This window comes from Pseudomonas wayambapalatensis (assembly GCF_049942315.1).
GTDB classification, from domain to species: Bacteria; Pseudomonadota; Gammaproteobacteria; order Pseudomonadales; family Pseudomonadaceae; genus Aquipseudomonas; species Aquipseudomonas wayambapalatensis.
In genome coordinates, this window is sequence record NZ_JBNFMU010000207.1 from 1 (window position 1) to 55,862 (window position 55,862).

The 55,862-nt window shown below is 62.8% G+C and carries 52 protein-coding genes, 3 tRNA genes and 2 pseudogenes (1 of these 57 running past the window's edge); 26 read left to right on the forward strand and 31 right to left on the reverse strand.

Going from position 1 to position 55,862, the window contains the following annotated elements:
• Positions 1–32 precede the first annotated feature (32 nt).
• Both ACPZMI_RS17485 and ACPZMI_RS17490 read right to left on the reverse strand, forming a co-directional pair.
• Positions 33–1,103 (reverse strand): AI-2E family transporter, encoded by a 1,071-nt coding sequence (locus ACPZMI_RS17485; protein ID WP_186667149.1) that lies wholly within the window; start codon positions 1,101–1,103, stop codon positions 33–35.
• 23 nt (positions 1,104–1,126) lie between these two features.
• Positions 1,127–1,366, reverse strand: a complete 240-nt coding sequence (locus tag ACPZMI_RS17490; protein ID WP_186667150.1) for a sulfurtransferase TusA family protein — start codon at positions 1,364–1,366, stop codon at positions 1,127–1,129.
• A gap of 119 nt (positions 1,367–1,485) precedes the next feature.
• On the opposite strand from ACPZMI_RS17490, the gene ACPZMI_RS17495 reads away from it, so the two are divergent.
• Entirely contained in the window at positions 1,486–2,919 is a 1,434-nt protein-coding gene (locus ACPZMI_RS17495) for a M48 family metallopeptidase (protein ID WP_426352731.1), read from the forward strand.
• A gap of 94 nt (positions 2,920–3,013) precedes the next feature.
• On the opposite strand, the gene nadA is transcribed toward ACPZMI_RS17495, so the two are convergent.
• A complete protein-coding gene (gene nadA, locus ACPZMI_RS17500) occupies positions 3,014–4,072 on the reverse strand; it encodes a quinolinate synthase NadA (RefSeq protein WP_186667152.1) in 1,059 nt (352 codons plus the stop codon).
• Positions 4,073–4,333: 261 nt separating this feature from the next.
• A complete protein-coding gene (locus tag ACPZMI_RS17505; RefSeq protein WP_426352732.1) occupies positions 4,334–5,842 on the reverse strand; it encodes a YdgA family protein in 1,509 nt (502 codons plus the stop codon).
• A 543-nt stretch (positions 5,843–6,385) separates the two neighbouring features.
• On the opposite strand from ACPZMI_RS17505, the gene ACPZMI_RS17510 reads away from it, so the two are divergent.
• From ACPZMI_RS17510 to ACPZMI_RS17520, 3 genes and pseudogenes are all read left to right on the forward strand, one after another.
• A complete protein-coding gene (locus ACPZMI_RS17510; RefSeq protein ID WP_186667155.1) occupies positions 6,386–7,738 on the forward strand; it encodes an APC family permease in 1,353 nt (450 codons plus the stop codon).
• A 284-nt stretch (positions 7,739–8,022) separates the two neighbouring features.
• A pseudogene (locus tag ACPZMI_RS17515) lies at positions 8,023–9,072 on the forward strand (methyl-accepting chemotaxis protein); the annotation flags it as partial.
• Positions 9,073–9,339: 267 nt separating this feature from the next.
• Positions 9,340–9,930, forward strand: a pseudogene (locus tag ACPZMI_RS17520) (methyl-accepting chemotaxis protein); the annotation flags it as partial.
• 83 nt (positions 9,931–10,013) lie between these two features.
• Here the strand turns inward: ACPZMI_RS17520 and ACPZMI_RS17525 are convergent.
• The gene (locus ACPZMI_RS17525; RefSeq protein ID WP_411383095.1) at positions 10,014–10,838 is read right to left on the reverse strand and encodes an IclR family transcriptional regulator; all 825 of its coding nucleotides are present in this window, start codon (positions 10,836–10,838) and stop codon (positions 10,014–10,016) included.
• A gap of 238 nt (positions 10,839–11,076) precedes the next feature.
• Between ACPZMI_RS17525 and ACPZMI_RS17530 the strand changes: the two genes are divergently transcribed.
• From ACPZMI_RS17530 to ACPZMI_RS17560, 7 genes are read left to right on the forward strand one after another with little or no spacing between them, the layout of a single operon-like run.
• On the forward strand, positions 11,077–12,102 hold the full coding sequence (locus ACPZMI_RS17530) for an ABC transporter ATP-binding protein (protein ID WP_186709568.1): 1,026 nt from the start codon (positions 11,077–11,079) through the stop codon (positions 12,100–12,102).
• Between the two features lie 8 nt (positions 12,103–12,110).
• Entirely contained in the window at positions 12,111–12,989 is an 879-nt protein-coding gene (locus ACPZMI_RS17535) for an ABC transporter permease (RefSeq protein ID WP_186709581.1), read from the forward strand.
• A 3-nt stretch (positions 12,990–12,992) separates the two neighbouring features.
• Positions 12,993–13,787 (forward strand): ABC transporter permease, encoded by a 795-nt coding sequence (locus ACPZMI_RS17540; protein WP_186667159.1) that lies wholly within the window; start codon positions 12,993–12,995, stop codon positions 13,785–13,787.
• 1 nt (position 13,788) lies between these two features.
• Positions 13,789–14,079 carry a (2Fe-2S)-binding protein gene (locus ACPZMI_RS17545; protein ID WP_186667160.1) on the forward strand — a complete coding sequence of 97 codons (291 nt, stop codon included), beginning with the start codon at positions 13,789–13,791 and terminating at the stop codon, positions 14,077–14,079.
• Positions 14,076–15,431 carry an FAD/NAD(P)-dependent oxidoreductase gene (locus ACPZMI_RS17550; RefSeq protein ID WP_186709571.1) on the forward strand — a complete coding sequence of 452 codons (1,356 nt, stop codon included), beginning with the start codon at positions 14,076–14,078 and terminating at the stop codon, positions 15,429–15,431. Before ACPZMI_RS17545 ends, ACPZMI_RS17550 begins: the two co-directional genes overlap by 4 nt.
• Positions 15,428–16,564, forward strand: coding sequence for an NAD(P)/FAD-dependent oxidoreductase (locus ACPZMI_RS17555; RefSeq protein WP_426352733.1), 1,137 nt, complete (start codon positions 15,428–15,430; stop codon positions 16,562–16,564). Before ACPZMI_RS17550 ends, ACPZMI_RS17555 begins: the two co-directional genes overlap by 4 nt.
• Before the next feature lie 16 nt (positions 16,565–16,580).
• Positions 16,581–17,636: an ABC transporter substrate-binding protein gene (locus ACPZMI_RS17560; RefSeq protein ID WP_426352734.1), complete on the forward strand. Its 1,056-nt coding sequence runs from the start codon at positions 16,581–16,583 to the stop codon at positions 17,634–17,636.
• 4 nt (positions 17,637–17,640) lie between these two features.
• Here ACPZMI_RS17560 and ACPZMI_RS17565 read toward each other — a convergent pair whose 3' ends face one another.
• The 3 genes from ACPZMI_RS17565 to ACPZMI_RS17575 all read right to left on the reverse strand — a co-directional run bounded on the left by ACPZMI_RS17565 (position 17,641) and on the right by ACPZMI_RS17575 (position 20,487).
• The gene (locus tag ACPZMI_RS17565) at positions 17,641–18,210 is read right to left on the reverse strand and encodes a CatB-related O-acetyltransferase (protein ID WP_186709582.1); all 570 of its coding nucleotides are present in this window, start codon (positions 18,208–18,210) and stop codon (positions 17,641–17,643) included.
• A gap of 76 nt (positions 18,211–18,286) precedes the next feature.
• Entirely contained in the window at positions 18,287–19,165 is an 879-nt protein-coding gene (locus ACPZMI_RS17570) for a glycosyltransferase family 2 protein (RefSeq protein WP_186667165.1), read from the reverse strand.
• Positions 19,166–19,275: 110 nt separating this feature from the next.
• On the reverse strand, positions 19,276–20,487 hold the full coding sequence (locus ACPZMI_RS17575) for an N-acetylmuramoyl-L-alanine amidase (protein WP_426352735.1): 1,212 nt from the start codon (positions 20,485–20,487) through the stop codon (positions 19,276–19,278).
• 250 nt (positions 20,488–20,737) lie between these two features.
• Here ACPZMI_RS17575 and katB point away from each other — a divergent pair, with 250 nt between their 5' ends.
• Positions 20,738–22,279 (forward strand): catalase KatB, encoded by a 1,542-nt coding sequence (katB, locus tag ACPZMI_RS17580; protein ID WP_426352736.1) that lies wholly within the window; start codon positions 20,738–20,740, stop codon positions 22,277–22,279.
• Positions 22,280–22,444: 165 nt separating this feature from the next.
• Here the strand turns inward: katB and ACPZMI_RS17585 are convergent.
• The 18 genes from ACPZMI_RS17585 to ACPZMI_RS17670 all read right to left on the reverse strand — a co-directional run bounded on the left by ACPZMI_RS17585 (position 22,445) and on the right by ACPZMI_RS17670 (position 35,919).
• Positions 22,445–22,520 (reverse strand) — tRNA-Lys (locus tag ACPZMI_RS17585).
• 60 nt (positions 22,521–22,580) lie between these two features.
• Positions 22,581–23,255 carry a 7-cyano-7-deazaguanine synthase QueC gene (gene queC, locus ACPZMI_RS17590; RefSeq protein WP_186667172.1) on the reverse strand — a complete coding sequence of 225 codons (675 nt, stop codon included), beginning with the start codon at positions 23,253–23,255 and terminating at the stop codon, positions 22,581–22,583.
• 17 nt (positions 23,256–23,272) lie between these two features.
• On the reverse strand, positions 23,273–23,920 hold the full coding sequence (gene queE / locus ACPZMI_RS17595) for a 7-carboxy-7-deazaguanine synthase QueE (protein ID WP_186667173.1): 648 nt from the start codon (positions 23,918–23,920) through the stop codon (positions 23,273–23,275).
• 160 nt (positions 23,921–24,080) lie between these two features.
• Complete coding sequence (gene ybgF, locus ACPZMI_RS17600) at positions 24,081–24,887, reverse strand: tol-pal system protein YbgF (RefSeq protein ID WP_186667174.1); 807 nt, start codon at positions 24,885–24,887, stop codon at positions 24,081–24,083.
• A gap of 6 nt (positions 24,888–24,893) precedes the next feature.
• Positions 24,894–25,391, reverse strand: coding sequence for a peptidoglycan-associated lipoprotein Pal (pal, locus tag ACPZMI_RS17605; RefSeq protein WP_023381906.1), 498 nt, complete (start codon positions 25,389–25,391; stop codon positions 24,894–24,896).
• A gap of 53 nt (positions 25,392–25,444) precedes the next feature.
• Positions 25,445–26,716, reverse strand: coding sequence for a Tol-Pal system beta propeller repeat protein TolB (tolB, locus tag ACPZMI_RS17610; protein ID WP_054890993.1), 1,272 nt, complete (start codon positions 26,714–26,716; stop codon positions 25,445–25,447).
• Positions 26,717–26,742: 26 nt separating this feature from the next.
• Positions 26,743–27,810: a cell envelope integrity protein TolA gene (tolA, locus tag ACPZMI_RS17615; RefSeq protein ID WP_186667175.1), complete on the reverse strand. Its 1,068-nt coding sequence runs from the start codon at positions 27,808–27,810 to the stop codon at positions 26,743–26,745.
• Positions 27,810–28,262 (reverse strand): protein TolR, encoded by a 453-nt coding sequence (gene tolR, locus ACPZMI_RS17620; RefSeq protein ID WP_012315816.1) that lies wholly within the window; start codon positions 28,260–28,262, stop codon positions 27,810–27,812. Before tolR ends, tolA begins: the two co-directional genes overlap by 1 nt.
• A gap of 14 nt (positions 28,263–28,276) precedes the next feature.
• Positions 28,277–28,972, reverse strand: coding sequence for a protein TolQ (tolQ, locus tag ACPZMI_RS17625; RefSeq protein ID WP_054890996.1), 696 nt, complete (start codon positions 28,970–28,972; stop codon positions 28,277–28,279).
• Between the two features lie 2 nt (positions 28,973–28,974).
• A complete protein-coding gene (gene ybgC, locus ACPZMI_RS17630; RefSeq protein WP_426352737.1) occupies positions 28,975–29,427 on the reverse strand; it encodes a tol-pal system-associated acyl-CoA thioesterase in 453 nt (150 codons plus the stop codon).
• Between the two features lie 125 nt (positions 29,428–29,552).
• Positions 29,553–30,599: a Holliday junction branch migration DNA helicase RuvB gene (gene ruvB, locus ACPZMI_RS17635; RefSeq protein ID WP_054890998.1), complete on the reverse strand. Its 1,047-nt coding sequence runs from the start codon at positions 30,597–30,599 to the stop codon at positions 29,553–29,555.
• Positions 30,596–31,213: a Holliday junction branch migration protein RuvA gene (gene ruvA, locus ACPZMI_RS17640; protein ID WP_186667178.1), complete on the reverse strand. Its 618-nt coding sequence runs from the start codon at positions 31,211–31,213 to the stop codon at positions 30,596–30,598. The genes ruvB and ruvA overlap by 4 nt, the downstream gene beginning before the upstream one ends.
• A 109-nt stretch (positions 31,214–31,322) precedes the next feature.
• Positions 31,323–31,847 carry a crossover junction endodeoxyribonuclease RuvC gene (gene ruvC, locus ACPZMI_RS17645; protein ID WP_054891000.1) on the reverse strand — a complete coding sequence of 175 codons (525 nt, stop codon included), beginning with the start codon at positions 31,845–31,847 and terminating at the stop codon, positions 31,323–31,325.
• A gap of 64 nt (positions 31,848–31,911) precedes the next feature.
• Positions 31,912–32,658: a YebC/PmpR family DNA-binding transcriptional regulator gene (locus ACPZMI_RS17650; RefSeq protein WP_186667179.1), complete on the reverse strand. Its 747-nt coding sequence runs from the start codon at positions 32,656–32,658 to the stop codon at positions 31,912–31,914.
• Between the two features lie 109 nt (positions 32,659–32,767).
• Positions 32,768–34,543, reverse strand: a complete 1,776-nt coding sequence (gene aspS, locus ACPZMI_RS17655) for an aspartate--tRNA ligase (RefSeq protein ID WP_054891002.1) — start codon at positions 34,541–34,543, stop codon at positions 32,768–32,770.
• A gap of 94 nt (positions 34,544–34,637) precedes the next feature.
• Entirely contained in the window at positions 34,638–34,856 is a 219-nt protein-coding gene (locus ACPZMI_RS17660) for an FmdB family zinc ribbon protein (RefSeq protein WP_063545878.1), read from the reverse strand.
• Between the two features lie 92 nt (positions 34,857–34,948).
• Positions 34,949–35,266 (reverse strand): ribbon-helix-helix domain-containing protein, encoded by a 318-nt coding sequence (locus ACPZMI_RS17665; RefSeq protein ID WP_186667180.1) that lies wholly within the window; start codon positions 35,264–35,266, stop codon positions 34,949–34,951.
• Positions 35,267–35,445: 179 nt separating this feature from the next.
• Complete coding sequence (locus ACPZMI_RS17670) at positions 35,446–35,919, reverse strand: Dps family protein (RefSeq protein WP_023381917.1); 474 nt, start codon at positions 35,917–35,919, stop codon at positions 35,446–35,448.
• Positions 35,920–36,199: 280 nt separating this feature from the next.
• On the opposite strand from ACPZMI_RS17670, the gene ACPZMI_RS17675 reads away from it, so the two are divergent.
• Positions 36,200–36,793, forward strand: coding sequence for a cold-shock protein (locus ACPZMI_RS17675; protein ID WP_186667181.1), 594 nt, complete (start codon positions 36,200–36,202; stop codon positions 36,791–36,793).
• An 18-nt stretch (positions 36,794–36,811) separates the two neighbouring features.
• Here ACPZMI_RS17675 and ACPZMI_RS17680 read toward each other — a convergent pair whose 3' ends face one another.
• Together ACPZMI_RS17680 and ACPZMI_RS17685 are read right to left on the reverse strand one after the other, a co-directional pair.
• A complete protein-coding gene (locus ACPZMI_RS17680; RefSeq protein WP_065862241.1) occupies positions 36,812–37,018 on the reverse strand; it encodes a SlyX family protein in 207 nt (68 codons plus the stop codon).
• A 3-nt stretch (positions 37,019–37,021) separates the two neighbouring features.
• Entirely contained in the window at positions 37,022–37,441 is a 420-nt protein-coding gene (locus ACPZMI_RS17685) for an HIT family protein (RefSeq protein ID WP_186667182.1), read from the reverse strand.
• Positions 37,442–38,187: 746 nt separating this feature from the next.
• On the opposite strand from ACPZMI_RS17685, the gene ACPZMI_RS17690 reads away from it, so the two are divergent.
• The 3 genes from ACPZMI_RS17690 (at position 38,188) to ACPZMI_RS17700 (ending at position 42,338) form a co-directional block, all read left to right on the forward strand.
• Positions 38,188–39,489, forward strand: a complete 1,302-nt coding sequence (locus ACPZMI_RS17690) for an OprD family porin (protein ID WP_186667183.1) — start codon at positions 38,188–38,190, stop codon at positions 39,487–39,489.
• 159 nt (positions 39,490–39,648) lie between these two features.
• Positions 39,649–41,364: a proline--tRNA ligase gene (locus tag ACPZMI_RS17695; protein ID WP_426352738.1), complete on the forward strand. Its 1,716-nt coding sequence runs from the start codon at positions 39,649–39,651 to the stop codon at positions 41,362–41,364.
• 20 nt (positions 41,365–41,384) lie between these two features.
• Positions 41,385–42,338, forward strand: coding sequence for a hypothetical protein (locus tag ACPZMI_RS17700; protein WP_426352739.1), 954 nt, complete (start codon positions 41,385–41,387; stop codon positions 42,336–42,338).
• A 30-nt stretch (positions 42,339–42,368) separates the two neighbouring features.
• Here ACPZMI_RS17700 and dinB read toward each other — a convergent pair whose 3' ends face one another.
• Positions 42,369–43,427, reverse strand: a complete 1,059-nt coding sequence (dinB, locus tag ACPZMI_RS17705; RefSeq protein WP_426352757.1) for a DNA polymerase IV — start codon at positions 43,425–43,427, stop codon at positions 42,369–42,371.
• 250 nt (positions 43,428–43,677) lie between these two features.
• Between dinB and ACPZMI_RS17710 the strand changes: the two genes are divergently transcribed.
• The 4 genes from ACPZMI_RS17710 (at position 43,678) to ACPZMI_RS17725 (ending at position 48,125) form a co-directional block, all read left to right on the forward strand.
• Positions 43,678–43,754, forward strand: a tRNA-Met gene (locus ACPZMI_RS17710).
• Positions 43,755–43,875: 121 nt separating this feature from the next.
• Positions 43,876–43,952, forward strand: a tRNA-Met gene (locus tag ACPZMI_RS17715).
• A gap of 238 nt (positions 43,953–44,190) precedes the next feature.
• Positions 44,191–46,833, forward strand: coding sequence for a bifunctional lysylphosphatidylglycerol flippase/synthetase MprF (mprF, locus tag ACPZMI_RS17720; protein ID WP_426352740.1), 2,643 nt, complete (start codon positions 44,191–44,193; stop codon positions 46,831–46,833).
• Positions 46,833–48,125, forward strand: coding sequence for a virulence factor family protein (locus ACPZMI_RS17725; protein ID WP_186711654.1), 1,293 nt, complete (start codon positions 46,833–46,835; stop codon positions 48,123–48,125). Before mprF ends, ACPZMI_RS17725 begins: the two co-directional genes overlap by 1 nt.
• Before the next feature lie 38 nt (positions 48,126–48,163).
• Here ACPZMI_RS17725 and ACPZMI_RS17730 read toward each other — a convergent pair whose 3' ends face one another.
• Positions 48,164–50,062, reverse strand: a complete 1,899-nt coding sequence (locus ACPZMI_RS17730; protein WP_186667188.1) for a potassium transporter Kup — start codon at positions 50,060–50,062, stop codon at positions 48,164–48,166.
• A 268-nt stretch (positions 50,063–50,330) separates the two neighbouring features.
• Here ACPZMI_RS17730 and rimO point away from each other — a divergent pair, with 268 nt between their 5' ends.
• The 5 genes from rimO (at position 50,331) to tsaA (ending at position 54,277) form a co-directional block, all read left to right on the forward strand.
• Positions 50,331–51,662 carry a 30S ribosomal protein S12 methylthiotransferase RimO gene (gene rimO, locus ACPZMI_RS17735; RefSeq protein ID WP_186667189.1) on the forward strand — a complete coding sequence of 444 codons (1,332 nt, stop codon included), beginning with the start codon at positions 50,331–50,333 and terminating at the stop codon, positions 51,660–51,662.
• Between the two features lie 119 nt (positions 51,663–51,781).
• Positions 51,782–52,240: an acetyltransferase gene (locus ACPZMI_RS17740; RefSeq protein WP_186667190.1), complete on the forward strand. Its 459-nt coding sequence runs from the start codon at positions 51,782–51,784 to the stop codon at positions 52,238–52,240.
• A 112-nt stretch (positions 52,241–52,352) separates the two neighbouring features.
• The gene (locus ACPZMI_RS17745) at positions 52,353–53,063 is read left to right on the forward strand and encodes an rRNA pseudouridine synthase (protein ID WP_426352741.1); all 711 of its coding nucleotides are present in this window, start codon (positions 52,353–52,355) and stop codon (positions 53,061–53,063) included.
• A gap of 49 nt (positions 53,064–53,112) precedes the next feature.
• Positions 53,113–53,574 carry a YehS family protein gene (locus ACPZMI_RS17750; protein WP_186667192.1) on the forward strand — a complete coding sequence of 154 codons (462 nt, stop codon included), beginning with the start codon at positions 53,113–53,115 and terminating at the stop codon, positions 53,572–53,574.
• A gap of 7 nt (positions 53,575–53,581) precedes the next feature.
• On the forward strand, positions 53,582–54,277 hold the full coding sequence (gene tsaA, locus ACPZMI_RS17755) for a tRNA (N6-threonylcarbamoyladenosine(37)-N6)-methyltransferase TrmO (protein WP_186667193.1): 696 nt from the start codon (positions 53,582–53,584) through the stop codon (positions 54,275–54,277).
• A 66-nt stretch (positions 54,278–54,343) separates the two neighbouring features.
• Here the strand turns inward: tsaA and fpr are convergent, their stop codons facing one another.
• On the reverse strand, positions 54,344–55,123 hold the full coding sequence (fpr, locus tag ACPZMI_RS17760) for a ferredoxin-NADP reductase (RefSeq protein ID WP_054891020.1): 780 nt from the start codon (positions 55,121–55,123) through the stop codon (positions 54,344–54,346).
• A gap of 121 nt (positions 55,124–55,244) precedes the next feature.
• Here fpr and finR point away from each other — a divergent pair, with 121 nt between their 5' ends.
• A protein-coding gene (finR, locus tag ACPZMI_RS17765) for a LysR family transcriptional regulator FinR (RefSeq protein WP_426352742.1) crosses the window boundary here: on the forward strand, positions 55,245–55,862 show its 5' portion. The gene runs 309 nt beyond the window's last position; 618 of the gene's 927 nt are visible here — the first part of the coding sequence; the start codon lies at positions 55,245–55,247; its stop codon lies off the right edge, out of view.

Here is a 55,862-nt window from a genome sequence, read left to right on the forward strand (position 1 = left end):
GCGGGCTTGCCCGCGAAAAGAACACCACAGTCCTACAGTAGTGGCGCCACCGTCGGCTCCTGCCGCGGCCAAGCGTCGAGTACCGCCTTGAACAGCGTCGCCAGGGGAATGGCGAAGAAGATCCCCCAGAACCCCCACAGCCCACCGAACAGCAGCACCGCGCAGATGATTGCCACCGGGTGCAGGCTCACCGCTTCGGAGAACAGCAGCGGTACCAGCACGTTGCCATCCAACGCCTGGATGATCGCGTACACCGCCATCAGGTAGAAGAACTGATCACCCCAGCCCCACTGGAACAGCGCGATCAGGGTCACCGGCACGGTCACCACCACCGCCCCCACGTAGGGCACCACCACCGACAGCCCCACCAGCAGCGCCAGCAAGGCCGCGTAGTTGAGCCCCAGGCTGATGAAAGCGATATAGGTGGCGATGCCGCAGATCAGGATCTCGATGCCCTTGCCGCGGATGTAGTTGGCGATCTGCCGATTCATCTCGTCGCCCACGCGGGTCAGCAACCTGCGTTCACGCGGCAGGTAGCCGCTGACCCAACGGGCGATCATCTCGCGGTCCTTGAGGAAGAAGAACACCAGGATCGGCACCAGCACCAGGTAGATCATCGCATTGACCAGCAGCGGCAGGCTGGAGAGCGAGAACGTCAGCGCCCACTGGCCGAACTTGCCGATCTCGCCACGCACCGACTCGATGGCGCGCAGCACCTGCTCGTCGGAGACCAGGTGCGGATAGCGCTCCGGCAGCAGCAACAACAGCGATTGCCATTTGCCGAGCATGCCCGGCAACTCGTTGAACAGGGTGATCAACTGGTGCCACAGCAACGGCACCAGCACTACCAGGAACACGCCCAGCGCCCCCATGAACAGGGCGAACACTAGCCACACCGCCATGCGCGTCGGCACCTTGAAGCGCTCCAGGGCGTTGACCAGCCCCTGCATGAGAAACGCCAGGACCATGCCCGCCAGCACCGGCGCGAGCATGCCGCCGAGCGTGAGCACCACGGTGAAGGCCAGGAACAGCAGGACCGCCAGCACCACCGCTTCCTCATCGGAAAAGTAGCGCTGCATCCAGTCGCGAAGCACTTTGAACATTGACGATCCTTGGGAAAGAAGACTCAGGCCTTGCGTAGCCAGTAGGTGTAGGTCCCTGACTCGGCCGTTTCACGAAGCAGCGTATGACCGGCAAGCTGGGCAAACGTGCGAAAGTCACGCTGCGAGCCGGCATCGGTGGCCACCACTTTGAGGACCGCGCCGCTGGCCAGGCGATTGAGCTCCATTTTCGCCTTGAGCAGCGGTAATGGGCAGTTCAGCCCGCTGGCGTCGAGCTCAGCGTCGCAGGTCGGGGTGTCGATCATCAGGAGTCTCCATGGCGGGCGCAATAAGGTGTTGCAGACGATGTCCGTAGGATACCGCCACTGGTCGGCAAGGTGCGAGCGGGCTACAGTAAGGGTTTTGATCGACGCGAGCTTCGTGCATGAATCTACTGCGCCCTACCCTGCTGACGCTGGCCTGCCTGATGGCCCTTCCTGGCCATGCCGACGACCTGCCGTCGCTGGGTGATGCCAGCTCTGCGATCGTTTCGCCGAAACAGGAGCACGACCTGGGCCGCGCCTGGCTGAGCCTGCTGCGCGGACAGGTCAACCAGCTCAACGACCCACAGCTCAAGGACTACGTCGAAACCAGCGTGTACCGGCTGGCCGAGACCAGCCAGCTGCAGGACCGGCGCCTGGAATTCATCCTGATCGACAGCCGCGAGCTCAACGCCTTCGCCGCGCCCGGCGGCATCGTCGGGGTCAACGGCGGCCTGTTCCTCAACGCCCAGACCGAAGGCGAGTACGCCTCGGTGCTGGCCCACGAACTGGCGCACTTGTCGCAACGCCACTTCGCCCGCGGCGTCGAGGCCCAGCAGCGTATGCAACTGCCCATGATGGCGGCGCTGCTGGCCGGTATCGTGCTGGCTGCCGGTGGCGGTGGCGATGCCGGGATCGGCGTGATCGCCGGCACCCAGGCCGCTGCCCTGCAGGAACAGCGGCGCTTCTCGCGGCAGAACGAGCAGGAAGCCGACCGCATCGGCATCCTCAACCTGGAAAAGGCCGGCTACGACCCACGCAACATGCCGAGCATGTTCGAGCGCCTGGCCCGCCAGTACCGCTATGACGCCAAGCCGCCGGAATTCCTCCTGACCCACCCAGTCACCGAATCGCGTATCGCCGACACCCGCAACCGCGCAGAACAGGCGCCCAAAGGCGGCGTCGAAGACAGCCTGCGCTACCAACTGATCCGCGCCCGCGTCGCCCTCACCTACGAAGGCACGCCGGGCCTCGCGGCCAAGCGCTTCCGTGCCCAGCTTGACGAAAACCCCAACCTCGACGCTGCCCGCTACGGTCTGGCCCTGGCGCAGATCAAGGGTGGCCAGCTGAACGAGGCACGGGAAAACCTCAAGCCGCTGCTGGCCAAGGCGCCCAACGACATCACCTACAACCTGGCGCAGATCGACCTGGACATCACCAACAACCGCCTGGCCGATGCCCAGCAGCGCGTCACCCGCATGCAAGGGCTGTATCCGGGTAACTACCCGCTCAAGCAGGTGAGCGCCGACCTGCTGATCAAGCAGAGCAAGCCAGCCGAAGCAGAAAAGGTGCTGGACGACCTGGTCAAGAACCGGCCGGACGACCCGGATGTCTGGTACGACGTAGCCGAGGTGCGCGGGCTGTCAGGCAACACGATTGGCCTGCACCGGGCACGGGCGGAGTACTTCACGCTGGTGGGCGATTTCGATCAGGCAATCCAGCAGTTGGACTACGCCAAGCGCCGGGCAGGAAGCAACTTCCCACTGGCTTCGCAGATCGACCAGCGCCAGCGGGAGATCATGGAGCAGCAGCGGATGGTCAAGGACATGATGCGCTGATATGGACAGGGGCCGCTGCGCGCCCCAATCGCGGGACGAGCCCGCTCCCACAGCGAGCGAGGACATCACACACTGAGGGAGCGGCAGTCTGGCGTCAGGCGTTACCGGAGAGTTTGAGACGCGCCGCCTGGGTAAAGTCCAGCATCCGGTTCAGCGGCTTGATCGCACGCGGAATCAGCGCAGGCTCGACGAAAATCTCATTGCTGCCCTTGCGCAGGCAATCCAGCGTGCGCTCCAGCGTGTTCATCGCCATCCACGGGCAGTGCGCGCAACTGCGGCAGGCGGCGCCATTGCCGGCGGTCGGCGCTTCGACGAATACCTTGTCCGGACACAGCTGCTGCATCTTGTAGAAGATGCCGCGGTCGGTGGCGACGATGAAGGTCTTGTTGGGCAGCGTCTGCGCTGCCTTGATCAGCTGGCTGGTAGACCCCACCGCATCGGCCAGTTCGATCACCGACTCCGGCGACTCCGGGTGCACCAGGATCGCTGCATCCGGATACAGCGCCTTCATGTCGGCCAACTGGCGCGACTTGAACTCTTCGTGAACGATGCAGGCACCGTCCCACAGCAACATGTCGGCGCCGGTTTTCTTCTGGATGTAACGGCCCAGGTGCTGGTCCGGGCCCCAGATGATGGTCTCGCCGTTGTCCATCAGGGTCTCGACGATCTCCAACGCGCAGCTGGAGGTCACCACCCAGTCGGCACGCGCCTTTACCGCTGCCGAGGTGTTGGCATAAACCACCACGGTACGTTCCGGGTGCTGATCGCAGAACGCCGAGAACTCCTCCACCGGGCAGCCCAGGTCGAGGGAGCAGGTGGCTTCCAGGGTCGGCATCAAAATGCGCTTTTCCGGGGTGAGGATCTTCGCGGTCTCACCCATGAAACGCACACCGGCGACCACCACGGTCTCAGCCGGATGGTTCTTGCCGAAGCGGGCCATTTCGAGCGAGTCGGAAACGCAACCACCGGTTTCCTCGGCCAGGGCCTGGATCACCGGATCGCAGTAGAAGTGGGCAACCAGAACCGCATTCTGCGCCTTGAGCTCGGCAGCGATGGCCGCACGGTAATCGGCCTCCTGCGCGGGCGTCAGCGGATGGGGCTGCTTGGCGTCAAGGTGGGCTTGAACCAGGAGACGTTCGGAAATCTGGGTCATGATCGCTGGACCTGCGTGCGCGTCAGTCGAGTGTACCACCCGGCCCTGGCAGATCGGCTAACGGTGCCGGATGGCCGGCAGTGGCGGGCCATCGCGACCCCTCTGCGGGCGCGGATTATTATCGGACGGCGAAGGCTACAGGCAATCGGGGGAATGCAAAAGGTGTTTTTGCCAGGATAAGGCATTCGCGGATAAACCCGCCCCCAGAGGTACACCACCACTGCAGGAACGGGTTTACCCGCGCAGAACTCAAGGCAATCGTCAGCCCTGTGGTGACAAAGCCGCCAGGTGCATGCTCATCAGCACCGCAAACTCCTCGACAGTCATCTTCTTGCCGTTGAAGTCCACCATGCCATCGGCGTAATGCAGGCTCGACACCACGTCGTTACCCTCGACCGTGGCCATGCCGCTCTGCAGCGCCATCATGCCGAGCATTTCCCCGGCCTGGCCCGACTGCAGGGCGATGGCCTGGGCGTCGGTCTGACCGTCAAGCAGCGCCTGCAGCGTGGCGAGGTCGCCGACCATCGCCTTGGACAGCGACAGCTTGCCCTGCAGGCGGGTCACCATTTGCTTGGCGATCTGGTCTGGCGGCAGGTCGAAGGACGTCGGATTGGCGAGGTCCAGCGACAGGTTGAAGTGGCTCTGACCATTCGCCGTCTTGAACGACAGGTCTTCCAGCGCCAGCTGCGGCTTGTCGGCCAACAATTTCTGCAGGTCGCCCTGGACCTTGGCGGTCTCCTCGGGACTCATGTTCAACGACGGCACCGCCTCGCCACGGGCAGCAGCTTCCTGCAGCTCGGGCACCTTGGTCTGATACCACTCCAGCAGTGCCTGGGTGGCCGGCATGTTCACCGACTTCATGCTCAGCACCATTTGCCCGCTGCCTACCGCGCGACCGGCGTAGGTGATATCGGACACCTTGTACTCCAGGCGCCCGCCCAGCTTGTCCTGGCCCTCGGCGCTGTACAGGTTGTTCTGCTCCAGCCCCTTGAGCACCAGCACGTCCTGCTTCGGCCCGAGCGTGGCTTGCAGATCGGCCAGCAGCAGGTTCAGGTGGCCGACATAGATCATGTCGTGCCCGGTACTGGCCAGCTCGCCGCCGATCTTGAAACCATTGAACTGCAACTTGACCGGCGGGTGATCATCACCAACCAGGGTCATGTCCAGGCGCTCGGCATTGCCGTGGATTTCAACCGCCTTGCCTTCACGATCCCCCTTGAGCACCAGTTGCATGCCGGCGAAGTCGAGGACATTGCCATCACCTTCGTCCAGCTTGACCGGCGCCAGCCGGATGTCGCTCTCGACACCACCGCCATAACCCAGGCTGACCTGGCCGACCACTGGCGACTTGTCGCCTGCGGCGGCAAACCACGATGCGGTGTTGTCATCCTTCTGCAACTGGCTGTTGCTGACCGCCATCACCGGCAGCAGCTTGAACGCCTTGACCCGCGACCAGGGGAAAGGGCCATGCTCGATGTGGTCGGTCACACCGACCTCGAAGCTCACCGGCGCACCTTCGCCGATACGCAGGTCACTGGCCTTGAGCCGGTACTGCGCATCGCTGGTGAACAGGTGCTGGTCCAGCGAGACCAGCTCGATGGTCATGGTGCCACCCGTACCGACCAGCGCCTTCTGCAACTCCGCGTTACCGCGGGCGATGGACTGCTCCAGCTCCGTCGGCAGCTGTTTGCCGGTGTACCAGGCGCCGGCAGTGGTGACGACGGCGATGGCGACGGCCAGGCCGGAAAGGATGCCTACTGATTTCTTCATGAATAGAACCGATTGCTGTCCATAGGGCTGGTGGTGGCGCGAAGCACGCGACCGGGGTGCCAAGCGTAGCACTGTCGCTTGCCTGGCGCGGTGTCCACCCCGGAGATTTTCCTGCACTTGCGACGCGTCCTACAACTGCCGACAGATGACTCCGACGGTGCCGATCGTAAAATTTTACGAACACTAAAATCTGCTTTTTGCCCTAAATATCCATGAACACCCATTTTCACCCATTAAAAAGCCGATAAAAACCTGAAAATCAATCACTCTGTCATGTTTAACTTGACACTCAACCGTCCAATCGTCTTTTATTTTCCCCACCTTGCTCCGCGCCCTCCACATCAAGAAAAAAAGACCGCGCCGCCATCATGCCTGTCCGCCCCTGCCCCCAGGCGCCGCCGTTTCGCCGGCCCCGCCCGTACTGATCACGCGCCCACGCGCGAACCTTCGCTCCGCTATAAAAGGTGAACAACATGGAGCCCATCCGCTCGACCTTGCCGTGCCCGTCGCCCGCTTCGTCCCGCCTTCGCCGGGAGTGCCAGCATGCAGCCTGAGCACCCTGCCAATCGTCACGAGCAGTTTCGCAAGTCCCTGCGCCTCTGGCAGGTGGTGATCATCGGTCTCGCGTACATCGCACCGATGACCGTTTTCGACACCTTCGGCATCGTCTCCGGCATTACCGCCGGTCACGTGCCCAGCGCCTATATCCTGGCCCTGCTGGGTATCCTGTTCACCGCCGTGAGCTACGGCACGCTGGTGCGGCGCTTCCCGGAGTCGGGATCGGCCTACACCTACACGCAACGTGCGATCAACCCGCACGTCGGTTTCCTGGTCGGCTGGTCGTCGCTGCTCGACTACCTGTTGCTGCCGATGGTCAACGCCCTGCTGGCAAAGCTGTACCTGTCGGCAATGTTCCCCGAGGTGCCGGCATGGGTCTGGGTGGTGGCCTTCGTCACCCTGATCAGCCTGGTCAACATGCGCAGCATCAACCTGGTGGCCAACTTCAATACCCTGTTCGTGGCGGCGCAGATCGCGATCATGGCCGTGTTCGTCTACCTCTGCGTGCGCGGCCTGCACCAGGGCGAAGGGCTGGGCACGGCCTGGACGCTGACGCCGTTCGCCGATGAACAGACGCAGTTCAGCGCGCTGGTCGCCGGCGCAACCATCCTGTGCTTCTCGTTCCTGGGCTTCGACGCCGTCACCTGCCTGTCAGAAGAAACCCGCGACCCGGCACGCACCATCCCACGCGCGATCTTCCTGATCGCCCTGATCGGCGGCGTGGTGTTCATCATCATGTCGTTCTTCATCCAGGCGTACTTCCCGACCATGGACCGCTTCCAGGATCATGAAGCGGCCCTGCCGGAAATCGCCCTGTACGTCGGTGGCAAGCTGTTCCAGTCGGTGTTCATCGCCTGCACGGTGATCAACACCATCGCCTCGGGCCTGGCGTCCCAGGCCAGCGTGTCCCGCCTGCTGTTCGTGATGGGCCGCGACGAGGTGATCCCGGCCCGCCTGTTCGCCCGTCTGCACCCGCGCTATCGCACCCCGGTGCTGAACATCGTGGTGGTGGGCGTGATCGCCCTGTCGGCGATCTTCTTCGACCTGGTGACCGCCACCTCGGTGATCAACTTCGGCGCACTGATGGCCTTCAGCTTCGTCAACCTGTCAGTCATCAACCATTGCTATGTTCGCGAACGGCGCAACAAGGGCCTGACCAACAACCTCAAGTATCTGGTGCTGCCGACGATAGGCTTTTGCATCATCGCCGTGCTGTGGATCGACCTGGACGAGCACTCACTGGCGTTCGGCGGCGCCTGGGCCTTGTGCGGCGTGCTGTACCTGGCCTGGCTGACCAAGGCATTCCGCGTCGCCCCGCCAAGCTACGTGGCCGAATGACCCACCCTGCCGACAACGCCCGCGCCTGAACGCGGACGTTGTCTTGATCGAGAAGGAAACGCTCCATGTCGCTGCGCCGTCTCTCCATCCAGTGGAAAATCACCCTGCTCGCCGGGCTGTGCCTGCTGGCGGTGGTCGCCTTGCTGGTGGCCACTTCGCTGACCCAATCCCGACGCAGCGCCGAACAGGTGTTCACCGCCAACACCGAGCTGCTCGACCAGAGCGCGCGACTGCGCCTGCAGGCCCACGCCGAGACCCAGTCGCTGCGCATCCAGCGTTATTTCATGGACGCTTATCAGTACGGCAATGGCTTCGCCCGCGTGGTGCAGGTGCTCAGGGCGCGCGGGGGCGACGAGTTGCGCAGCGAACTGGTCAAGCAAGCCGGTACGGCACTGGCAGGCAACCCTGACCTGATCGGCCTCTACCTGGTGTTTCAACCGGACGCCCTGGAGCACCAGGACGCGCGTTTCAGCGGCCAGGCCGAGCTGGGCAGCAACGAGCAAGGGCGCTTCTCGCTGTACTGGTCGCGCGAAGGCTCAGGCGACGTCGCCTCCGAAGCGATGCCCGAATCGATGCTGGCCGACACCAGCATCGGCGCCAACGGCTCAGCCTACAACCGCTGGCTGACCTGCCCGCTGGAAACCGCCAAGGCCTGTGTGCTCGACCCCTACTTCGACGAAGTCAACGGCCGTCAGGTGCTGATGACCAGCATCGCCCTGCCACTGCTGGAAGACGGCAAGGTGATCGGCGTGGTCGGCCTGGACATCGGCCTGGACAACCTACAGCAACTGAGCCTGGCTGGGCGCCAGGAGCTGTTCGAAGGCCAGGGCCAGGTCAGCATCGTCAGCCCCGTCGGCCTGCTGGCCGGGCACAGCCAGGACGCCAGCCAGTTGAGCAAGCCCCTGGTGCAGGCGCTGGGTGAGGCGGTGCGCGAACTGGTGGCACCGATGCGCACCGGTCAGCCAGTCGAGCGCCAGGAAGGCGGGATGCTGCGCGTCTCCCATCCGTTCGCACCGATCCCTGGCGCCGCGCCCTGGCAGGTGCTGCTGGAAGTGCCTGAAGCGGTGCTGCGCGCCCCCGCCGTGGCGGTCAACCAGCGTCTGGACACCCACAACCAGCAGGCCAACCTCACCAGCCTGCTGATCGGCCTGGTCGCTGCCGTGCTCGGCCTGCTGCTGGTGTGGCTGACCGCCCGCGGCGTGACGCGGCCAATCCTGGCCGTGGCCGAGCGCCTGCGCGATATCGCCAGCGGCGAGGGCGATCTGACCCGACGCCTGGACTACGCCCGCGACGACGAACTGGGCCAGCTGACAGGCTGGTTCAACCGTTTCCTCGACAAGCTCCAGCCAGTGATCGCCCAGGTCAAGGCGTCGCTGCACGAAGCACGCGGCACGGCCGATCAGTCGGCCGCCATCGCCAGCCAGACCAGTGCCGGCATGCAACTGCAGCACCGCGAGATCGAGCAGGTGGCCACCGCCGCCAACGAGATGAGCGCCACGGCGCAGGATGTCGCCCACAACGCTTCGCAGGCTGCCGAGGCTGCGCAAGGTGCCGACCAGGCCAGCCAGGAGGGCCTGCAACTGGTCGCCAGTACCCGCCAGACCATCGCCAACCTGGCCGCGGGCATGGATGCGGCCATGGACGAAGCCCGTTCGCTGGCCGGGCGCAGCGAGCAGATCGGCTCTGTACTGGAGGTGATCCGCGCCATCGCCGAACAAACCAACCTGCTGGCCCTCAACGCCGCCATCGAGGCCGCCCGTGCGGGCGAAGCCGGCCGAGGGTTTGCCGTGGTCGCCGACGAGGTGCGCAACCTGGCCCAGCGCACCCAGGTGTCGGTGGAGGAGATCCGCGTGGTGATCGAAGGCCTGCAGCAAGGCACGCGCGATGTGGTCGATGCCATGCAGGCCGGTCAACGCCAGGCCCAGGACAATGCCCAGCGCATGGACCAGGCGCTCCCGGCCCTGCAGCGAATCGGCGAGGCCGTGGCGGTGATCAGCGACATGAACCTGCAGATCGCGTCGGCGGCCGAGGAACAGAGCGCGGTGGCTGAGGAGGTGAACCGCAACGTGGCGGGTATTCGTGATGTGACCGAGTCGTTGTCAGGGCAGGCCGAAGAGTCGGCGCGGATCAGCCAGGCGCTGAACCGCCTGGCCAATCAGCAGCAGGCACTGATGGAGCAGTTCAGGACCTGATCGCCGGTACTGCGCTGTTCTTTTCGCGGGCAAGCCCCCACAGGGTAAGAGCGAGCTTGCCCGCGAAAGGGACACCGCGACATTCACTCCCCGAACACCCGCGAAGGATGGCGCAAGGTCGGATCGAACGGATTGATCCTCGGCCCGATCGCCGTCGTTTCGCGCTTGAGCAACTCGACCACCATCGGCAGGCGCTCCGGCCCCAGCCGGTCACTGATGGTCGCCACGCTCAACGCCGCCACGGCATGGCCATTGCCATCGAGGATCGGCACCGCCAGCCCGGCCATGCCGGGCAGCACGCCGGTATTGCGTGCGGCATAACCCTGGCGCCGCACGTTCTCCACCTCCGCACGCAGGAACACCTCGTCGTACAGGTGAAAATCCCGTAGCCGCGGCAGATTGTTGCGAATCACCGCCTCGCGCTCCTCCTCCGGCAGGAAGGCGAGGATCGCCAGGCTCCCCTGCCCCACGCCCAACGCCACACGCCCACCGATATCGCCGGTGAAGGTACGGATCGGATACGGCCCTTCGCTGCGATCCAGACACACCGCATCGAACCCACTGCGCGCCAGCAGAAACAGCGAGTCCCCCAGCGAGGCCGACAGACGCAGCAAGCTGGGCCGCACCAGATCGCGCAGGTTGCCGCTGTTGCCTGCCCGCGCCGCCAGGGCAAAGAACGCCAGGCTCAAACGATAACGCTTGCTGCGCGCCTCCTGCTCGACCATGCCTTCATCCACCAGGCTGCGCACCAGCCGGTGCACGGTCGGCTGCGACAGGCCGACCTGCTCGGCCAGCTCGATCACCCGCATGCCCTCCACCGGCGCCTCGCCCAATACCCGCAGCACCGCGAACAAGCGCGAGACCACACTGACCCCAGGCTCTTCCTGATTTCGTTTATCGGAATTCAATTTGTGCTTGTCCTTACCTGAATTTCACTGAGCGAATAAAACTGAAAATAGTGCTCGACTCAGTGAAATTCGCCATTGAGGCCATCCTAGGCTTGCGCCTACTCTGCGTCCACCGGGACAAATCGAACAACACACCGGTGGCCTCGTGAGTATTCATCGGTCCTCGATTTGCCTCCTTGCATCTGCCCCCAACAACAAGTGTGCCCGACACGCGACAAAAGACAGGTGGAACGCAGTCATGGCCTTTCTGCAACTGGACAATCTTTGCAAACGCTACGGCGCGATCGACGCCGTGGTCGCCACCAACCTCGCCATCGAACAAGGCGAATTCGTCTCCTTGCTCGGACCTTCAGGCTGCGGCAAGACCACCACCCTGCAGATGATCGCCGGCTTCGTCGACGTCAGCAGCGGCCGCATCCTGCTCGACGGACGCGACATCACCCACGCCAAGCCCAGCAGCCGTGGCCTGGGTGTGGTGTTCCAGAGCTACGCCCTGTTCCCGCACATGACCGTGGCCGACAACGTCGCCTTCGGCCTGCGCATGCGCAAGCAGCCCGAAGCCGAGATTCGCCGCAAGGTGACCGAGGTACTGGCGCTGGTGCGCCTGGACCGGCATGCCGAACGCTATCCACGCGAACTGTCAGGTGGCCAGCGCCAGCGTGTGGCCTTGGCCCGGGCGCTGGTGATCGAACCACCGGTGCTGCTGCTCGACGAGCCACTGTCGAACCTCGACGCCAACCTGCGCGAAGAGATGCAGTTCGAGATCCGCAGGATCCAGAGCGAAGTCGGCATCACCACGCTGATGGTCACCCACGACCAGGCCGAAGCCCTGTCGATCAGCGACCGCGTGGTGGTGATGCAGGCCGGGCGCGTCACCCAGGTCGACGAGCCGTATCGCCTCTACGAACACCCGCGCACCCGCTTCATCTCCGACTTCGTCGGCAAGGCCAACCTGTTGCCCGGCGAGCTGGACGGCGCGGGCCTGCCACAGGTGCAACACAGCCGCGACGCCAGCCTGACCCTGAGCCTGCGCCCGGAAAAGATCGACCTGCTCGACAACGGCGCCGGTCGCCTGCAGGGCCGCATCCTGACCCGCTACTTCCTTGGCAGCCAATGGCTGTACCGCATCGGCACACCGCTGGGCGAACTGACCGTGGTGCGGCGCAACGATGGCAGCGCACCGCTCGGTGAAGGTGTCGATGTCGGCCTGGACTGGCAGCCCGAGCTACTGCGGGTGCTCGCTGCCGACGAGGTGAGCGCATGAACAGCGCCATGCCTGCCCCCGCCACTTGCGCCAGGCAACACCGTGACCTGCGCGGCTACCTGCTGTCGGCGCCGGCACTGGCGCTGTTCGCCGCCCTGCTGGTCGTGCCTCTGCTGCTGACCCTGGTGCTGTCGTTCAATGTGTTCGACTACGAAGTCGGCATCCGCGCCGACCACTGGACCTTCGAGCACTACCTGGCCCTGCTCGGCGACAGCTACTTCCTCGAAATCTTCTGGCGCACCTTCTGGATCAGCGCCCTGGTCACCCTGCTGTGCGTGGTGATCGGCGTACCCGAGGCCTACATCCTCAGCCGCATGGGCAGCCCGTGGCGCTCGATCTTCCTGGTGGTGATCCTCACCCCACTGCTGATCTCGGTGGTGGTGCGCGCCTTCGGCTGGAGCTTGTTGCTGGGCGCCGACGGGCTGGTCAACCACGCGATCCAGGCCCTGGGTGGCGCGCCGATGAAGCTGTTGTACACCCCGTTCGCGGTGATCGTCGCGCTGGTCCACGTGATGCTGCCGTTCATGATCATCCCGGTCTGGACCAGCCTGCAGAAGCTCGACCCCGCCGCCGAACAGGCCGCGCTGTCACTGGGCGCCAGCCAGGCCAAGGTCATGCGCCTGGTGGTGCTGCCGCAAGTGATGCCGGGGGTGCTGTCCGGCACGCTGATCGTCTTCGGCCTGGCGGCCAGTTCCTTCGCCATCCCCGGCCTGCTCGGCGGGCGCCGGCTGAAGATGGTCGCCACGCTGGTCTACGACCAGTACCTGGCCGACCTGAACTGGCCCATGGGCGCGGCCATCGCCATCGCCCTGCTGCTGGTCAACCTGCTGATCATGCTGTCGTGGAACCGCATGATCGAACGCCGCTACAAGAAATCGCTGGGGTAACTCATGTCCAAGAACGGTCCTCTGGCCCTGACCTTCCACAGCCTGGTGGTGGTCTTCATGCTCGCACCACTGGTGGTGGTGTGCCTGGTGGCATTCACCCCGGAAAACACCTTGAGCCTTCCTACGGCGGGGTTCTCGCTGCGCTGGTTCGAAGCGGTATTCGAGCGCGCCGACTTCCTCGAAGCCTTCAAAAACAGCCTGCAGCTGGCGTTTCTCGCCGCCAGCCTGGCGACGCTGATCGCAGTGCCGGCAGGGCTTGCGATCACGCGCCTGCAGTTCCCCGGACGCGACTTTCTCAACGTGCTGTTCCTGTCGCCGATCATCATTCCGCACCTGGTGCTAGGGGTGGCGCTGCTGCGCCTGTTCGCCCTGCTCGGGGTCAACGGCAGCTTCACCTGGCTGGTCCTGGCGCACACGGTGGTGATCACCCCTTATGTGCTGCGCCTGGTGATCGCCGCCGCCATCGGCGTCGATCGCAGCGCCGAGCAGGCCGCCGAGTCGCTGGGTGCGAGCCGCTTCACGCTGTTTCGCAAGATCACCCTGCCGATGATCCTGCCCGGTATCGCCGGCGGCTGGCTGCTGGCGTTCATCAACAGCTTCGACGAGGTGACCCTGTCGATCTTCGTCACCTCGCCGGCCACCCAGACCCTGCCAGTGAAGATGTACGTCTACGCCACCGAGTCCATCGATCCGATGATGGCTGCGGTGTCGGCCCTGGTGATCGCCCTGACAGCGGTGACCATGATTCTGCTCGACCGGGTCTATGGCCTGGATCGGGTCCTGGTAGGGAAGCACTGACATGGCCTTGTTCAAACGCCTCGCCGAGCACCAGCGCCCGGTGCTGGACTTCACCCTCGACGGCGAGCCGGCCTGCGGCCTGCTCGGCGACACCCTGCTGACCGCCATATTGACCAGCGGCGCGCACCTGCGCGGCAGCGACTTCAGCGCCGAGCCGCGCGCCGGTTTCTGCCTGATGGGCGCCTGCCAGGACTGCTGGGTACGGCTGGGCGATGGCCGCCGCGTACGCGCCTGCGCCACCGCGCTGGAAACCGGGCAGCAGGTGCTGCGCGAACCGGGGCGCCGGCCATGAGCGCCGTGGTGATCGTCGGAGCCGGCCCCGCCGGGATCCGCGCCGCGCAGACGCTGGTGGAGCACGGTGTGCATCCAGTCCTGATCGACGAAGCCAGCCAGGGCGGCGGGCAGATCTATCGCCGCCAGCCGGCCAACTTCACGCGACCGGCGCGCCAGCTCTATGGTTTCGAGGCCCGCAAGGCCAGCGCGCTGCACCAGACCCTCGATGCGCTTGCCGGGCAGATCGACTATCGCCCCGGCACCTTGGTATGGAACGCCGAGCACGGCGCCCTGGACACCCTGCGCGACGGCCATGCCGCGCACCTACCCTACCAGCGCCTGATCATCGCCACTGGCGCCACCGACCGGGTGCTGCCGGTGCCGGGGTGGACGCTGCCCGGGGTCTACACCCTGGGGGCCGCGCAGATCGCGCTCAAGCACCAGGGCTGCGCCATTGGCGAGCGCGTGCTGTTTTGCGGCAGCGGGCCATTGCTTTACCTGGTCGCCTACCAGTACGCCAAGGCCGGTGCCAAGGTCCTCGGCGTGCTCGACAGCGCGCCCTTCAGCGCCCAGTGCCGCGCCCTGCCTGAGCTGCTCGAGCAACCGGCAACCCTGGGCAAGGGCCTGTACTACCGCGCCTGGCTCAGCGCCCATGGCGTGCCGGTGCATCAGGGCGCGACGCTGGAACGCATCGAAGGCGGGCAACAGGTGCAACGGGCGGTATGGCGCAAGGGCGATCAGCTACATGACACCGAATGCGATGCGCTGGCCTTTGCCCATGCGCTGCGCAGCGAAACGCAGTTGGCCGACCTGCTCGGCTGCGCATTCGAGTGGAGCACGCTCAACCGAGCCTGGCTGCCGCGCCGCGACCAGGCCGGGCGCAGCAGCGAGCACGATGTCTACCTCGCCGGCGACGGCGCCGGGATCATGGGCGCCGACGCCGCCGAAATGGCTGGCGAACGCGCCGCCCTGGCGGTGCTGCAGGACCTCGGCCAAACCGTCGCCCCCCAGCGTTGCCGCACCCTGGAAAAACGCCTGACGCGCATTGGCCGTTTCCGTGAAGGGCTGGAAGCCGCCTTCCCCTTCCCCGAGCACTGGGCTGAACAGGCACCGGACGATCTGGTGGTGTGCCGCTGCGAAGAAATCAGCGTCGGCGAGCTGCGCGCCGTGGTCGGCGAAGGCCATTGGGAGATCAACCGGGTCAAGGCTCACTGCCGGGTCGGCATGGGCCGCTGCCAGGGCCGCATGTGCGGCGCGGCAGCGGCGGAAATCATCGCCCATTGCAGTGGCAAGGCCCTGCACGAGGTCGGCCGTCTGCGCGCCCAGGCACCGATCAAACCCCTGCCCTTCGGCGTGGAGCATGACGCATGAGCCCGTGGATCGAATCGGAGGTGATCGTCATGGGCGCCGGTATCGTCGGCGCCTCGGCGGCGCTTGCCCTGGCCCGGCGTGGCCGTTCGGTAACCCTGCTGGAACGTGGGTTCTGCGGCGCCCAGTCCAGCGGTGTCAACTACGGCGGCGTGCGCCGCCAGGGGCGCAGCCTGGCGCAGTTGCCATTGTCGCAACGGGCACACCAGATCTGGGGCGAGCTGCCTGCATTGATCGGCATCGATGGCGAATACCTGCGCTCCGGGCACCTGAAACTGGCACGCAGCGAGGCCGACTTCGTCGCACTGCAAGGCTATGAGGCGGCCAGCCGCGACCACGGCCTGGACCTGCAACTACTCGACCGCGCCGCCCTGCGCGCCCGCTACCCCTGGGTCGGCGAGATCGCCGTCGGCGCCTCGTACTGCGCCGACGATGGCCACGCCAACCCACGCCTGGTCTCCCCCGCTTTCGCCCGTGCCGCCCGCCAGCAGGGCGCACGGGTCATCGAGCAGGCCGGCGACAGCCGCGTCGAGCATGATGGCCAGCGCTTCATCCTGCACACCCAGAGCGGCCTGCGCCTGCGCGCGCCGTGGCTGCTCAATTGTGCCGGTGCCTGGGCCGCCGATCTGGCGGCGCAGTTTGGCGAGCCGGTGCCGATGGAGTCCGGCCACCCGGCGATGCTGGTCACCGAGCCCTTGCCTTGGGTGATGAATGCCAGCACCGGTGTCGAGGGTGGCGGCATCTATGCTCGCCAGGTCGCCCGCGGCAATTGCGTGCTCGGCGGCGGGCGTGGTTTTGCCCTCGACGCACAACGCGCTCGCCCAGGGCAGTCAGCGGTGCTGGCGATCCTGCGCAACGCCGTCGAACTCTACCCGTTTCTGGCTGGCACCCAGGCGATCCGCACCTGGAGCGGCACCGAAGGCTATCTGCCCGACCACGAGCCGGTGATCGGCGCCAGCACCACCCAACCCGGCCTGTTGCATGGCTTCGGCTTTGCCGGGGCGGGCTTCCAGATCGGCCCGGCGGTCGGCGAGGCACTGGCCGAGCTCGTCTGCGACGGCGCCAGCAGGCAGCCGATCGAGGCATTTTCCATCCGTCGTTTCCAGGTCCGTCACGACCTGGCCTCCAACCACTAAGAGGAAGGTCGCTTTCATGAAACACGTCAAACGTATCCTCGGCACCGGCTTGTCCTGCCTGTCACTGACCCTGCTCGCCGCCAGCCCCACGCTGCAGGCCGCCACCCCGACCCTGTACCTGGGCATGAACGGCGGCACCATGGAGCGTACCTACGCCGACAAGGTGCTGCCGGCCTTCGAGCAGGCAAACAACGTCAAGGTGGTGATCGTGCCCGGCACCTCGGCCGACCATCTGGCCAAGGTCCAGGCCAACAGCAAGAAGCCGCAGATGCATGTGGTGATGCTTGACGACGGCATCATGTACCGGGCGATCTCGATGGGGCTGTGCAGCAAGCTGCAGCCCAGCGAGGCCTTGTCGCAGATTCCGCAGAAGGCACGCATCAAGGAAGAAGCCGTGGCCGTCAGCCTCGGCGTGACGGGGCTGGCCTACAATACCCGCCTGTTCGAGAAGAACGGCTGGGCCGCGCCAACCTCGTGGAGCGACCTGCAAGACCCGCGCTTCAAGGACAAGCTGGTGTTCCAGTCGCTGGCCTCCTCGACCTTCGGCCTGCACGGCTTCCTGATGTACAACCGCCTCCAGGGCGGTGACGAAAGCAACGTCGAACCGGGCTTCAAGGCCTGGCCCAAGCAGGTCGGGCCGAACGTGCTGGAGTACATCGCCAGCTCGGCGAAGATCTCCGAGATGGTGCAGACCGACGAGGCCGCGTTGTTCCCACTGACGCCCACCCAGGTCACCACCTTGCAGGCCAAGGGTATCCCGGTGGCCTACGCCCAGCCCAAGGAAGGGGCAGTGGTGCTGAACTTCGCCGAATGCGTGGTGGCCAACAACGACCAGCCGGAGCTGGCGCAGAAGCTCGCCGCCTACCTGCTGACGCCTGCGGCCCAAGCCCCGGCGCTGGAGGAAGGCGACCAGATTCCGTCCAACCCCACGACCCCGACCACCGAACGCACCCGCGGCCAGGTCGAGGCGATGCAGCAGTATCAGCAGAGCGCCGTGGTGGTGAACTGGGACGAGGTCAACCAGCAGCGACCGCAGTGGAACGCGCGCTGGAGTCGGTCAATCGAGCGATAGAGCCTCAGCGGCCCTGACGGGCTCTGGCGTATCCGAGGAAGGCGTCCAGGTCAGCGCTGCTGAGCATGCGCGCCACCTGCTTGACCTCTTCCATCGGCCAGTCCCACCAGGCCGCCTCCAGCAAGGCTTCACGCACCGGCTCGTCGAAGCGCCAGCGGATGAACTTGCACGGGTTGCCACCAACCACCGCAAATGGCGGTACATCGCGGGTGACCATCGCCCCGGCGGCAACGATGGCGCCGTGGCCGATGGTGACTCCGGAAAGGATCACCGCATTGGTGCAGATCCAGCAGTCGCTGCCGATCACCACGTCGCCCTTGCTGCGATCGTAGTCGGTAATGTCTTCCAGCCCCTCAACCATGGCAGGAAAGGGATAGCTGCTGACCCAATCGGCGCGATGCTCACCCCCTAGCAGAATCTGCACGCCAGCGGCAATGGAGCTGTAGCTGCCAATACGCAACACAGAGTCCTCACCGAACTCTGTGACCTCTGGCACGCCATAACTGCCCACGCCAACACTGTATCGTGGATAACGCATGCGGATTTTTTCAGATACGCGCTCAAGCTTGTCCATCGCCCGCAGACGCTTGCGTTCGCGGCGCTCGGCCAGGTTCCTGAAGAATTTCACGGCAGGCGCTCCTCGATCGGCATCAACGGTGGAACATCAGGCGCTTGATGCGCTTGAGGGTGGTCTTGTTGTAGTGGCGCAGGGGAATGCTGCGCAGCAGATCCCAGGCGTAGGCCTTGTCGGCAACCACGGCATACTTGAGCGCCTTGTGCACCAGCACCGAACGCCCACGGGCATAGCCCGGATACTGCTGGTAGGGCGCGATGGCCTTGAGATCGGCCTCCAGCAGCACCTTGAACTTGCGCGACAGGTTGTTGGGGTGGCGGCGGTAGCGGGTGACGCACACCGGCAGCTCGTGGATCTCGTAGCCCTGGGCAGCAATGCGCAAGGTCATCTGGAAATCCTGGACCTTGATGGCCGGGTCGTAGAAATCAGCCGCGCGCATCGCTTCCATCCGGTACAGCGAGCCGGGCGCGCCGACGACCACTGCGTCACGCAGGATCTCGGCGAAATCGAAGGTCTTGATTTCGGTGCGTTGCTGCGCCTTGATGTCGCGGCCTTCGGTGTCCATGTAGACGATCAACGCACCGACACAACCGACCTTTGGGTGGGCGTCCAGGTAGGCGGCGCGAACACTCAGGGAGTTCGGCAGCATGATGTCGTCGAGATCGGGGGTCGAGACATAGACCCCACGGGCATGCTGCAGGCCGGTATTGAGCGCACCACTGACCCCTTGGTTGGCCTGGGTCAGCAAGGTGAAATCGTAGGTCGATTGCAACGCGCGGAGCATCTCGACGCTTCGGTCGCTGGAGCCGTCGTCGACGATGATGACTTCAAAGTTCGGGTAGTCCTGGGCAAAGATGCTCGCCAGTGCCGCCTCCAGGTACTTCTCGGCGTTGTAGCAGGGGGCGACGACCGAGATCAACGGTGCCTCAGTGGTGGAAGTCCATCCTTGCGTCATCGTACTGGCAAGCCTCTGTGCGCGATCCGTGAGCGGGTCGCAGGGTTCAGCCCTGGACCGTAAAGGCGCACAGTATACGCAAGCCCGCTGCGTTCTCGAAGCGGCCCGCTTCAGCCTTGGGCGCCAGGCTCGGCCAGGCGGTACGCGGCGAGCGCGGCCAGGTAGCTGCCATCGGGGGCGCGCCTGCGAAAGTGCTTGTCGAGCCCGGCGAAAATAGCTTCGGCGACCTTGCGCTGGTGACGAGGATCCTGCAGCCGCTGGCAATCCCGGGCATTGGACATGAAGCCAGTCTCCACCAGGATCGAAGGCACGCTGGGCGACTTGAGCACCGCGAAACCCGCCTGCTCCACCCGGGCCTGATGCAGACCGGCCACGCCTTCGAGCTGGCCAAGCACCGAATGCCCCAGGTCCAGGCTGGTGGAGATGGTCGCATTCATCGACATGTCCAGCAGCACACCTGCCACCACCGGGTCCTTGGGTGGCTTTTTCAACACGCTGGATACCCCGACGAAATCGGCATCGTTCTCGCGTTGTGCCATCCAGCGCGCCACTGTCGAAGTAGCACCATGCTCGGACAGGGCGAACACCGAGGCACCGGATGCGGTGCGCCTCGGCGCCGCGTCGGCATGCACGGAAATGAACAGGTCGGCGTTCAGCCGTTGGGCCATTTCGGCACGTTTGCGCAGCGGGATAAACACGTCCTGATTGCGCACCAGGCGCGCCTTGAAGCCCTTCTGCGCATCGATGCGTCGCGCCAGCAGGCGGGCGATGGCCAGTGCTACAAGCTTTTCCTGCTCACCGCCACTGCCGACGGCACCTGGGTCCTTGCCGCCGTGACCGGCATCGATCACGATTAACAGGTCACGCCCCTGCGGCGGTGCCATATTCCCGACAGCCTTGCCCGTCGGCACTGCGGCCGCAACTGGCAATCCGCCAAGACGCAGGGCCAACTGCCGACCGCGGGCGAGCGTCTGCAACTCGCCGGAAATTCCCGATGAGCGCAGGTCCAGCACAATGCGCAAGCCGCCGTCTGCAGTCGCTGCGCTGCGAATTGCCTTGATCGGCGTGCCCTTGAGGGCCAGCCCATCAAGCGAAGTCGCCAGCCCCGCGCCTTGCAGATCAAGAACAAGTCGCGGTGGCGCTTCCAGGGTGAAGGTGCGAGCGGGTATCGGGCCACTGAGGTCCAGCAGCAGGGTCGTGCCTTCTGCCCCCTGGCGCAATACTGCACCGCGAACCTGCTCGGCGGTATTGGCCAGCACCAGGCGGCTGACAGGCAAGGTGCAGCCGGCAAACAGCAGCTGTAGGAAGGTGCGTCTCTCCATTGCGAAGGGCACTCATGTCGACAAAAAGATGATGAATATTATTGTTATAACATAACAATTTAAAGTGACGTGCAAGGATTTTTCAAGCGCCACCCTTCCCACCCACGGCCACCTGACCAGCGACCGCAGAATGTGGATCGTTGAAGTTCCTTGCAAGGATTGGGAATTCTCCCATTCATCTGATCTGCACGTGCTGATTAAGGTTGCGGCTGCGTATCTCGGCGCACAACTACAATCGTCAGGAGTTTCCGTGAAACCTATCAGCCCATCCTCTTGCCCGGGTCGCTTGCTGCTCGCCGCCAGCCTCGTCGGCAGCCTGTGGTCAACTGCTGCCCACGCCGCACCCTTGACCCGCGATAACGGCGCTCCCGTAGGCGACAATCAAAACTCGCAAACCGCCGGCCCCAATGGCCCGGTGTTGCTCCAGGATGTACAACTGCTGCAGAAACTGCAGCGTTTCGACCGTGAGCGTATTCCCGAGCGCGTCGTGCACGCCCGCGGCACTGGCGCCCATGGCGAGTTCACTGCCAGCGCCGACATCCGTGACCTGAGCCAGGCCAAGGTCTTCACTCTGGGCACCAAGACCCCCGTATTCGTGCGCTTCTCCAGCGTCGTGCATGGCAACCATTCTCCGGAAACCCTGCGCGACCCACGCGGTTTCGCCACCAAGTTCTACACCGCTGACGGCAACTGGGATCTGGTAGGCAACAACTTCCCGACGTTCTTCATCCGCGATGCGATCAAATTCCCGGACATGGTCCACTCGTTCAAGCCCGACCCGCGCACCAACCTCGACGATGACGCGCGACGCTTCGATTTCTTCTCCCACCTGCCAGAAGCCACCCGCACCCTCACCTTGCTGTATTCCAACGAGGGCACGCCGGCCAGCTACCGAGAAATGGACGGCAACAGCGTGCATGCCTACAAGCTGGTCAATGCCGAAGGCCAGGTGCACTACGTGAAATTCCACTGGAAGAGCCTGCAGGGCCAGAAGAATCTCGACCCGAAACAAGTCGAGAAGATCCAGGGGCGCGATTACAGCCACATGACCAACGACCTGGTCGCTGCAATCAACAAGGGCAACTATCCGAAGTGGGATCTGTACATCCAGACACTCAAGCCTGAACAACTGGCCACCTTCGACTTCGACCCGCTGGACGCGACCAAGATCTGGCCCGATGTGCCCAAGCGCAAGATCGGCCAGATGGTACTCAACCGCAACGTCGACAACTTCTTCCAGGAAACCGAGCAGGTCGCCATGGCGCCATCGAACCTGGTGCCCGGCATCGAGCCGTCCGAAGACCGGTTGCTGCAAGGACGGCTGTTCTCCTACGCCGACACCCAGTTGCATCGCGTCGGAGCCAATAACCTGAGCCTGCCGGTCAATCAACCGCGCAACGAGGTGAACACCATCAACCAGGACGGCGCCATGAATGCCGGCGCGACCGCCAGTGCTATCAACTACCAGCCCAGCCGCCTGCAGCCCCGTGAAGAAATCGCCGGTGCGCGATATGCCCAGACACCTCTGAGCGGCAGCACTCAACAGGCGAAGATCCAGCGAGAACAGAACTTCAAGCAAGCCGGTGAACTGTTCCGCGGCTACAGCAAGAAGGATCAGCAGGATCTGATTTCAAACCTTGGCAAGGCGTTGGCAAGCGCGGACGAAGAAAGCCGCTACATCATGCTGTCTTACTTCTACAAGGCCGACACCGACTATGGCATGGGGCTCGCCAAAGTCGCCAAGGCCGACCTGCAACGGGTTCGCCAGATGGCCTCGCAGCTTGAGGACTGACGATCAGCCAGAGGCCTGACAGCTGCGCTCCAGAGCCCCACGCGTGGTTGAACCAGGCGGGGGGTTCGACTGGGGACCAATCAGAGGAACGACGGAAACAAAAAAGCCCGCCATAAGGCGGGCTTCTCGTACAGCGGTTTCAATACATGAAAACCGCTGAGAATATGGTGGGTCGTGTAGGATTCGAACCTACGACCAATTGGTTAAAAGCCAACTGCTCTACCAACTGAGCTAACGACCCGTTGGATGGCGCGTATACTACTGATTTCTCAGAGAAAATCAACACCCCATCGCATTATTTTCAAAAATAACGTGTTGGATCAGCGATCCCGGCAGCCTTGAAGCCTTCAGCACGCAGGCGGCAGCTATCGCACTTACCGCAGGCACGGCCATCGTCGTCGGCCTGGTAACAGGATACTGTGAGGCTGTAGTCCACCCCACGGGCAATACCGGCCTCGACGATTTGCGCCTTGCTCAGGTTCTGCAGTGGCGCCTGGATGCGGAACCCCTGACCTTCCACCCCCGCCTTGGTAGCCAGGTTGGCCATGCGCTCGAAGGCCTCGACGAACTCCGGGCGGCAATCGGGGTAACCCGAATAATCAACAGCGTTGACGCCAATGAAGATGTCACGAGCTTGCAGCACTTCTGCCCAGCCCAGCGCCAACGACAGGAATACGGTATTGCGCGCCGGTACGTAGGTGACCGGAATACCCTCGGTAGGTGCTTCAGGCACATCGATGCTGCTGTCGGTGAGGGCCGAACCGCCAATACCATCGAGGTTCAAGCCAATGACCTTGTGCTCGACCACGCCCAGATCGCGAGCCACCCGCGCAGCTGCGTTGAGCTCAGCGCGATGGCGCTGGCCGTAATCGAAGCTCATGGTGTAGCAACTGTAGCCCTCGGCCTTGGCCATGGCGACCACAGTGGCCGAGTCCAGACCGCCAGACAGCAGGATTACCGCACGTTTTTCAGTCATGTCATTCACTCTCTTGATCAGCGGCCCGGTTCGTCGTTCCACAGCAACTTGTGCAGTTGCAGTTGGAAGCGCACGGGCAGGTTGTCGGCGACGATCCAGTCGGCCAGGTCGCTGGCGCTCACCTGATGGTGGCTGGGCGAGAACAGGACTTCACCTGCCCGTTCTTCGAGGTTGTACTGGATCAGCTTGGACACTGCCCAGTCGTAGTCCTCACGGGAGCAGATGACGAACTTGACCTGATCATTGCTCGTCAGGTGTTCGATGTTCTCGTAGCGGTTACGGTGAACCTCTTCCGAACCTGGGGTCTTGAGGTCGACCACGCGACTGACCCGCGTGTCCACCCGCGAGATGTCGAGCGCGCCGCTGGTCTCCAGCGAAACCTCATAGCCCGCATCGCACAGGCGCTCAAGCAAAGGCAATACGTTGGGCTGGGCCAACGGTTCGCCGCCAGTGACGCAGACATAGCGCGGGCGAAAACCTGCAACCTGCTCGAGGATGTCGTCGAGGGTACGCAGTGTGCCGCCACTGAACGCGTAGGCACTGTCGCAGTACTGGCAGCGCAGGGGGCAACCGGTCAGGCGCACGAACACGGTGGGCAAGCCAGCCGTTCGCGTTTCACCCTGTAACGAGTAAAAGACTTCGGTGATACGTAATGTGTCTTGCATGGTCGCCACGGGCGTGACAGCTATACAGGCTGACCGCCTCCGTCAGGCACTGCTGCAGACTCGACATAGCGTTATCCGCAGCAGCGTGTTTACGAAAAAAGGGCAGAGATTCTAACGAAAAAACCCGCGCCAGGCGCGGGTTTCTTTCAAGCGATGCAGTTCAGAGCTTCTGCAGGTCTCGCTGGGCCAGTTGCGCGGCAGAGGTGCCGGGGTACTGGGTGATGACCTGCTGCAGGATACCTTTGACCTTGTCGGTGTGGCCCATGCGACGTTCGACATCGGCCAACTTGTACAACGAGTCAGGCACCTTGCTGTGCTTGGGGTACAACTGGCTGACCTTGGCGAAGGCCTGACCGGCACCTTGCAGGTCGCCTTTGGCGAGGTTGACCTCACCCAGCCAGTACTGCGCGTTGCCGGCGTACTGGCTGTTGGGGTACTTGCGCAGGAAGGCACTGAAGGCCTGGCTGGCCTTGTCGAAGTCTTTCTGTTTGATCAGATCGAAAGCAGCATCGTAGAACAGCTTTTCTTTCGCCGGATCGGCCGGCTCGCCACTGGCGGCCGGTTGCTGCGCAGCGCTTGCGCCTGCAGCGGCACCTGCGGCGTCGGATGCGCCACCGGTGGAGGAATTATCGGGTGTAGCGGCTGGCGCGGCACCACTGTTGATACGGCGGTCCAGATCCTGGTAACGCTCCAGGTTTTCCTGCTTCATGCGCGACACATCGTTCTGCAACTCTTCGATGATGCCTTGCTGACGGGAAATCTGGTCCTGCATCTGTTGCAGTTGCATGAACAACTGACCCTGTGCAGAAGCAGGGGCCGAAGCCCCTGCCCCGGCATAGGCGCCGCTCGTGCCATAACCCGAAGGCGGATAGCTGCCTCCGTTGTCATCAACTACAGGAACCGCAGCCCACGCAGAAAGCGGCAGGCTGAGGGCGAGGACGGTTACAACACGACGGCACATACGCATAAGAACTTACTTACGCAGTTCTACGCGGCGGTTCTGAGCCCAGGACTGCTCGTCGTTGCCGGTAGCAACTGGACGCTCTTCGCCGTAGGAAACCAGTTCCAGCTGAGCAGGGGAAACGCCCTGCAGAACCAGGTAGCGCTGAACGGCCTTGGCACGACGCTCGCCCAGAGCCATGTTGTACTCGCGGGTACCGCGCTCGTCGGTGTTACCTTCCAGAACAACACGGTTGCCGTTGGCTTTCAGGTCCTTGGCGTGAACGTCCAGGGCGCGCATGGCTTCTGGCTTCAGATCCGAGCTGTCGTATTCGAAGTAGAAGGTGGTGATTGCGCGCAGGGCGGCTTCTTCGCTCAGGGAACCGTCGACAGCGCCGGTGTTTGCACCGTAGCCAGCGTTCGGGTCAACAGCGCCTTCGCCAGCGTTGTCACCGCCCTTGGAGGAGCAACCTACAGCTACGGCCATGGCCAGAGCCAGCGCAGCGAATTTACCAAACTTCAGCATTTCCATCGTGAAACTCCTAATGAAACCCCAGTGTGTTAAGCAAAATTGTTACGCCGCAATCAGTTCAGGTAGGGGGACCAGGACGGTTCTCTGACTTCGCCTTGAGCGGTAGGAAGTGGGAGCCTCACACGGCCGTTAAGCGACACGAGCATCAAGACTCCCCGGCCCTGCTGGCGGGTGGCGTAGATTAGCATGGTGCCGTTAGGCGCAACAGTGGGAGACTCATCAAGACTCGTTTCAGAAAGAATCTTTACACTTCCCCGTTGCAAGTCCTGAGCAGCCACCTTGAAGTTGGTGAAACCTTCCTGGCGATGAATCATAACCAGGGTCTTTTCATCCGCCGACAGTTTCGGGTTGGCATTGTAGTTGCCAACGAAGGTCACACGCTCGGCGCCACCGCCACCTACCGAAGTCTTGTAGATCTGTGGCTTGCCACCACGGTCGGAAGTGAAGTACAGCGTGTTGCCATCCTTGCCCCAGAACGGCTCGGTATTGATACCAGGACCTGCAGTGACACGGCTGATCTGACGCGACCCCATGTTCATCACATAGATGTCCGGGTTGCCGTCCTTGGACAGCACGAACGCCAGGCGATTGCCATCGGGCGACCAGGCTGGTGCACCGTTGAGGCCTTCGAAGTTGGTGATCTGCTCGCGGCGACCGGTGTCGATGTGCTGGACGAAGATACGTGGACGCTTCTGCTCGAACGAGACATAGGCGATACGCTTGCCATCAGGTGCAAAACGCGGCGACAGGATGGGCTCGCGCGACTGCAGCAGCGTCACTGCACGGGCACCGTCATAGTCGGAACGCTGCAGGGTGTAGCGGGTGTTGTTGGTCGAGAATCGCTCGGCAGTCACGTACAGCATGCGAGTGGAGAACGCACCCTTGATACCGGTGAGCTTCTCGAACGACTGGTCGGCGATGTAGTGCGCCATGTCGCGCAACTGATCGACGCCACCACCGACACTGCCGGTCAGCACCTGTTGCTCGGTTGCAACGTTGAACAGCGCGTAGCTGATCTGCAGGCGACCACCGGACGGCACGATGCTACCGACCATCACGTACTGGGCACCCAGCGCCTTCCAGTCGCGGAAGATGACTTCGCTGGCCTGGGTCGGCTGGCTGATCATGTTCTGCCGCGGGATGGGCGCGTAGTAGCCGGAGTTGCGCAGATCGTTGCCGATGATGTCGGCCATGTCTTCCGGCAGCACGCTGCCACCCTGCAGACCGAACGGCACTACCGCGATGGGCGTGGCCCGGTCGCTGCCGCTGGTGACCAGGATGTTCTTTTCCTCTGCCACGGCCATGCCTGCCACGCAGCAGAGCATGACCAGCAGTCCTCTCAGACGTTTAATCACAACGCTAGATCCTCAGGTGTAAATGTCATCTTGAACGAACGATACGGATTGAACTCGTTCGGCTTCAAGCCCTGCATTTCAGTCAACCGGCCAATGTTCTTCACCGCGGCCACGGCCGAGCTGTCGAACGGACCGTCGCCACTGGACTTGGCCACGCTCACATTGGTGATCGTGCCGTCCGGCAGCATGTTGATCTGCAGGACTACCGTCATGCCCTTGCGCGCGGATGGCGGACGCGCCCAACCTTCGGCCGCACGCATGCGGATGAGGTCGTCGAAATCACCTGCCACCTGGTCGCCTTGCTCATCGGCCAGTGCCTGCTGACGCTCGGTGGTGTCGGACAGCAACTCGGCCAGGGCCTGAGCCTTCTTGTCTTCAGCCGCCTTGCGGGCCGCATCCTGTGCCTTTTTCTTCTGTGCATCCGCAGCGGCTTTCTTCTTCGCCTCTTCGGCTGCCTTCTTCTTCGCTTCCTCGGCCGCCGCTGCTTTCTTCTTGGCGTCCTCGGCTGCTTTTTTCTTGGCGTCTTCGGCGGCTTTCTTCTTCGCCTCCTCGGCGGCCGCTTTCTTGGCTTCTTCCTCAGCCTGCTTCTTGGCCTCTTCCTCGGCCTTTTTCTTGGCGATATCCGCTTGCTGCTTCTTCGCTTCCTCGGCCTTCTTCTGCTCGGCGGCTTTCTTCGCTTCCGCAGCCTTGGCGGCGTCTTCAGCTTTCTTAGCCTCGGCGGCTTCGCGGGCTTCCTCGGCCTTTTGAGCGGCGTCGGCTTTCTTTTGTTCCGCGGCCTTCACAGCTTCCTGCTCGACCTTCTTCTGCTCCATCTGCTCGACTTCAGTCTGGCGTGAAGCCGTTTTCTTGGCTTCCCCGGCAATCTTCTGATTGGTCTGGGTGGTCGCCTGACTCTTGGACTTGAGCTGATAGAGCGTAGCCTGGACGATAGGCTTGGAAGGCGGCAGTTCGGGGGTCATGGCGAAGCTGACGAACAGCAGGCCGAACACCAGCACATGCAGACCAATGGCCCAGACGCTGGGCCAGAAGTAGCTTTCCGAGGCAGATGGCTCTCGCTGTTGCATCAGGGCGCCTCGGTAATCAGGCCAACGTTACCGACACCGGCTTTCTGCAACCCGCCCATGGCGCCCATGACCGCGCCGTAGTCGACGGCCTTGTCACCCCGGATAAACACCTGGGTCTGTTTGCCCTGGTCACGGCCGGCAGCAATGATCTTGGTCACCGCGCTGGTCATTTCCGGCAGGGTCATCGCCTTGTCCATCTGCTTGTCGGTATCGACTTCGCTACCGAGGTTCCAGTAGTAGGTTTTGTCGGCCTTGATCGAGATGGTGAGGATCTGGACGTTGTTGTCCTGCGGCAAGGCTTCGCTGGAAACCTTGGGCAGGTCGACCTTCACGCCCTGGTTGAGCATGGGTGCGGTCACCATGAAGATGACCAGCAGCACCAGCATCACGTCGATGTAGGGCACCACGTTCATCTCGGCGACCGGCTTGCGTTTGTGGCGAACTCGGGCCATGGATGTCTACCTGATCACTCTTCGCTGGTGTGTACTTTGCGGTGCAGGATCGCCTGGAACTCATCGGCGAACGTGTAGTAGCGACCGATCAGTGTTTCGCTGCGTGCAGCGAAACGGTTGTAGGCGATGACTGCCGGGATCGCGGCGAACAGGCCGATCGCGGTGGCGATCAGTGCCTCGGCAATGCCGGGCGCCACGGTGGCAAGGGTGGCCTGCTGGGCGCTGGCCAGGCCACGGAAGGAGTTCATGATGCCCCATACGGTACCGAACAGACCGATATACGGGCTGGTGGAACCGACGGTAGCCAGGAACGGCAGGCTCTGCTCGAGTTTTTCTTCCTCGCGGGAGATGGCCACACGCATGGCGCGCCCCACCCCTTCCATGACCGCATCAGGGTCGACGCCCGGCTGCTGGCGCAGGCGCGAAAACTCCTTGAAGCCGGCGCGGAAGACCTGCTCGACACCCGAATCCGGATCAGGGTTGCTGCCGGCCTGGCGATACAGTTTGGACAGGTCGATGCCCGACCAGAAACGCTCTTCGAACGCGTCCAGCGCACGACGACCGGCGCGCAGCATGGTGCTGCGCTGGAAGATCATGATCCAAGAGGTCACCGAGGCTGCCACGAGAGTCAGCATTACCAGCTGAACCACCACACTGGCATTGGCGACCAGGCTCCACATGGAGGTATGGTCGACGACGTTTGCTTCCACGCTTATTCTCCTGCGTTCGATTGAGTACCCATGCCGTCCGCCATGAAAGCGTCGCGCAGTTCAGGGGGAATGGCCCGGGGTTTGAAAGTGTCGGCGCGCACGGCGGCCACCAGGAACTGCCCTTCGCAAAGCAGTGTTTCATCCGTTTCCCGCCAGACCTGCTGCACGAAGCGCAGGCTGGCGCGATTCAATTCAAGTACTTGTGCGGTTACCCGCAACGCATCGTCCAACCCTGCCGGCGCGTGGTAGCGCGCCTCGCTGGAGTGGACGACGAACAATAGATTCTGTTCCGCCAGCTCGGACTGGGAAAACCCCAGGTGCCGCAACCTCTCGGTGCGTGCACGTTCCATGAATTTCAGGTAGTTGACGTAGTACACCACCCCGCCTGCGTCAGTATCCTCGTAATAGACGCGACAACGGTGAGCGAACGGGTCCTGCCGATTTTGCGCGCGCATACTCTAGTGCTTACTCCTCAGCTTGCCAATCCGCCCCGGCAACTGTTTTTTCAGGGGAAATGTCGTATTGCCAGCGCTATTGCAAAGTGCCAGCGCTAGGACCACGAAAACCCCAATTCGATCTGTCACTCATCGTCAGGATCAGAAAATTCTCCGCCCTCTGCAAAGCGCCCCGGAATGTTCAGGCCGAAATGCAGGTAGGCGTGACGGGTGACCACGCGGCCACGCGGTGTACGCATGATGTAGCCCTGCTGGATCAGGTACGGCTCGAGGACATCCTCGATGGTGTGCCGCTCTTCGCTGATCGCAGCCGCCAGGTTGTCCACACCGACCGGTCCGCCATCGAATTTCTCGATCATGGTCAGCAGCAGGCGCCGGTCGGAATGGTCGAAACCGCGCTCGTCGACATCCAGCAGGTTCAACGCCTTGTCGGCGATTTCCTTGGTGATCTGGCCCTTTGCACGCACCTCGGCGTAGTCACGCACGCGGCGTAGCAGGCGGTTGGCGATCCGCGGCGTACCGCGGGCGCGACGGGCGATCTCGAAAGCGCCCTTGTCTTCGATGGCAAGCCCCAGGATGTTCGCCGACCGGCTGACGATGGTCGCCAGGTCCTGGTTGCTGTAGAACTCCAGGCGCTGGACGATGCCGAAACGGTCACGCAGCGGGTTGGTGAGCATCCCGGCCCGGGTGGTCGCACCAACCAGGGTGAACGGCGGCAGGTCGAGCTTGATCGAGCGTGCGGCAGGCCCCTCACCGATCATGATGTCGAGCTGGAAGTCCTCCATCGCCGGGTAGAGCACCTCCTCGACCACTGGCGAGAGGCGATGGATTTCATCGATGAACAGCACGTCGTGCGGCTCGAGATTGGTCAGCATCGCCGCCAGATCACCCGGACGCTCGAGGATGGGGCCGGACGTGCTCTTGACCGAAACCCCCATCTCGTGGGCGATGATATTGGCAAGGGTGGTCTTGCCCAGACCGGGCGGACCGAAGATCAAGGTGTGATCGAGGGACTCGTTGCGGCCACGGGCGGCCTGGATGAACAGGCCCATCTGCTCGCGCACCACCGGCTGGCCGATGTACTCGTCCAGGCTCAACGGGCGAATGGCGCGGTCCTGGACCTCTTCGCGGTCGCGCCCGCTGGCGGCGATCAGGCGGTCGGCTTCGATCACTTGACGATCATCCCTTTGAGGCTATGGCGAATCAGCTCCTCGCTGCTCATGTTTGCCTTGTCCTTGATCGCCGACACTGCCTTGCTCGCTTCCTGCGGTTTGTAGCCCAGCGAAATCAGGGCGCTGACCGCATCGGCTTCGGCACTGGAGGTGCTGGCCACCGGCAGCGGGCCATCAGACACCAGGGTGAACATCGCCGGCGAGGTTTCCCAGGCCTTGAAACGGTCCTTGAGCTCGACCAGCAGGCGCTCGGCGGTCTTCTTGCCAACGCCCGGTACGCGCACCAGAGCCGACGCATCCTGGGCCTGCACGCAGCGCACCAGCTCATCGACCTCGAGGCCCGACATCAACGCCAGAGCCAGCTTCGGGCCGACGCCATTGAGGCGGATCAGCTCGCGGAACAGTTCACGCTCGCGCTTCTCGAAGAAGCCATAGAGCAGGTGGGCATCTTCGCGGACCACCAGATGGGTGTGCAGCGTCACCGCTTCGCCGACCTTGGGCAGGCGGTACAGCGTCGTCATCGGCACCTCCAGCTCATAACCCAGGCCATTGACATCGATAATCAAGTGCGGCGGTTGTTTTTCCGCCAGGGTGCCACGCAAACGTCCAATCACGTTCCGATCCTTTCTCTCGGGCGCCTGGTCAGTGACCGGACAACCCTATCAGCAAATGCGGCGGGTGAGCGTGTCACCCGGACAAAATGTGTATCAGGGCATGAAGCTGTTACAGACGCAAGCGCCCGCCACGACGACGTGCGGTGGCCAGGCCATGAGGCACCAGGCTGGAGCGTGTATGGGCATGACACAGGGCGATGGCCAGGGCGTCGGAGGCGTCGATCTGCGGCTTCTGCGTCAGCTTGAGCAGGTGCATGACCATCAGCATGACCTGATCCTTGTTCGCCCCGCCCGTACCGGCCACTGACTGCTTGACCTGGCTGGCCGTGTATTCGGCGATCTCCAGGCCCGCCTCGGCGGCGGCGACGATGGCTGCACCACGGGCCTGGCCAAGCTTGAGCGCCGAATCGGCATTGCGCGCCATGAACACCCGCTCGATGCCCATGGTGACGGGGCCATGCAGGCGAATCACCTCGCTGACGCCGCGAAACACGATCTGCAGCCGCTCATGCAACTCGCCGCCCCCCGTGCGGATGCAACCGGAGGCCACGTACTCGCACCCCCGCGGCGTGTGGCGCACCACACCATAACCGGTGATTCGCGAGCCGGGGTCGATACCAAGAATCAGCGTCATAAAGCCTGCGGTTCTTTACACATTTCACTGGCCCGCGAAGAGACCCTGAAGACCAAGGAGAACCTTAGCCGAGTTTTTCCATGATCTCGTCGGATATCTGCGCATTGGAGTAGACGTTCTGCACGTCGTCCAGGTCCTCGAGCATATCGATCAGCTTGAGCACCTTCTCTGCGCCGTCCTGGTCCAGCTCGGCGCTGGTGGTCGGCTGCATGACGATTTCTGCGTCGGCGGCCTTGAAGCCCGCCTCTTCCAGCGCATTGCGCACGGCGTAGAAGCTGTTGAAGGACGTGAAGACGTCGAAGGAGCCATCGTCATTGCCAACCACATCATCGGCATCGGCTTCCATGGCCGCTTCGATCAGCGCTTCTTCATCGACGCCCGGCGCAAAGCTGATCTGCCCCTTGCGCTCGAACAGATAGGCCACCGAGCCATCGGTACCGAGGTTGCCGCCGCACTTGGTGAACGCATGGCGCACAGCTGCTGCTGTGCGGTTGCGGTTGTCGGTCATGGCCTCGACCATGATCGCCACGCCACCGGGACCGTAACCCTCGTAGCTGAGCTCTTCGACGTTGTCGCTTTCGTTGGTGCCGGCCCCGCGCGCGACCGCACGATCGATGATATCGCGGCTCATGTTGGCACCCAGCGCCTTGTCCAGCGCCAACCGCAGCCGGGGATTGGAGGCCGGATCACCACCACCCTGCTTGGCAGCGACGGTCAGTTCGCGAATCCACTTGGTGAAGATCTTGCCTCTCTTGGCATCCTGGCGTTCTTTGCGGTGCTTGATGTTCGCCCACTTGGAATGACCGGCCATAACGACTCCAAATCCTTGAAACAGAAACAGGTTCCGCCCCGAAGGGCGGAACGCGGAAAATCCTGCGCACAAGCGCGAAGCGCCCCGAATCCGGGGCGCCTGCGGTTGGTTACTCGACCTTGGTCTGCTCACGCAGACGGATGTGCAGCTCGCGCAGAGCCTTGGCATCGACCAGGCCCGGGGCCTGGGTCATGACGCACGCAGCGCTCTGGGTTTTCGGGAACGCGATCACTTCGCGAATCGACTGGGCGCCAGTCATCAGCATGACCAGGCGATCCAGGCCGAAGGCCAGGCCACCGTGTGGCGGGGCGCCGAACTTCAGGGCGTCGAGCAGGAAGCCGAACTTCTCTTCCTGTTCCGCCGCCTCGATACCCAACAGGCGGAAGACGGCCTGCTGCATCTCTTTGCGATGGATACGGATCGAACCGCCACCCAGCTCGGTGCCGTTGAGCACCATGTCGTAGGCACGCGACAAGGCGGTGGCCGGGTTGGCCTCCAGCTCTTCAGGGGTGCACTTGGGCGCAGTGAACGGGTGGTGCAGCGCGGTGAAGCTGCCGTCTTCGTTCTCCTCGAACATCGGAAAGTCGACGACCCACATCGGTGCCCACTCGCAGGTGAGCAGGTTGAAGTCGTGACCCAGCTTGATACGCAGCGCGCCCAGGGCCTCGCTGACGACCTTGAACTTGTCGGCACCGAAGAACACGATGTCGCCATCGACCGCGCCGACGCGATCGAGGATCACGTTGAGGTTGGCCTCAGGGATGTTCTTGACGATCGGCGACTGCAGGCCCTCGACGCCCTTGGCGCGCTCGTTGACCTTGATGTACGCCAGGCCTTTGGCACCGTAGATGCCGACGAACTTGGTGTACTCGTCGATCTTGCTGCGCGGCATGGCAGCGCCACCCGGCAGGCGCAGGGCAGTGACGCGGCACTTCGGATCGTTGGCAGGGCCTGCGAAGACCTTGAAGTCGACGTCCTTGAGCTGGTCGGCAACATCGACCAGTTCCAGCGGGATGCGCAGGTCCGGCTTGTCGGAGCCATAACGACGCATGGCTTCCTCGAAGGTCATGTGCGGGAAGTCGCCGAACTCGAGGTCGAGCACTTCCTTGAACAGCTTGCGGATCATGCTCTCGGTGAGGCCCATGATCTCGGACTCGTCGAGGAAGCTGGTCTCGATGTCGATCTGGGTGAATTCCGGCTGGCGGTCAGCGCGCAGGTCTTCGTCACGGAAGCACTTGGCAATCTGGTAGTAGCGGTCGAAGCCGGCCACCATCAGCAGTTGCTTGAACAGCTGGGGCGACTGCGGCAGGGCGAAGAAGCTGCCTGCGTGGGTGCGGCTCGGCACCAGGTAGTCGCGCGCGCCTTCCGGAGTGGCACGGGTCAGGATCGGCGTTTCGACGTCGAGGAAGCCGTTCTCGTCGAGGAAGCGGCGGATGCTGCTGGTGATGCGCGAACGCAGACGCAGCTTGTCGGCCATTTCCGGGCGACGCAGGTCGATGAAACGATAGCGCAGGCGGGTTTCTTCGCCGACGTCAGAGTATTCGTTCAGCGGGAATGGCGGGGTTTCAGCTTCGTTGAGCACGTTCAGCTGGTAGCCGAGGATCTCGATGGCACCGGAGGCCATGTTCGCGTTCACCGCCCCGTCCGGGCGCTTGCGCACCTTGCCGGTGATCTGCACCACGTATTCGCTGCGCACGCGGTCGGCAGCGGCGAAGGTTTCGGCGCGATCCGGATCGAACACGACCTGGGCCATGCCTTCGCGGTCACGGATGTCGAGGAAGATCACCCCGCCGTGGTCGCGACGACGATGGACCCAGCCGCAAAGGGTGACTTCCTGGCCGTCCAGGCTCTCGTTCAGTTGGCCGCAATAATGGCTGCGCATCATGATCGTGGTTTCGCTTCTCGTGATTCGTGTATTCGGTGGAGGTCTTGTCCGCCCTGAGGGCTAATAGTGCAAGACCCTGTCGCTGCAATTCAACTCAGTCGGCCTTGTCGCCGGCCAGGTTCTTCTTAGCCCCGGTCTTGAAGTCGGTCTCGTACCAGCCATTGCCACTCAGGCGAAAGCCGGGTACCGACAACAGTTTTTTCAGGGCCGGCGCCTGGCATGCCGGACAATCGGTCAATGGCGCGGCGCTGATTTTCTGCAACACCTCCATGCGGTGGTCGCAGGAAGCACATTGATAGTCATAAAGGGGCATGGAAGTCTCTCGTCAACCACAACGCTGGCTGCCGGGGCAGCAAAAAGCGGGATTATATATGGTTAAGGAGTGCTGTGCAGCCCGCCCGGCGATCAGCGCGCACTTGGCGGATCAAGTAACCAGGCCACACAGATGACCCGAATCAGCCCACTGAAATTACGCACCCCTCCCTGGCGCAGGTGCACCTCCCGATCAACGTAGGACAGCACAGCGCTCACCGAACAGTGATTGGCCTCGGCGATACGCTCCAGAATACGCCAGTAGACCGCCTCGAGCCGAAGGCAAGTGGCAAACCCATTGAGCCTTACCGACCGCGAGACCGGTACGATCTGCAACATGTCGAAATCACCTCTGAACGGATCATGACAATCCCTGCCTGGCCAACCGCCGTGCCTGTTTGCTTGCGCCATGGTGCTGCTCCCTATTGCCGATCACTTCACGCCCTGCGCAAGAAGCCTCAGGGTGTTTCAATGAAGCGCCGTTCCGGCGTTGCAGAGCAGCAGCAAGGGTTTCCCCATAATGAAAAAGCCCGGCATCGCTAGGCGATACCGGGCTCTATGAACAAGTCTGGCCGCAGGCCAGCGCATCATTATTTGCCGTCGAGCAGCACTCGCAGCATCCAGGCGGTCTTTTCGTGCACCTGCATGCGCTGGGTGAGCAGGTCGGCGGTCGGCTCGTCACTGACCTTGTCCACCACCGGGAAGATGCTGCGCGCCGTGCGCACCACCGCTTCTTGCCCCTGGACCAGCTGGCGGATCATCTCATCGGCAGCAGGCACCCCTTCTTCCTCCTTGATCGAGGAGTGACGCGCATAGAATGCATAGGAACCCGGCGCCGGGAACCCCAGCGCGCGAATACGTTCGGCGATCGAATCGACCGCCAGGGCCAACTCGTTGTACTGCTCCTCGAACATCAGGTGCAGGGTTCGGAACGACGGACCGGTGACGTTCCAGTGGAAGTTGTGGGTTTTCAGATACAGCACATAGGTGTCCGACAGCAGGCGGGACAACCCTTCGACGATGGACTTGCGATCTTCTTCGCTGATACCGATATCGATTGCCATGAATCTCCCCTTTCCATAAAGCTTGACGATCAAGCGGGCGAAAACACTGTACCAAGACTTGCAGGCAGCTGCATGTGACACAAGGCAACACATCGCCCGACCACCCCTGCGGTTTGAGAAGCCCCCGGCTTTGCTGTTAAATAGGCAGGGTGCCACCCGTGCGGACTGACAATGCCGGGTGCATAGGCTGAACAGTCACGTGATCGCGCTCTACACCTCATGCGCACCGTGCTGCCAGCTCTTCCGTGATCGGCCTTATCCATATATGTGAGCCAACCCAATGTTCAAGATCGTCCATCTGGTGACGGGCGTTGCGGCTTTGCTGCTGTCGTTCATACCCAGCCTCAGAACCGACGCCACACCCTTCCTGCAACAACCCGAAGCGGCCTACCTGGTATTCCTGGGCCTGCTCAACCTGGTCCTCGCACCGGTGGTACCGCTTTACTACCGCGGCGCGCGCCAGCAATTGCAACATCTGGCCAGCGCACTCCTGGTGCTGGCGGTGATCCTGCAAACCATCACCGTCCTCGCCCGCCCAGAGCTCGGCAGCTTGTCGGCCTTGCTCTGCGCGGCACTGGCAACGGCCCTGCACCTGGCTGCCGGCTTCGCCCGCAGCGGTCGCAAATCACGAGCCAGTCAGGTGGGCCAGCAAGATGCCAGCAAGCGCGATACCGGCACCGTGAAGTGGTTCAATACCTCGAAAGGCTTCGGATTCATCTCCCGCGACTCCGGCGATGACATCTTCGTGCACTTTCGCGCCATCCGCGGCGAAGGCCATCGCGTCCTGGTGGAAGGCCAGCGCGTGGAGTTTTCGGTAATGCACCGCGACAAAGGCCTGCAGGCCGAAGACGTGGTCGCGGTTTCACGCCGCTGATCACTCGCCTCCATCACCTCAATAATGAGGTGGTGGAGGCTCCTCCCCTCCGGCCTCGTATTGGCCGACCATCTCTTCATGACGCTTGATCAGTTCGGCGATCTGCAACTGCAGGCGCTCGATCACCCGGTTCTGACCGGCCACTTCGTCGCTGAGCGCCTGAAGGGTGTCATCCTGAAACGCCTGACGCATCTCCAGCTCGACGATTCTCGCTTCCAGTGACATGGCTCAGGCCTCCTCGAAACCTTCAAGCGCCAACCCACGCAGGCGCTGGCGGATTGCATCGACCTGCCCGTGCGCGTAGCCGAGCGCAGGCACCTTGCCCCACACTGGCGCAGGCCACGCCGCATCGCTGCGATGACGCACCACCACGTGCATATGCAACTGACTGACGACATTGCCCAGCGTGGCGACATTCATCTTGTCCGCCGTGAACTCACCCTTGAGCGCCTCGGCGAGCAAAGTGGTCTCTTTCCACAATTGCTGCTGGTCGGCCAGATCCAGATCAAAGAGCTCACTGACATCAGCACGGCGCGGCACCAGAATGAACCAGGGATAGTTGGCATCCTTGCTCAGCAAAAGACGGGACAACGGGAAATCCCCCAGCACCAGGGAATCCTGCTGCAGACGCGAATCCAGGACAAACACGGCAAACCTCCATCGACTGACACGACCCGACTCGAACGCGGGCAGAGCGCAAGGATACCTTGCTTGCAGAGCCCAGGACACGACCCACCGCCTTGCCTGGCACCCCGAACGAGACGTACGTGCCACAAGCGGTAACACTGCGCTACTTTTCGCACCAAAATGAAGCAACGAAAAATACGCCTGTCACACCACCTCGGTACAAACTACTCAGCATCAACAGTCAGCGGTAACACCTTGACTTTCAAGCCAGCTTTATTTTGCAAACGATAATCAACATCGAGGAATACCATCAGACAACCTGAACCCCGTGTTTCCGGAGGTTTCAGGACGTTTTGAGAGCATTTGTGAAAAATTCATCAACGCTGATCGTTTTTGTGCACGCTTGTTGCATTCTTTTTACGCCAAGTCGGCACGGCACCTGCATTAGCCGGTGAACGCGACAAATAACAACAGCGACAAGGGATTCACCAGGGAGCTTCGAGCAGGCACGTGTTCTTTACGGAATCGTGACGGCTTTGAAGCAGCGCTGGGGTGTACGGCCCGCCTGTAGCGGGACGTGATTTGCGACATGGAAATAGCCAAAAGCGACACGACCGTAAACTTACCGAAAGGTTCCGTTTTTCATGTCGCCAAGTACAGTCAGCGTGATATACATTTTCGCCGACATAAAAAGAAAGAGCTGCCCCATATAACTAAAACACTTGGGCGCAGCGGTACTCTTCCTAAAACCAAAGGAGCAAATCACGATGCGCGTGATGAAGTGGAGCATGATCGCCCTGGCTGTTGCAGCGGGGACTTCCGGACTGGCAGTTGCGTCGTCGCAGGATGAATCCAAAGGGTTCGTCGACGACAGCAAGCTCAACGTGAAGCTGCGTAACCTGTATTTCAGCCGTGACTTCCGCAACAACCCAAGCGACGAACAGAGCCGTCGCGCCGAGTGGGGCCAAGGCTTCATTGGCACTTTCGAATCCGGCTTCACCCAGGGCACCGTTGGTGTCGGCGTCGACGCCATCGGCCTGCTGGGCATCAAGCTCGACGGCGGTCGTGGCACCACCAACACCGGCCTGTTCCCTGTCGACTCCGAAGGTCGCCCGGAAGATTCCTATTCGAAAGGCTACGGTGCCGTCAAAGCACGCATCTCGAACACCGTCCTCAAGTTCGGCGGCCAGTTCACCTCGCTGCCAGTTTTCGCCACTGACGATAGCCGCCTGCTGCCGGAAGCCGCCGAAGGCTTCCTGCTGACCAGCAAGGAAATCGAAGGCCTGGAGCTGAACGCCGGTCACTTCACCCGTCTGGACGCACAAGCCCAGAGCTACAAGGACAGCATCGGCGGTCGCAACAACCTCGGCATCAAGAACCCAGGCCTGACCGAAGCCAACGTCTTCGGTGGCACCTATGCCGTGACCGACGGTCTGAGCACCAGCCTCTACTATTCCAAAGTCGAAGACTACTGGCGTAAATACTACGCCAACGTCAACTGGGCACTGCCGCTGTCCGACAAACAAGGCCTGGTGTTCGACTTCAACATCTATGACACCAAGAGCGATGGCGAAGGCAAGGTACGCGCCTTCGATGGCGACAAACTGGACAACCGTGCATTCAGCCTGTCCGGCGCCTACAACGTTGGCGCTCACACCTTCACCCTGGCCTACCAGAAGGTCACCGGTGACGGCGACTACGCCTACGGCGTAGACGGCGGCGGCACCATCTTCCTCGCCAACTCCATCGCCCGCTCCGACTTCAACGCCGAAGGCGAGAAGTCCTGGCAGGCTCGCTACGACCTGAACTTCGCCGAGTACGGCATTCCGGGCCTGACCTTCATGACCCGCTACGCCCGTGGTACCGGTGCTCACGTCGAAGGCACCACCAACGGCAAGGAATGGGAACGCGACATCGACGTCAAGTACGTCCTGCAGGAAGGTCCTGCGAAAGACCTGAGCTTCCGCGTACGCCAAGCAACCTACCGCTCCAGCGACGGCGTCTACTACGGCTCCGCATCGATCGACGAACTGCGTCTGATCGTGGAGTACCCGCTGAGCATCCTGTAAGCCCCGGCTTGCAATGCCCCGCACCTGAAGAAGCCCGGCATCTGCCGGGCTTTTTCTTGGCTGACAAGCCGAGCGCCCTGGGGCATCCTGTACGCTTTCGTCTCGCCCCCGTACAATGCGGGGTCATTTCAAACATTCAGGCAATCGACACGGCTTCCCATGCGCACCAGTCAATATTTGCTCGCCACCCAGAAAGAAACCCCGGCAGACGCCGTTGTCATCAGCCACCAGCTGATGCTGCGCGCCGGCATGATCCGCAAGCTGGCCTCCGGCCTGTACACCTGGCTGCCAATGGGCCTGCGAGTCATGCGCAAGGTCGAGAACGTGGTGCGCGAAGAAATGAACGCCGCCGGTGCCCTTGAAGTACTGATGCCAAGCATCCAGCCAGCAGAGTTGTGGCAGGAATCCGGGCGCTGGGAGCAATACGGCCCTGAGCTACTGCGCCTGAAGGATCGCCATGACCGCGATTTCTGCGTCGGCCCGACTCACGAAGAAGTGATCACCGACCTGGCACGCAACGAGCTGTCCAGCTATAAACAGCTGCCGCTGAACATGTACCAGATCCAGACCAAGTTCCGTGACGAGATCCGTCCGCGCTTCGGCCTGATGCGCGGCCGCGAGTTCATCATGAAGGACGCCTACTCCTTCCATGCCGACCAGGCTTCCCTGCAGGAAACCTACGACCGCATGCACCAGGCGTACTCCAACGTCTTTACCCGCCTGGGCCTGGACTTCCGTCCGGTGCAGGCCGATACCGGCTCGATCGGTGGCAGCTACTCCCACGAATTCCACGTCCTGGCCTCTTCCGGCGAAGACGACGTGATCTTCAGCGACACCTCCGACTACGCCGCCAACATCGAGAAAGCCGAAGCGATTCCACGGGAAACCGTGCGTCCGGCGCCAACCGAAGAACTGCGCCTGGTCGACACGCCAAACGCCAAGACCATCGCCGAACTGGTCGAGAACCACGGCCTGGCGATCGAGAAGACCGTCAAGACCCTGATCGTGCACGGCGCCGAGGAAGGCAAGCTGGTCGCCCTGATCGTACGTGGCGACCACGAGCTGAACGAAATCAAGGCCGCCAAGCTGGAGCAGGTTGCCGACCCGCTGGTCATGGCCAGCGACGCCGAGCTGCGCGCAGCCATCGGTGCCGGTGCTGGCTCGCTCGGCCCGCTGAACCTGCCGCTGGAATGCGTCATCGACCGCTCGGTCGCCCTGATGAGCGACTTCGGCATCGGCGCCAACATCGACGACAAGCACTACTTCGGCGTGAACTGGGAGCGTGACCTGCCGGTGCCACAGGTCGCCGACCTGCGCAACGTCGTCGCCGGCGATCCGAGCCCAGACGGCCAGGGCACGCTGGTCATCAAGCGCGGCATCGAGGTGGGCCACATCTTCCAGCTCGGCACCAAGTACAGCGAAGCGCTCAAGTGCCAGGTACTGGGCGAGAACGGCAAGCCGGTAGTGCTGTCCATGGGCTGCTACGGTATCGGCGTATCCCGTGTGGTTGCCGCCGCCATCGAGCAGAGCCATGACGACAAGGGCATCATCTGGAACGACGCCCTGGCACCCTTCCAGATCGCCCTCGTACCATTGCGCTACGAGACCGACCCCGTGCGCGAGGCAACCGACAAGCTCTACGCCGAGCTGACCGCCGCAGGCTACGAAGTGCTGCTGGACGACCGTGACAAGAAGACCAGCCCCGGCATCAAGTTCGCCGACATGGAACTGATCGGCATCCCGCACCGTATCGTCGTCAGCGACCGCGGCCTGGCCGAAGGCAACCTGGAGTACAAGCACCGCACCGAGCAGGATGCCCAGCCTCTGCCGCTCAACGAAGTGCTGACCTTCCTGCAGGCCCGCATCCGCCGCTGACCACCAATGCACGAGTGAACATGTCCAAGCGAAGTACCTTTACCCTGGGGGGCGCCGCGCTCTGCGGCGCCCTGTTCCTCAGCGGCTGCGCCAACCAGATGTCCCAGCGCAGCGAGCACGAGGAACGTGTCGAGCGCAAGTTGCTCGAGCACAGTCTGCAGATCGACGTCGGCGAGCCCAAGGTGATGGAGCTTCCGCAACGACGTGTTCGCATCAATGAACAGCGACGTTTCGAGGTCACCGAATTCGAAGTCACACGGCGCTATGACCGCTACACGCCCTACCAGCCTTGGCGGGAGATCTACGAGATCCCACTGGGTGCGGTGGCGGTGGTCGCGGGCATCGGCGCCAACGTGGTCAACGTGATCACCTTCGACAGCCTGCCGCAGAGCATGACCCACGACTGGCTGAGCTACGGTCTGGCCGGGCTCAACCCGTTCATGAACGTGCAGTCCAACGGTCGCGCGCAGCAGAACCTCGCAGGCATCAGCGAGATCCAGAAGGACAAGCGCGAGGAGTTCACCAGCCTGCCGTGGAGCGAACGCCTGGTCGAGGTCAAGGCCGGCAAGATGACCCACGAGCTGACCACCGACAAGCTTGGCGTGCTGCGCCTGAACCTGCTCGACAGCCCGTTCTCGGAGCAGAACCTCAACCACATCGGCACCCTGCACCTGGCAGCGATCGATGAGGACAACGGCATCCGTGGCGATGCCAGCCTGCTGGTGAGCGGCAACCTGCGCAACAAGCTGCTGGAAGCCCACGAATTGATCTTCGACGACCTTGAGGACGATGACGTCGGCCAGTGGGTGCATCGGGTCAAGCGCCTCTCGGAGCTGGGCCTTGAGGAGGAAGCCAGCGAGCTGGAGCAGAGCCTGATCGAGCTGACACGCAACGATCCGGAACTGCAGCAGGAGTTTCTCAAGACGCTGACCAAGGAAACCGGCCGATTGGTCGCTGACCCTGGCGAGCGGTAAAAAGAAAGGGGCGCAATGCGCCCCTTTCCTTTATTGAGCAGGAAACAGCTCCAACTGCTCATGCGCTCCGCGCAGATCCCGCAACCTTACCCCTACCCCCAGCAATCTCACCGGCTTGGCGCCACGAGCAAAGGCCTGACTGAGCAACTGCCGGTAGCTTTCCAAGTCCCTGCCCGCCCCTGCTTGTTCCAGCGTGGTCTGGCTGAAGTCATGGAACTTGACCTTGACGAAAGGCTTGTCCGGCTTATAACTGCTGTCCATCCGCGCAATTCGTTCATTGAGACTGTTGAGCAGCTCAGGAATCTTTTCCAGGCAACTGGCCAGATCAGGCAGATCGTTGTCGTAGGTGTTCTCGACACTGACCGACTGACGCCGGCTGTCGGTCTGTACGATTCGTTCGTCGATGCCATGGGCGAGCCCCCACAGCCGCCCACCGAAACTACCGAACTCACGCACCAGGCTCAGGCGCGACCACTCGCGCAACGACTGGCAGGTGTCGATACCAAGCCTTGAAAGCTTGTCGGCAGTCACCTTGCCCACCCCATGCAGGCGCGCCACCGGCAGTGCGGCAACGAACTCATCGACCTGATCGGGCCTGACCACGAACAATCCATTGGGCTTGCGCCAGTCGCTGGCGATCTTGGCCAGGAACTTGTTTGGCGCGACTCCAGCGGAAACGGTGATGTGCAAGGTCTGTGCGACGCGCCGGCGAATATCCTCGGCAATACGCGTGGCGCTGCCGGAGAACCATTGACTGTCTGTCACATCCAGATAGGCCTCATCCAGCGACAAGGGCTCGATCAGGTCGGTGTAGTCGCGAAAGATCGTGTGGATTTCCCGCGAGGCCTCGCGATAGGCCTCGAAGCGCGGCTTGACGATCAACAGGTCCGGGCACAGTTTCATGGCATGGCCCGACGACATCGCCGAGCGCACCCCATAGGCCCTCGCTTCATAGTTGCAGGTGGCGATCACCCCACGCTGGCCGGGCTGACCGCCCACAGCCATCGGTCGCCCCGCCAGCCGGGGGTCGTCACGCATCTCGATCGCGGCATAAAAACAGTCACAATCAATGTGGATGATCTTGCGCAGGGACATGGATGACCGTCAGCACTGTAAATTCATACAGATATTACAGCACGACACCCGATATTCGTCAGCCCTGCTGCACCGCTGCCAGGATGATCGGCATTATCACCGCCTGCCACTCAAAACACGCCACAACCCGCGTCGTGGCTGAGGCCAAGACTATTCCAGCGACGCTAAGGGATTGAACAAAAAAGGTTTTTTGAAAATAACGCTTGACTCGCTGAAGGATCTGCGTAGAATTCGTTTCCACAGGCGCGGGATGGAGCAGCCTGGTAGCTCGTCGGGCTCATAACCCGAAGGTCGTCGGTTCAAATCCGGCTCCCGCAACCAGATTCGAGAAGAGGCCACTGTTCACACAGTGGCCTTTTTCTTTGCCCTCGAAAAAACTCGAAAAAAATCAACGATTAACACTTGACACTCAATCGTTAATCCGTAGAATGCGCACCACTGACGCGGGATGGAGCAGCCTGGTAGCTCGTCGGGCTCATAACCCGAAGGTCGTCGGTTCAAATCCGGCTCCCGCAACCATATTCGTCAGAACAGGCCCCGCCTATCCCAGGATAGTGCGGGGCTTGTTGCGTTTGTCCCTGGAAAAAACCTGTCGTACGCGCTTTGCCATTTGTCTGGCACCTCAATGAACTAACTTTAACTAACCTGAAACGGATAAACCTACTCCACCCGGAGTACTATCTGGACACGTTTTCCAAAGGGACTTTCACTTGGCCGCACGTCTCCTCCCCCTCGCGCTCGCCGCACGAGGTATTTCATGACCTCCCGCTCTCCAGACTCCCAGGCCCCTATCACTGCTGCCCTGCCTGCGGCAGCACAGCGTCTGCCGTGGCTCGAACGCCTCAGCAAATACCGCCAGCCTATCGGCCTGGCGATAACCCTGTTGTTGTTCGCCATGGCGCTGATCGCCTGCCGACACCTGCTGAGCGAGTTGGACATCTATGCCTTGCATGACGCCATGCTCAGCGTGCCCAAGCAGGCGCTGCTAGGTGCGTTACTGGCCACTGTGGCAGGCTTCGTGACCCTGCTGGGGTACGAGTGGTCCGCGGCCCGCTATGCAGGCGTCAAGCTACCACCCCGCACCCTGATGCTGGGCGGTTTCAGTGCATTCGCCATCGGCAATGCCATCGGGCTGTCAATGCTCTCCGGTGGCTCGGTGCGCTATCGCCTGTACGCGCGCAAGGGGCTGGGGGCTGCGGAAGTCGCACGGATGACCGTGTTCGCCAGTCTCTCCCTAGGCTGCGCACTGCCTCCGCTGGCAGCAGTGGCCACCTTGAGCGACCTCACCTCGGCCTCCACCGCATTGCGTATGTCCCCGGTACTGCTGGGCAGCATCGCCACCGCGGTGTTGCTGGCCTGCGCCGTCCTGGCGGTGGGGCTCTATCGTCGCCGCGCTGCCGAGCAGCCCCTGGCCGACCATCTGCTGGTGCAGGTCGGACGCCGCACCCTGCGCCTGCCCAGTGCACGCCTGACCGCCCTGCAACTGGTCATCACCGCACTGGACGTTGCCGCCGCCGCCACGGTGCTTTACCTGCTGTTGCCCGAAGCCCCGCCATTCGGTGCTTTCGTTCTGGTCTACCTGCTGGCCCTCGCGGCGGGTGTACTCAGCCATGTGCCCGGCGGTGTCGGTGTGTTCGAAGCGATCCTCCTCGCGGCCTTCGCCAACGAACTGGGCGCCGCCCCACTGGCCGCGGCGCTGCTGCTGTATCGCCTGATCTACGTCGTGCTGCCGTTGCTGGTGGCCTGCGTTCTGCTGTTGGTCAACGAAGCCCGCCGCCTGCTGTTCGCCCAACAGGCGATCAAGGCAGCGTCCGGGCTCGCCGCTCCCGTGCTGGCGATCCTGGTGTTTCTGTCCGGCGTGGTGCTGTTGTTTTCCGGCGTGACCCCGGAGATCGACAGCCGCCTGGAGCACATGGGCTTTCTCATCCCGCATCGCCTGATCGACGCCTCGCACTTCGGCGCAAGCCTGATCGGCGTCCTCTGCCTGCTGCTGGCACAGGGCCTGCGTCGCCGCCTGTCGGCGGCCTGGCTGCTGACCACGGTGTTGCTGCTGACGGGCGCACTGCTGTCGCTGCTCAAGGGCTTCGACTGGGAAGAGGCGTCGATGATGATCTTCACCACCGCCCTGCTGGCCCTGTTCCGGCGCTCGTTCTATCGCCCCAGCCGCCTGCTGGAGCTGCCGTTCTCGCCGATCTACCTGGTAGCCAGCGCTTGCGTGGTCGGTGCCTCGGTATGGCTGCTGCTGTTCGCCTATCAGGACGTCCCCTACAGCCACAAACTGTGGTGGCAATTCACCCTCGACGCCGATGCTCCGCGCGGCCTGCGCGCTGCACTGGGCAGTGCAGTACTGCTGGTGATCGTCGCCCTGACCTGGCTGCTGCGCACCGCGCGCCCGGTGATTCACCTGCCGAGCGAAGACGAACTGCAGCGCGCCAACCGCATTCTGCTGGCGTCCGATCAGCCCGACGGTGGCCTGGCCCTGACCGGTGACAAGGCGCTGCTGTTCCACCCCAACGACAACGCCTTCCTCATGTATGCCCGTCGCGGCCGCAGCCTGGTCGCCTTGTACGACCCGATCGGCCCGGCACAGGAGCGTGCCGAGATGATCTGGCAGTTCCGCGACCTCTGCGACCTGCACCATGCCCGCCCGGTGTTCTACCAGGTGCGCGCGGAAAACCTGCCGTTCTACATGGACATCGGCCTGACCGCGATCAAGCTTGGCGAAGAGGCGCGGGTCGACCTGCGCCGCTTCGACCTCGAAGCCAAGGGCAAGGAGATGAAGGACCTGCGCTACACCTGGAACCGCGGCGGCCGTGACGGCCTGACCCTGGAAGTCCACGAACCCGGGCATGCGCCCTTGCAAGAGCTCCGGGAAATCTCCGACGCCTGGCTGGCCGGCAAGAACGTGCGCGAAAAAGGTTTCTCGTTGGGCCGCTTCAGCCCGGAGTACCTGCAACATTTCCGTATCGCACTGATCCGCTTCCAGGGCCGTCCGGTGGCCTTCGCCAACCTGCTGGAAACCCACAGCAACGAACTGGCCAGCCTGGACCTGATGCGCGCACACCCCGAGGCACCGAAGCTGACCATGGAATTCATGATGCTCGGCCTCATCCTGCATTACAAAAGCCACGACTATGCCCGCTTCAGCCTGGGCATGGTGCCGCTTTCCGGCCTGCAACCGCGTCGCGGCGCACCGCTGACCCAACGCTTGGGCTCGATGGTGTTCCAGCGCGGCGAGCAGCTCTACAACTTCCAGGGCCTGCGGCGCTTCAAGGACAAGTTCCAGCCGGACTGGGAACCCCGTTACATGGCTGTGCCAGCCGGGCTGGACCCCCTGGTTGCACTGGCTGATACTGCCGCCCTGATTGCTGGCGGCCTGACTGGATTGGTGAAACGCTGATGACTCGACGTTACTGGTTGTACCTGCTGATCCCCCTGCTGCTCGCCGTGCTGGCTGGCGGTGGGGCCTTCTGGCTGTGGACCCGCCCTGCCCCCGAAGCCCGTATCGAGCACTTCACCCTGGACGATGGCAGTAACCTGACCCGGGTCACACCCGGCGTACGCGCCAAGACCCTGGTGGCAGTTGGCGTGCCCCATGACCAGGCACTGACCGACAAGCAACTGCTGGACCTCAGCCAGGCCGGTGAGGCTCAACTGGTGCAGGTGATCCTGCCGACCGGCGACTGCAGCAAGCAGCAGGTGGCGCTGGACCAGGCCATGGGCAAGCTCTCCGGCAAGCCGACCCTGGTTGCCGGCATCGGGCCAGGCGCCTCGCAGGCCTGGCGCTGGCTGGCCGGGCAGAACGACGACAAGGCCCGGGCCATCTCGGTCGACTTCAACCTCGAACAGCCAGACTGCAAGGTCGAGCTGCCCAAAACCGCTGCCCACGGTCATTGGAACGTAGCCTGGAACGACAACCCCGACGATGCCAGCGCTGCCTTCGTGCGCGACCAGGCCAACGCCGAAACCAGCATCAGCGACTATGACATTCACCTGCCGCAGGTGCTCAAGGCCCAACTGACCCAGGCCCTGGTCGGTCGCGACGGTAACGCCCTGGCGATTCCCGTGGTGGAAGTGCCAGCCGGCCAGACCACCGACACCGTCACCCTGTTCCTCTCCGGTGACGGCGGCTGGCGCGACCTGGACCGCGACGTGGCGGGCGAGATGGCCAAGCTCGGCTACCCGGTGGTCGGCATCGACACCCTGCGCTACTACTGGCAGCACAAGACGCCTGAACAGAGCGCTGCCGACCTGTCGGAACTGATGCAGCACTATCGTCAGAAATGGGGCACCAAGCGCTTCGTGCTGACCGGCTATTCGTTCGGTGCCGATGTCCTGCCGGCCATCTACAATCGCCTGCCGGAAGCCGACCAGAAGCGCATCGACGCGGTGATCCTGCTGGCCTTCGCCCGCAGTGGCAGCTTCGAGATCGAAGTGGAAGGCTGGCTGGGCAAGGAAGGCCAGGAGGCCCCGACCGGGCCGGAGATGGCCAAGCTGCCTGCCGCCAAGGTGGTGTGCATCTATGGTGTAGAAGAAACCGACGAGAGCGGCTGCACCGACAAGACGGCCGTCGGCGAGCGCATGAAGCTGCCAGGCGGCCATCACTTCGACGAGAACTACCCGGCGCTGGCCAAGCGCCTGATCGGCGAGATCGAAACCCGTCAGGGCAAGTCGAACGTCGCAGAGCAGTAAGAACAACAAGGGCCGCGATGCGGCCCTTGTTATTTGAGTCAGATCTCGACCTGGGTTCCCAGCTCGATCACTCGGTTCAGCGGCAGGTTGAAGAAGCGCAGGTTGCCGTTGGCATTCTTCAGCAGGAACGCGAACAGGTTCCCGCGCCAGCGCGACATGCCTTCCAGGCGCGAGGCGATCACCGTCTCGCGGCTGAGGAAGTAGGTGGTGCGCATGGGGCTGAAATCCAGCTCTTCCAGATGGCACAGCCGCAGTGCCGCGGGTACGTCCGGTTCATCCATGAAGCCAAAGTGCAGCAATACGCGGAAGAACCCGTCGCCATAGGCCTCGACCTCGAAACGCTCCGACTCCGGCACCCGCGGCCGATCCTCGCTGACCACCGTCAACAGTACGACCTGGCTGTGCAGCACCTGGTTGTGCAGCATGTTGTGCAACAACGCATGGGGCACCGCATCGGCACGCGCCGTGAGGAACACTGCTGTCCCCTCGACACGATGCGGTGGCTGCACACGAATGCTGCTGATGAACACCGGCAACGGCAGGCCCCCCTCATCGATACGCTCGACGAGAATCTGCTTGCCACGCTTCCAGGTGCTCATCAGCACGAACAAGACGATCCCCGCCAGTACCGGGAAAGCACCACCCTGCACGATCTTCGGCACGTTGGCGGCGAAGAACAGCCCGTCCACCAACAGGAACCCCACCAGCAGCGGGACTGCCAGCACCGGTGGCCACTTCCACAGCAGCAGCATCACTGCGGCGACCAGGATAGTGGTCATGAGCATGGTGCCGGTCACCGCCACCCCATAGGCCGCCGCCAGGGCACCGGAAGACTCGAAGCCAATCACCAGCAGCACGACGCCGACCATCAGGGTCCAGTTCACTGCACCGATGTAGATCTGCCCCTGCTCGTCACTGGAGGTGTGCTGGATCTGCATGCGCGGCACGTAGCCCAGCTGGATGGCCTGGCGGGTCAGGGAGAAGGCACCGGAAATCACCGCCTGGGAGGCAATCACCGTGGCCATGGTCGCCAGCCCCACCAGCGGCAGCAGTGCCCAGCTTGGTGCCAGCAGGTAGAAGGGGTTGCGCGCAGCCTCGGGGTTTTGCAACAGCATCGCGCCCTGGCCGAAGTAGTTGAGCACCAACGCTGGCAGCACCAGGGCAAACCAGGCACGGGCGATCGGCTTGCGCCCGAAGTGGCCCATATCGGCGTACAGCGCCTCGGCGCCGGTCAGCGCAAGCACCACCGCACCGAGAATCGCCACGCCCATTCCGGGATGGACGATGAAGAAGTTCAACGCCCACCCGGGATTGAACGCCTTGAGCACTTCCGGGCTCTGCTGGATGCCATGCACCCCGAGCGCAGCCAGCACGAGGAACCAGGCAACCATGATCGGGCCAAAGGCCTTGCCGATCTTCTCGGTGCCATGCTTCTGCACCAGGAACAGTACCACCAGCACTACCAGCGAGATCGGCACCACCCAGTGGTCGATGCCATCGAACGCCAGCCCCATGCCCTCGACCGCCGACAGCACCGAGACTGCCGGGGTGATCATGCTGTCGCCATAGAACAGCGAGGCGCCGACCAGCCCACAGCCGACCATCAGCATGCGCAGCCGCGGATGCCCCGCCGTGGCACGCCGCGCCAGCGCGGTGAGCGCCATGGTGCCGCCCTCGCCCTGGTTGTCGGCGCGCAGGATGAACATCACGTACTTGAACGACACGACCCACAGCAGCGACCAGAGAATCAGCGACAGGATGCCCAGCACCCCGTCGTGGTCGACCTGTACGCCATAACCGCCGGTAAAGACTTCCTTAAGGGTATACAACGGGCTGGTGCCGATATCGCCATAGACCACCCCCACAGCTGCCACCAGCAGGCCCAAAGGGCGTGCCGCCCCATGCCCGCCCTCGGCGTGACTGCTTGCCTGAACCATCGACCACTCCCGCAGACGGCCCTTCGGGGCCGATAGTATTCGCACCGGACGGCATGCTCGCAGCGCCCGGACCGCTGTCGTCATCCGGCTATCATTGCTACCCGGACACAACGGCGCGAAGCATAGCGCAGCGCTCGTCGCTTTTCTGCTGGTCAAGCGACCTTGCGCTCGCTAGAATTGCGCACTTTTTGATCAGAGGCGCCAAAAACGCCCGCCCGGATCACGCCGCCACTGGCAGGCGCGACCTGTTTCAATACCGAGGTTAGTCATGTCCACCACTCCCGCCACGCCGAAGGTCGGCTTTGTCTCCCTGGGCTGCCCAAAAGCCCTGGTCGACTCCGAGCGCATCCTCACCCAACTGCGCATGGAAGGCTATGAAGTCGTTCCGACCTACGAAGACGCCGACGTGGTGGTGGTCAACACCTGCGGCTTCATCGACAGTGCCAAGGCCGAGTCGCTGGAAGTGATCGGCGAAGCGATCAAGGAAAACGGCAAGGTCATCGTCACCGGCTGCATGGGTGTCGAGGAAGGCACCATCCGTGACGTGCACCCCAGCGTGCTGTCGGTCACCGGCCCCCAGCAGTACGAGCAGGTGGTCAATGCCGTGCACGAAGTGGTGCCACCGCGCCAGGACCACAACCCGCTGATCGACCTGGTGCCGCCGCAGGGCGTCAAGCTGACCCCGCGCCACTACGCTTACCTGAAGATTTCCGAAGGCTGCAACCACAGTTGCAGCTTCTGCATCATCCCGTCGATGCGCGGCAAGCTGGTCAGCCGTCCGGTCGGCGAAGTGCTGAGCGAGGCCGAGCGCCTGGTCAAGGCTGGGGTCAAGGAGATCCTGGTGATTTCCCAGGACACCAGCGCCTATGGCGTCGACGTCAAGTACAAGACCGACTTCTGGAACGGTCGCCCGGTCAAGACCCGCATGCTCGAGCTGTGCGAAGCCCTGAGCAGCCTGGGCGCCTGGGTGCGCCTGCACTATGTCTACCCCTACCCCAACGTCGATGACGTGATCCCGCTGATGGCCGCCGGCAAGATCCTGCCGTACCTGGACATCCCGTTCCAGCACGCCAGCCCCAAGGTGCTCAAGGCCATGAAACGCCCGGCCTTCGAGGACCGTACCCTCGCGCGCATCAAGAACTGGCGCGAGCAGTGCCCGGAACTGGTGATCCGCTCGACCTTCATCGTCGGCTTCCCCGGCGAGACCGAAGAGGACTTCCAGTATCTGCTCGACTGGCTGACCGAAGCCCAGCTCGACCGCGTCGGCTGCTTCCAGTACTCGCCGGTCGAAGGCGCCCCAGCCAACGACATGGGCCTGGAAGAAGTCCCGGATGACGTCAAGCAGGATCGCTGGGACCGTTTCATGGCCCACCAGCAGGCGATCAGCAGCGCACGCCTGCAACTGCGTATCGGCAAGGAGATCGAGGTACTGATCGACGAAGTCGAGGAGCAGGGTTCGGTAGGCCGCAGCTTCTTCGACGCGCCGGAAATCGACGGCAGCGTGTTCATCGACGGTGACCACGGCTTCAAGCCGGGCGACAAGGTACGTTGCCGTATTGTCGATGCCGACGAATACGACATGTGGGCCGAACCGGTCTGATCGAGACGCAAGCCCCGCCCCTTCGCGGCCACACGCCGCGAAGGGGCAAGCTTTGAAGAAAAACTCCGCAAAACTGTCATCAAGCATCTATGTTTTCCTCACTACCCGAGGAATACAGAATGTCCTTGCCCCTGACGCTGCATACCCCCCACTACAGCGACTACCCCGAACTGGTCCGTATCTGGGAAGCGTCGGTGCGCGCCACCCATGATTTTCTCCCTGACGCCTATATCGTGCTGCTGCGCGATCACGTGCTGCGCCGCTACCTGGATGCCGTGATGCTGATCTGTTGCCGGGACGCCCAACGCAGGATCCTCGGCTTTGCCGGTGTCGCCAACGGTCGTGTCGACATGCTCTTCGTTGACCCCGAACATCGCGGCCTGGGGGTTGGCAAGCGGCTGCTGCGCCATGCCATCGAGGAGCTCAACGCCGAACGCCTGGACGTCAACGAACAGAACTCCCAGGCACTGGGTTTCTACCTGCACGAGGGCTTCGAAGTGGCGGGACGCTCGGAAACCGATGGCCTCGGACAACCCTATCCACTGCTGCACATGCGACTGATCCGCGCACCGCGGTAGGCACGGCCCGTCAGCCGCGCCTGAAATGGCCCGAACAGCGCAGATTCACAGCCGCAACATGGCACGGGCAGGTACAATAAGCACCTTTCCCTGCCCTGCGAACCCTCAGCTCATGTCCGAACCCGTCCGCCTGTCCAAACGCCTCATCGAACAGCTCGGCTGCTCACGCCGCGAGGCCGAACTGTACATCGAAGGGGGCTGGGTCACGGTCGATGGCGTGGTGGTCGAACAACCGCAGTTCAAGGTTGCAGCACAGCGTGTGGAACTGCTGCCCGGCGCTCGCGCCGAAACCCTGGAGCCGGTTACGCTGCTGCTCAATCAGCCAGCCGGGCTCGACAGCGAAAGTGCCCGCGCCAGCATGACCATGGCCAGCCTCAGCGAGGCCCACCGCGAAGGCACACGCCCCTTGCACGGCCATTTCACCAGGCTGAGCAGACCGGCACCGCTCGAACGCGGCGCCAGCGGCCTGCAGGTATTCACCCAGGACTGGCGTGTCACCCGCAAGATCGACGCCGACCTGCGCCGTCTGGAGCAGGAGTACATCCTCGAGGTGCGCGGCGAAACCACGCCCCAGGCCCTGGAGCGCCTGGCCCGTGGTGCGACCCGCAATGACCGGGAACTGCCCCGGGCCAAAGCCAGTTGGCAGAACGAAACTCACCTGCGCCTGGCCCTGAAGAACCCGCAGCCCGGGCAGATCTCCGAAATCTGCGCCTACCTGCGCCTGGAACTGCTCGGCATGCGCCGCATTCGCCTGGGTGGCGTGTCGATGGGCAAGCTGCCCCTGGGCCAATGGCGCTACCTGTCCGGCAGCGAACGCTTCTAAGCGATACCGCCGCGCCGCAAGGTGCGGCTCAGAAAAGGATTCGAGTCACATGAACCACAACGATGTCCTGCGCAGCCTGCGCTACATGCTCAAGGTGAACGACGCCAAGATGGCCGAAATCATCGCCCTGTCCGGCCTTGAAGTGAACCCGGTGGTGCTTGCCGGCTATATCAAGAAGGAAGACGAAGCCGGCTATGTGCGTTGCCCGGAGCGCGTCATGGCGCATTTCCTCGATGGCCTGGTGATCCACCGCCGTGGCAAGGACGACAACCGTGCGCCCCAGCCCGTCGAGCTGCCGGTGACCAACAACACCGTGCTGAAGAAACTGCGGGTGGCTTTCGAACTCAAGGAAGACGACCTGCACGCGATCCTCAAATCGGTCAATTTCCCGGTGTCCAAGCCCGAACTCAGCGCGCTGTTTCGCAAGGTCGGCCATGACAACTACCGCCCCTGCCAGGACCAGCTGCTGCGCAACTTCCTCAAGGGCCTGACCCTTCGCGTGCGTGGCTGAGCCGATCATGCAGCACAGCGTCACACCGGTCGGCATCGTCCGCTCCTGCTTCAAGGAGAAGTTCGCCATCCCCCGCCAGCCCCGCCTGGCGCCCGCGGCACGCGGCGTGCTGGAGTTGCTGCCGCCGTTCGACCAGGGCGACGCGGTACAGGGCCTGGAGCAGGTCAGCCACGTGTGGCTGCTGTTCCTGTTCCATCAAGCACTGGAGGAAAAGCCCCGGCTGAAGGTGCGCCCGCCGCGCCTGGGCGGCAACAAGAGCATGGGCGTGTTCGCCACGCGTGCCACCCATCGCCCCAACGGTATCGGCCAGTCGGTGGTGCGCCTTGAAGCTGTAGAGCCCGGGCGCCTGCTGTTGTCAGGTATCGATCTGCTCGACGGAACGCCGGTGCTCGACATCAAACCCTACGTGCCCTACGCCGACAGCATCGACAATGCCATCAACCAGATGGCCAGCGATGCGCCACTGCCGATCAACGTGCAGTGGAGCGATAGCGCCCTGCACCAGGCCCACGAGCACGCTCTGCGCCTGGCAGAACCACTGGTGGAACTCATCGAACAGTGCCTGGCCCAGGATCCACGCCCGGCCTATCAGGTGCCAGCGCCGGAACGGGTCTACGGAGTGAAGTTCTGGGATGTGCAGGTGCGCTGGCATTATCCGCAGCCGGAGGTGATCCGGGTGCTGGAGGTTGCACGCGAAGCCTGAATTCACACTTTCCAGACATAAAAAAACGCAGACCCAAGTCTGCGTTTTTTTATGCCGCAATTCGCCTTACTTCTCGACGAATGCGCGCTCGATCAGGTAATCACCCGGCTCACGCATACGCGCAGAGATCTTCAGGCCGAAGCTGTCGAGTACTTCGCTGGTCTCGTCGAGCATGCTCGGACTGCCGCAGATCATCGCACGATCGTCCTGCGGGTTGATCGGTGGCAGGCCGATGTCGCTGAACAGCTTGCCGCTGCGCATCAGATCGGTCAGACGGCCCTGGTTCTCGAACGGCTCGCGGGTCACGGTAGGGTAGTAGATCAGCTTCTCACGCACCGCTTCGCCGAAGAATTCATTCTGTGGCAGGTGCTCGGTGATGAACTCGCGGTAGGCGACTTCGTTCACGTAGCGCACGCCATGGACCAGGATCACCTTTTCAAAACGCTCGTAGGTTTCCGGGTCCTGGATCACGCTCATGAACGGCGCAAGGCCAGTACCGGTGCTCAGCAGGTACAGGTGCTTGCCTGGGTTCAGGTCGTCCAGCACCAGGGTGCCGGTCGGTTTCTTGCTGATGATGATCTCGTCGCCTTCCTTCAGGTGCTGCAGCTGGGAGGTCAGCGGACCGTCCGGCACCTTGATGCTGAAGAACTCCAGATGCTCTTCCCAGTTCGGCGAAGCGATCGAATAGGCACGCATGAGCGGACGGCCGCTTTCCTGCTGCAGGCCGATCATCACGAACTGACCGTTCTCGAAGCGCAGGCCCGGATCGCGGGTGCACTTGAAGCTGAACAGGGTGTCGTTCCAGTGATGCACACTGAGGACACGTTCGTGGTTCATGTTGCTCATCTAATGGGGCTCCTGAAGAAAAACGCGGCGCGCGCAAGACGCGCAGTTGCGCGATAGTTTAGGGGCAGCGAGAATATCTGTTAACTGAATTATCAAGATATGACTTATCGGTTATATAGATATGCGATTCACTCTCCGCCAGCTTCAAGTCTTCGTCGCCGTCGCCCAGCATCAAAGCGTATCGCGAGCGGCCAATGTACTGGCCCTTTCGCAGTCGGCGGCCAGTACTTCCATCACCGAACTGGAGCGCCAGTCCAGCTGCCAGCTGTTCGATCGCGCCGGCAAGCGCCTGAGCCTCAACGCCCTGGGCCATCAGTTGCTGCCCCAAGCAGTAGCCCTGCTCGACCAGGCCAAGGAAATCGAAGACCTGCTCAACGGCAAGTCCGGCTTCGGCTCGCTCGCCGTCGGTGCCACCCTGACCATCGGCAACTACCTGGCAACGCTGCTGATCGGCAGCTTCATGCAGGTGCACCCGGAAAGCCAGGTCAAGCTGCACGTGCAGAATACGGCGCACATTGTGCAACAGGTAGCCCACTACGAAATTGACCTGGGTCTTATCGAGGGTGACTGCAACCATCCTGACCTGGAGGTGCAACCCTGGGTCGAGGACGAACTGGTGGTGTTCTGCGCACCGCAACACCCCCTGGCCAAGGTCGGCCGCGCCAATATCGAGGCCTTGTCCCAGGAGGCGTGGATCTTGCGCGAACAAGGCTCAGGCACACGCCTGACCTTCGATCAG

What these genes read in the sequence shown, in the direction of transcription:
- aspS (WP_054891002.1), bottom strand. Translation starts at nt 34,543, where the DNA reads ATGATGCGCAGCCATTATTGCGGCCAACTGAACGAGAGCCTGGACGGC.
- ACPZMI_RS17695 (WP_426352738.1), top strand. Translation starts at nt 39,649, where the DNA reads ATGCGCACCAGTCAATATTTGCTCGCCACCCAGAAAGAAACCCCGGCA.
- ybgF (WP_186667174.1), bottom strand. Translation starts at nt 24,887, where the DNA reads ATGCGTATGTGCCGTCGTGTTGTAACCGTCCTCGCCCTCAGCCTGCCG.
- ACPZMI_RS17550 (WP_186709571.1), top strand. Translation starts at nt 14,076, where the DNA reads ATGAGCGCCGTGGTGATCGTCGGAGCCGGCCCCGCCGGGATCCGCGCC.
- tolB (WP_054890993.1), bottom strand. Translation starts at nt 26,716, where the DNA reads ATGCTCTGCTGCGTGGCAGGCATGGCCGTGGCAGAGGAAAAGAACATC.
- queC (WP_186667172.1), bottom strand. Translation starts at nt 23,255, where the DNA reads ATGACTGAAAAACGTGCGGTAATCCTGCTGTCTGGCGGTCTGGACTCG.
- ACPZMI_RS17750 (WP_186667192.1), top strand. Translation starts at nt 53,113, where the DNA reads ATGAACCACAACGATGTCCTGCGCAGCCTGCGCTACATGCTCAAGGTG.
- ACPZMI_RS17740 (WP_186667190.1), top strand. Translation starts at nt 51,782, where the DNA reads ATGTCCTTGCCCCTGACGCTGCATACCCCCCACTACAGCGACTACCCC.
- ACPZMI_RS17725 (WP_186711654.1), top strand. Translation starts at nt 46,833, where the DNA reads ATGACTCGACGTTACTGGTTGTACCTGCTGATCCCCCTGCTGCTCGCC.
- ACPZMI_RS17575 (WP_426352735.1), bottom strand. Translation starts at nt 20,487, where the DNA reads ATGGAGAGACGCACCTTCCTACAGCTGCTGTTTGCCGGCTGCACCTTG.
- ruvC (WP_054891000.1), bottom strand. Translation starts at nt 31,847, where the DNA reads ATGACGCTGATTCTTGGTATCGACCCCGGCTCGCGAATCACCGGTTAT.
- ACPZMI_RS17485 (WP_186667149.1), bottom strand. Translation starts at nt 1,103, where the DNA reads ATGTTCAAAGTGCTTCGCGACTGGATGCAGCGCTACTTTTCCGATGAG.
- ACPZMI_RS17660 (WP_063545878.1), bottom strand. Translation starts at nt 34,856, where the DNA reads ATGCCCCTTTATGACTATCAATGTGCTTCCTGCGACCACCGCATGGAG.
- ACPZMI_RS17745 (WP_426352741.1), top strand. Translation starts at nt 52,353, where the DNA reads ATGTCCGAACCCGTCCGCCTGTCCAAACGCCTCATCGAACAGCTCGGC.
- ACPZMI_RS17545 (WP_186667160.1), top strand. Translation starts at nt 13,789, where the DNA reads ATGGCCTTGTTCAAACGCCTCGCCGAGCACCAGCGCCCGGTGCTGGAC.
- ACPZMI_RS17730 (WP_186667188.1), bottom strand. Translation starts at nt 50,062, where the DNA reads ATGGTTCAGGCAAGCAGTCACGCCGAGGGCGGGCATGGGGCGGCACGC.
- rimO (WP_186667189.1), top strand. Translation starts at nt 50,331, where the DNA reads ATGTCCACCACTCCCGCCACGCCGAAGGTCGGCTTTGTCTCCCTGGGC.
- pal (WP_023381906.1), bottom strand. Translation starts at nt 25,391, where the DNA reads ATGGAAATGCTGAAGTTTGGTAAATTCGCTGCGCTGGCTCTGGCCATG.
- nadA (WP_186667152.1), bottom strand. Translation starts at nt 4,072, where the DNA reads ATGACCCAGATTTCCGAACGTCTCCTGGTTCAAGCCCACCTTGACGCC.
- ACPZMI_RS17650 (WP_186667179.1), bottom strand. Translation starts at nt 32,658, where the DNA reads ATGGCCGGTCATTCCAAGTGGGCGAACATCAAGCACCGCAAAGAACGC.
- queE (WP_186667173.1), bottom strand. Translation starts at nt 23,920, where the DNA reads ATGCAAGACACATTACGTATCACCGAAGTCTTTTACTCGTTACAGGGT.
- ACPZMI_RS17565 (WP_186709582.1), bottom strand. Translation starts at nt 18,210, where the DNA reads ATGGACAAGCTTGAGCGCGTATCTGAAAAAATCCGCATGCGTTATCCA.
- ACPZMI_RS17510 (WP_186667155.1), top strand. Translation starts at nt 6,386, where the DNA reads ATGCAGCCTGAGCACCCTGCCAATCGTCACGAGCAGTTTCGCAAGTCC.
- ACPZMI_RS17675 (WP_186667181.1), top strand. Translation starts at nt 36,200, where the DNA reads ATGTTCAAGATCGTCCATCTGGTGACGGGCGTTGCGGCTTTGCTGCTG.
- ACPZMI_RS17540 (WP_186667159.1), top strand. Translation starts at nt 12,993, where the DNA reads ATGTCCAAGAACGGTCCTCTGGCCCTGACCTTCCACAGCCTGGTGGTG.
- ACPZMI_RS17670 (WP_023381917.1), bottom strand. Translation starts at nt 35,919, where the DNA reads ATGGCAATCGATATCGGTATCAGCGAAGAAGATCGCAAGTCCATCGTC.
- ACPZMI_RS17535 (WP_186709581.1), top strand. Translation starts at nt 12,111, where the DNA reads ATGCCTGCCCCCGCCACTTGCGCCAGGCAACACCGTGACCTGCGCGGC.
- fpr (WP_054891020.1), bottom strand. Translation starts at nt 55,123, where the DNA reads ATGAGCAACATGAACCACGAACGTGTCCTCAGTGTGCATCACTGGAAC.
- ACPZMI_RS17530 (WP_186709568.1), top strand. Translation starts at nt 11,077, where the DNA reads ATGGCCTTTCTGCAACTGGACAATCTTTGCAAACGCTACGGCGCGATC.
- ACPZMI_RS17665 (WP_186667180.1), bottom strand. Translation starts at nt 35,266, where the DNA reads ATGGCGCAAGCAAACAGGCACGGCGGTTGGCCAGGCAGGGATTGTCAT.
- ACPZMI_RS17570 (WP_186667165.1), bottom strand. Translation starts at nt 19,165, where the DNA reads ATGACGCAAGGATGGACTTCCACCACTGAGGCACCGTTGATCTCGGTC.
- tolR (WP_012315816.1), bottom strand. Translation starts at nt 28,262, where the DNA reads ATGGCCCGAGTTCGCCACAAACGCAAGCCGGTCGCCGAGATGAACGTG.
- ACPZMI_RS17495 (WP_426352731.1), top strand. Translation starts at nt 1,486, where the DNA reads ATGAATCTACTGCGCCCTACCCTGCTGACGCTGGCCTGCCTGATGGCC.
- mprF (WP_426352740.1), top strand. Translation starts at nt 44,191, where the DNA reads ATGACCTCCCGCTCTCCAGACTCCCAGGCCCCTATCACTGCTGCCCTG.
- ACPZMI_RS17700 (WP_426352739.1), top strand. Translation starts at nt 41,385, where the DNA reads ATGTCCAAGCGAAGTACCTTTACCCTGGGGGGCGCCGCGCTCTGCGGC.
- ACPZMI_RS17690 (WP_186667183.1), top strand. Translation starts at nt 38,188, where the DNA reads ATGCGCGTGATGAAGTGGAGCATGATCGCCCTGGCTGTTGCAGCGGGG.
- ACPZMI_RS17490 (WP_186667150.1), bottom strand. Translation starts at nt 1,366, where the DNA reads ATGATCGACACCCCGACCTGCGACGCTGAGCTCGACGCCAGCGGGCTG.
- tsaA (WP_186667193.1), top strand. Translation starts at nt 53,582, where the DNA reads ATGCAGCACAGCGTCACACCGGTCGGCATCGTCCGCTCCTGCTTCAAG.
- ybgC (WP_426352737.1), bottom strand. Translation starts at nt 29,427, where the DNA reads ATGCGCGCGCAAAATCGGCAGGACCCGTTCGCTCACCGTTGTCGCGTC.
- ACPZMI_RS17505 (WP_426352732.1), bottom strand. Translation starts at nt 5,842, where the DNA reads ATGAAGAAATCAGTAGGCATCCTTTCCGGCCTGGCCGTCGCCATCGCC.
- ACPZMI_RS17555 (WP_426352733.1), top strand. Translation starts at nt 15,428, where the DNA reads ATGAGCCCGTGGATCGAATCGGAGGTGATCGTCATGGGCGCCGGTATC.
- tolA (WP_186667175.1), bottom strand. Translation starts at nt 27,810, where the DNA reads ATGCAACAGCGAGAGCCATCTGCCTCGGAAAGCTACTTCTGGCCCAGC.
- ACPZMI_RS17560 (WP_426352734.1), top strand. Translation starts at nt 16,581, where the DNA reads ATGAAACACGTCAAACGTATCCTCGGCACCGGCTTGTCCTGCCTGTCA.
- ACPZMI_RS17680 (WP_065862241.1), bottom strand. Translation starts at nt 37,018, where the DNA reads ATGTCACTGGAAGCGAGAATCGTCGAGCTGGAGATGCGTCAGGCGTTT.